Below are 57,671 nucleotides of genomic sequence, written 5' to 3'. Positions count from 1 at the left end.
CATTATTTTAATGTTTACTTTAAAGGTGTCATGCTGATATTCACGGCAATGTTATTGTTCTTCGTGGGTGTCGTATTTATTATGAGCCCAGCAGGATTATTAAGTAACCTTGACTATTTTGAAGGCACTATTTTAGCCAATAACGTCTTTTGGGTATTAGTGATTTTAGGTTACTACTTCTTAGCGACCTTACTGCCTATCGATAAAATCATTACTAAACTTTACCCGTTATTTGGTTTATTAATGATTGTAATGACGACATCTATTGCGGTGGCGTTATTAATTAGTGCTCCTCAGTTACCTGAAATGGGCGATATTTTCGCTTACTTTGACCATAGCCATTACAACAATGATTTATTAGAGCCAAACCCAGATGGACTACCTGTATGGCCATTGCTGTTTGTGACCATTACTTGTGGTGCAATTAGTGGTTTCCACTCGACTCAAGCCCCTATCATGGCGCGTTGTTTAACCAACGAAAAATACGTGCGCCCAGTTTACTACGGTGCAATGATGTCAGAAGGCATTGTTGCTTGTGTATGGGCAACTGCTGGTATTGCGGCTTTCCCTGGTGGATATGCAGAACTTAAGAGTATTCTTGATGCTGGTGGTCCTGGACTTGTTGTTAATCAAGTTGCAACCAGCTACTTAGGTGTTGCGGGTGGTATTATGGCAATTATTGCTGTTGCTATTTTCCCTATCACGTCTGGTGATACAGCATTCCGTTCATTACGATTAACCATTATTGATGCATTTAAAATTCCGCAAAGTATACGTAACCGTTTACTTGTGGCATTGCCAATTTTAGTGATTGCTTACTTCATGACTAAGATTGACTTCTCGCTGATTTGGCGTTACTTCGCCTTCTCAAATATGCTGCTTTCTACCAGTGTTTTATGGTTGGCGACTAAGTACTTATTTGACCGTGGAACTTTCCACTGGATTGTGAGCTTGCCTGCGATTGTCGGTACTTGTGTCACCGTATCTTATATTATGACTGCGGGTATTGGTTTTGGTTTACCACAATCATTAAGTCAACCTGTCGGGATTGCCACCGGTATCGTTTGTTTAATTGGGTTAATCATTGCCCATAATAAACGCAAACCTGTGACTGAATAACCTCGATAAGAAAAACAAAAAGGACTGCAATTGCAGTCCTTTTTTGTATTTGTTCGCACTAGAAGTCATTTTACGTTTTATTGCTGATGAACGCTTTGAGACGTTCGCTCATATCAGAAAATATGCTAAATATCCTGACAAATCCGTAATAAAGATATCTAAGCTGAAAGTCCCCCAAATAATACAAAAACACGTCATCAGCTTGTTTTCGAGTAATCGGAATCTCATGCCGGTACTGGCACAAAACGTCATGAACCATCGAAGCGTAATAGGTGATAGGTTTACCTGTATTAACCAGTTTTCGACCATCTGGTACACCCAGTAAGCATAAATCAAAACAATTCACTTTTGGTGTGCAACCATCCCAAGCATAACCCTTTTCACGGCTTCCTTTCACAGTGATATCGCCAGCGGTATTGATCTCTAAAAACGTGTCTTCTTGGCTGAATGCTTGCTTAATTGTAGTTGCGTGGAATACCACATCTTCATGGACCACAAATTTATAAATGCCTTTTCTTTTTTTAGCGGGGCTGGCTGTAAGACTCATGGTTCCTCTCCTCCTTGAAGATGGATTTATGGTGCATCGTTGTTGTGCTAGTGATTAATCTAGCAGACTTGGTCAGTAAAAAATCAGTAGAGAGGATGTTTTAAAGCGCTAGTGAAGTGTTAAAGCAAGTTACCACAGCCTCAAGTAAGGCTGTGGGGCGAGTAAAGTGAGTTTAGGTTGTTGTGCAGGCATTACTAAATAAAGTGGCTTAGGCCGCTTCTGTAGGTGATTTAGGAGTACAAACTCCAGTTCCTGTGAGCGCAATATGATTTAGATTATTGCGAATAACCTTGGAGCCGACATTGTAAGATGATTCTGGTCGGCTAATTAAAAATCCTTGCACGCAATGAATACCTAGATTTTTAACTAGTTCAAATTGCGATGCGACCTCGACACCTTCTGCAACTATTTTTAAATCTAATTGCTTGCCTAAGTCACTAATGGAATTAAGAATTTTTTCATATTTTGGGTTGATAGTCGCTTGATCGATAAATAGTTTATCAATCTTAATAATATCTACGGGGAGATTACCTAACGCAGATAATGAGCTAAAGCCGGTACCGAAGTCATCAATGGCTATCTGCACGCCTTGTTGGCGAAGGCGCTCTAAATCATCAATGATTTTTTCTGAAGCATGGATCAAGCAAGACTCAGTGATTTCCAATAGAAGAGCGGTTGGAGGTAAGCCTGTTTTCGCTAACGTGTCCATCACCCACTCATAAACGGGTAAATGTTTTAATTGAATCCCAGAAATGTTGACAGACATTTTGACTTTATTCATGCCTGCATTATGCCACGCGGACATTTGGCGGCAGGCTTCAAACAAGATCCAATTACCTAACTCAATAATGAGGTTAGAGTCTTCAGCGATAGGAATGAATTCGGCAGGTGAGATCGGGCCTTCAACAGGATGATTCCAACGAGCTAGTGACTCGAAGTAATCAATGCTGAAATCATCCACATTCACAATCGGTTGGAACGACAAAGTAAAACTTTGACTGGCAATAGCAAGGCGCAGCTCTTCAATCAAGTAATGGTAACGTCTAATTTTATTACCCATTTCTGGCGAGTAAACTCTAAAAATACCTCGGCCATCCGTTTTAGCACGGTACATGGCAACATCAGCCATTTGTAATAGGGTGTTAGGGCTAGAAGCACTATCAGGATATGTGGCAATACCAATACTGGCGCCAATTTTAATCACCTTATTACCGAGTACAAAGTCACGTTCAATCTCATGTAGTACATTTTGGGCAACATCAATGGCACGATTTTCATCTTCAAAGTCTTCGATAAAAATGGAAAACTCATCACCGCCAAGTCGTGATAAATTGAGCTCGAGTTTTACGGTTTCGCTAATTTGACTTAAGCCTTGATTGCGAACAACCGTGGCTAAACGCTGAGCGACCTGAATTAAGATTTCATCACCAAAGCTGTGACCAAAAGAGTCATTAACCTGTTTAAAACCATCAAGATCGATAAATAGTAGGGCTTGCTTCTTCTGCTTTTTTTCTGCCAGTGCTAATTGCTTCTCAAGGTGTTCTAGATAGGCGTGACGGTCTATTAGCCCTGTTAATTTATCTTGGTATATTCCTAATAAATTCTGAGTGGTTTGCTGCTTAACGTGTTTGTTTAATTCATTAAGAGCCACACTGATATACGAGAGGGTATTTTGTCCGTCATTTTCAGGCGGAGCGATATTATAACTTTTGAGTAATTTATTGGTTTCGTTGTTAATAAAACTCAATGATGCACTGTTTTTACGATCGGAACGTGATTTTATATAAAAGGGAATCAAATAAGCTAAAAAAGCCAATAGCAATAATGGAATATTGCTGAACATCATCATCTCACTCAGTACATCTTTAATTTTGACGACTTCTAGTACATCTGATTTTTTAGATAATACGGCGTAGTAATACTGGCCTGATTGAACCAAGTTGTTATCAATAAATAATAACTTTTGCCAATGAGTGGGTAGGTTACTGGCTTCACTCAATGGGATTTGAGTAATTTTATGATGGAAAATATTACTATGAATACCTTGCAATCCATGATTAAAACTTAGCACCAATAATACGTACAGCATGCAAATAAAGCTGACGATGGTAAAGGTAAACTTAGATAATTTAGTCATAAACAAATTTCATATTCTTGATGGATTGCATTGCCATGTAAGTGACATGTTGCACAAGGTTAATTGCGTTATTATATAGTTTAACCATTGTAAGTACAATTGTTTGTGACATGTTAAGTGATTAAAAGTCTAATAAAATTAGTTGTTTACCTTGTTTTTGCTTGTGAGTGGGCTTTAGCAGGGGAGCTAATTGTAAAAACGTGAAGAGCGGTGTTTAGCATGCAATATTTGCAAGCTTGTTTCGGGGTAAAGAAACGTTAAGTTTTTATCGACTGTGTAAAAATTACCTTGAGAAAGAATTGATAAAAATCGATTCTGATAATTGGTTTTTAACGCTTAGTATTGGTTTTTATTATAAAAATTGATTAAAAAATATTCTTTGATTTCGGTCAGTTTAATTATTTCTCTTGCCTGTGTATGTTATGTAAATTACATATTTGTTGTTTTTGTGGTGTTAGGTAACGATTTTTAAAATTGATGAGGCATAAAAGTCGACTGAGTAGCGTTTTTATTTTTGGGTTCGTGATTAAATCTTTGGTACTTATCTATGCTATTTAAAGGTATCGAAGTATTCATGTTTGAAAAAACAAGTGGCTTTGAAAGGAACAAAGAGCAACTCGCACTACTTAGACTCATTAATTGGTTATTGAAATTAGGGCTGATTTTTTTCGGCACAGAGTTATTCGATTTGACTTGGCCGCCCAAAGAGTTGAGCTATGTACTTTTAGTCGAGTTCATTTATGTCGTTGCCTGCTTTCGATATCGATTCCAATGTATTAATACACCTTCCATTTTATTTAGTACCTTACTGTTAGATACATTGTTCTGGGCTATCTGGCTGTTTTATACAGGTGGTGCCACGAATGCGTTTGTATCATTATTGCTATTACCCATTGCTATAGGTGCTGTCACCCTTTCTCGCTGGGCACCGTGGGTACTGACGTTTCTCTCTACTGGGTTATATACCTTGATGATGTTTACTATGCCTGAAAACCGTATCCGTCATCATGGTATGGACATGAGTTCGCATTACCTTGGAATGTGGTTTAATTTTGTTATTTCAGCCTTAGTGCTCACAATTACTGTCGGTTATATCGCTAAGCGAGTCAGACAAAAAAATGCCCAGCTCAGCTACTTACGAGAGGCGCAACTTAGACAAGAAAAGTTGCTTGCACTCGGAACTGCCTCTGCCCAAATAGCACACCAAATGGCTACGCCTCTGGCTACGTTACGCTTACTTGTTGATGAATTAGCTGAAGAAGGTGTCGCAACTGATATCGAACCTGATATGCAACAAGCCTTACTTCGATGTGAGGCGACATTGGCTGATTTGCGTCATGCAACAGAATCGATAAGAGAGCAAAAACGTGTTGCCACACCTATTCATCATTTTGTTGAAGATTTACGCGATAGAGTGCAATTACTGATGCCAGAAACGCAATTGGTGATTGAGCAAAGTGAATTGCTCCATTCAGCCACAATCAATACTGATGCCAGTGTACTGCCTGCTTTTTTAGCCTTAATCGACAACGCAGCCCGTGCGAGTGTTGAAAATATCAACCTTGCTAAAGTGATGCTGACTGTTGTGAGCTCTTCTCCACAAGAGGTGTGCGTTAATATTCGCGACTTTGGCAAAGGTATGGGGGCACAGCAGTTGGCTGAACTAGGACAGAATGTCGTAAGCGATCCAAAAGGAATGGGAATAGGGGTGTTATTGAGTCATGCCAGTTTTGAGCGTTTGGGCGGCCAGTTTAGTTTGTGTCAGCATCAAGAGGGCGGAATGATTGCATCAGTGACCTTGCCTGTGACCAATAATAATTTATAAGGTGGTGTGCAGTATGAACAAATTACTGATTATTGAAGATGACCAAGCATTATCATCAACTTTGGCAAGGCGATTAACTAAACAGGGATTTGAATGCGTTCAATGTCATGATGCCAGTAATGGGTTACTCATGGCGAGGCAGTTTATGCCGAGCCATATTTTACTTGATATGAAAATTGCTGATCACAATGGCTTAACCCTGATTAAACCGTTACGTCAGTACTTGCCAAAGGTCAAAATGGTACTTCTTACTGGATATGCCAGCATTGCCACAGCGGTTGAGGCAATAAGATTAGGGGCGGATAATTACTTAGCTAAACCCGTAGATACGCAAACCTTGCTAAATGCGCTTGCAGCAGAAGTTGAACCAGAGGTTCAAGCTGAATTTACAGAACAACCATTAAGTCCGAAGCGATTAGAGTGGGAGCATATTCAGCAAGTGCTGGCGAATAATAATGGTAATGTGTCAGAAACTGCCAGAGTATTGGGGATGCATCGCCGTACATTGCAGCGTAAGTTACTTAAAAAGCCGGTAGCGGATAATCGATGTGCCTAATACGATTCTCCTTGTATTGTTTATTTAGTTAGTGGTTAATTTGGAAGTTATTGTGTAAGTTTTGCTGGTTCATATAGTCCTTAATCAACACCATAGCACGTTCATAAACTGGGCCTAATGGATGGCGGCGACTAGACAAGCAATCGACAGTGTTTATCCAGCCGTTGGGTTCGTAATCAATATCGAGTTTGATAAGCCTTCCTTGTTCAATGGCGCTTTGCACCATCTCCTCAGGCAATATCGACCAACCAATGCCTTGCTGAGTTAATTCATTAATGATGTTGTGATTGCTGGCATACCAATGTTGCGAGCTAATACCATTGCTAAACCAAAGCTCTTGCCCTTGAGTAGCACGAAGGACTACCTGACGATGATGGCGAAGGTCTATATCTTTAATACCGTGCATGTTTGATAACGGATGCTCAGGCGCCGCCACCGTGATGAAACGTGTATAACCCACCGTAGTAAAGTCAGCTTGATGGTGGATTTTACCATCCGCGTAAACAATGCCGATATGAGCGCTACCTTCTTCAATGAGTTTGCCGATATCTAGTGTCGATTCAGCAATGATTTCAATATTGGTGATAGGAAACTCATCAGCAAGCAATGCCAGTTGTCCCAGCAGTGCAGGGCTAATTAGACTTTCTTCAATGGCGATAACTAGCTCATGTTCATGTTGCTGCTCAAGCGAGGCAATTTTTTGCTCTAAATGGAGTTGTTGCAGCATCAATGCCTTTACAACAGGTAAAAGCGCTTCACCTTCAGATGTCAGCGCTGGAATATTGCCACTTCGGTCAAATAAGGTTTGATTGATACTAATTTCTAAATTGGCGATCGCTTGGCTAATGCCTGATTGAGCTCGGTTGAGTTTTCTTGCAGCAGCAGAAAATGACCCTGTTTCACATACTGTAATAAATATTCTTAGTTGCTCGAAACTATACATTGCCCGCTCTCAATCTTTATCTCAATCCTGTTAAGGTATCACTATTCGTGATGGTTGTTAACTTTTGTTGATGGATTACGCTTGCCATAATCTCGCTTGTTTTCAGCTATAGAGTCGAATCTATAGCATCAGAAGAGGTTAATATGTCTACGTTAGAGCGTGTGTTTCATGCGGTGTTGTTTGAGTTTTTGGCCATTATTGGTTCCGTGATTGGATTGATGTTGTTTACTGAGCATGAATTGGCTTCCCTTTCAGGAACAATGATAGCTATTGCGACAATCGCCATGGGCTGGAATTTTGTATTTAATCTTGGGTTTGACCGTTTCTTTACTGGAGCTCGTGAAAAGAGAACCGTAAAACAGCGCGTATTACAAATTGCCTTGTTTGAAAGTGGCTTATTGATACTGACCGTTCCTGTGATGGCCTATATTTTAGAAATGAGCCTGATAGAGGCTTTTTGGCTAGATATCAGTGTGACCTTGTTCATCACAGTCTATGCCTATGTTTACAATTATGCTTATGATCATATTCGCGCCAGCATCATCAGTAAACGGCAAGCTCATGGGCCCTTATAGCTATCATGATATTGCCGCTTGCTAAGCGCATGTGCATATTGTCGTTAGTTGTATGCGCTAAAGGTGTTACTTTGGCGCATCGGCTTTTTTACTTGCGACCACTTCAGAAGCCAGCTTAACAATAGGAACTAATGCGGCGATTCCTCCTTCACTAAAGGCTTTAATATCTTTGCCAATGCGCTGCATTCGCTCGACCGTAATGGTGACATCTTCAGCTGTGTTCGTGAGTTCTGTTTTGAGGCTGTCAGCAAGTGCATCCCTAATTTCCATAGCAGCGGCATCATGTTGATGATTTGAATGGGCAAGCAGCAATAATCCAGGAATAACTGTAAATGTGCCGTTCAAGGCCACTAACCACCATGCTTTTTGTGCATATATGCCTAGGTCAGCAATGCTTAGATAAATAGCGACATTTAGCGCTAATACGGTTAAGGCAAAAAAAGACATGGCAATGGCCAGTAAAAAAGCGGCTTTGCGTTGATGTTTAAGCTCAGTTTTTAATAAGCTTTTTTCAAGGCTATACAGCATTTGAATTTTTTCAAAATCCATCTTCATGTTGAGTCCTTTTGGAAAATTCTGTTGCAAAAATTAAATGAAAATATTTAGTGAATTTAATTTGTTATGGCAATCAACTATAGCTGAGTATGGGGGAAATGTAACTTTGCTCGCTGATATGAGTCATTTAACGATAAAACATTCAACGCATTACCTGTGTTTGTCATCAAGTTGTATTACTGCCTCAATAACCTTATGCCAAGGTGACAAAAGTAAGTTAATTAGGCATAGAACATGGGAAAGTTTTCGTTTGAGCATTCTTTTGAAATAGACACTTTGCAGCGGCTGATTGCTAAACACCAAGGGCTATTTCGTCACCAATCATTATTTGATACCCATTATCGAGGAAAGCCGCTTTCAATTACCGCCATTGAGCTTGGGCATCAAGCGTCACCTTGCCCGACAGTGTTGTTTGTTGGTGGTATTCATGGAGTGGAGCGCATTGGCGCCCAAGTCGTATTGTCATTTTTAGACAGTTTATTGAATCGATTAGCGTGGGATAAGCACTTACAAATCTTGTTAAAGCAAGTGCGGTTAGCTTTTGTACCAGTGGCTAACCCTGTGGGCTTTTTACAAGGCTCACGCAGTAATGGTAATCATGTTGACTTGATGCGTAATGCTCCCATCGATGCTGAAGAAAAAGTCACCTTCCTAGTCGGCGGGCACCGCATCAGTAGCAAGTTGCCTTGGTACCGTGGTCAAAATGGCATGGAGGCAGAAACTCAAGTATTAGTCGATTATGTGCGCGAGTTACAGGGCAACAGTACCAGTGTCATTGCGCTAGATGCGCACTCTGGTTTTGGCTTAGCTGATCATATTTGGTTCCCTTACGCTCATACTCGTAAGCCCTTTGAAGGCATGGGCTATATCTACCACTTAAAGCAATTGTTCGACCGTGGTTATCCGCATCATGGGCATTATAAAGTTGCACCGCAAAGTCACTATTATCAGACACACGGTGACATTTGGGATTACCTTGCCAAAACTCATCCCACTAAAGTCCCTTTTGTGCCATTGACATTAGAAATGGGCTCTTGGGCTTGGGTAAAAAAGAATCCACGGCAAATATTTAATTTTTCAGGTTATTTTAATCCGCAGAAACCCCACCGTCACCACAGGATATTGCGTCGTCATGTTGTATTGATGCAATTTTTGATTGAAGCGGCTTTTTCCCAGACCCTCGAAGGAATCAGCGCCGAGCAATATTTAGGTTTACAAACTGATGCACAAAGGCATTGGTCTAAAAAACGTTAAGCGATATATTAGTGTCACTATAGTTTGTTGGTAGGTTAAATTTCACACTGAGGTAGTCGATGGCAACGTGGGTTTTACTGCGAGGGTTAATGCGAGATAGTCGTCACTGGTATGGCTTTGATACGCAATTACGTCAAGCGGGCATTAATTTGCTGACACCTGATGCCACTGGCAATGGGGAACTTGCTGATAGAAATAGTCCGTTAAATATCCGAGATTATTGCGATGATATCTGGCACCAAATAGATAAAGGCTTAGCTAAGAACCCAGATTATAGTCGAGAGTTAGTGGTTGTTGGCGTGTCGATGGGGGGCATGATCGCATTAGAAATGGCAAGACAACGCCACAAACAAGTACGTCATGCTGTATTGATTAATTCAAGTGCAGCTAACTTATCTCCTTGGTATCAGCGCTTTCAGTTAATGCCATTAGTGAATGCTATTTGGCATCGCCATAAAGCAAAAGAGTTAAGTTTTGTAGAATCCTGCGTGCTTAACTACACCACAGTCACTAAAGCCCATGATGAAAAAGTTATTAAAGATTGGGGAAACATGCGTAGTCAATTACATAGCCGTGTACTTAATGGCGCAAGGCAGATATATGCAGCTGCTCGTTACCAGTGTTCTTGGTTTGGTCACTGTAAAGTGAGTATTATTGTGGCGAATCAAGAAAAGTTAGCCAACCCTAAATGTAGTGAAGCATTAGCCAAATTTTATCACACTGAATTGTTGCGTGTAGATCACTGCGGCCATGACGCAAGCCTAGATCAGCCTGAACAAATACAACAGCTTATTGAAATGGCGTTATCAAGGTCTTGATTTATGCTTTAGCGTTAATTGAGTCGACCTTGCTTGAGGTCACTGCTTTTGCTTATTACTGATTGCTGTGTGCTAGATAACGTTAAATTAATCAAAACACAGTATAATCAAAGCTAGGTTATGTTGATTGGAAGATGATGTGCTGACAAAAATACTAGTCACGTTATTAGTTATAGCGGGGGCTTTTGCCTATATTCGCAGTGGTCGAGGCACTAAAGTGAGCAACAATGATAAGTTGCTGGCAGGTGAAAATTCACCTTTTTTCAGCCGTGTTGTTATTTACGCCATGATTGCGGTATCCATGTTGGCCTCTGCTGGATATTGGGGCTGGACCTGGTATGACGATAACACCATCGTTGAAGTCACGATTTCCTCTCCAGTTGAAGCCATGTCTGCTAGCTATCAAGTTCGCAAAAAAGACATTGAAGCCCAGCGCATCACCACAGTCGATGGTATTCAAATTCGATTATCAAACCAAGAACGGTTAACGGTAAAAGCAACAGAGAGTCAGTAATAGCCAGTAAACTATTGGTCTAAAAACTTATGCTGTAAAGCAGCTGTTGGTACCATACACGCCTGTTTTTTACCAAATAGGCGGTATCGATTTTTGGCAACTAAACGATAGGCGTAATCCCGAATTATCTTGGGTAACACGCTAAACCCCCTACATAAATACCAAAATCCAGATAGATCTTTTGTTATCTCTAACGCTGCATCACTGCGTAAAAAAAACTTATCACCTTTGATTAGAATAAATGAATCATTACTGACTGCCTCCAACTGATGCTTGGCGATTAGCGATTGTGCTGTTTGGCTTTGCATTGGGGTGAACAAAAACACATCTTTATGGTCACGTTGAATGATAAAGCTAACCGCACCATTGCAAAGATTGCACACGCCATCGAAGATAATAATATGCTTTGAGATGAGCTGAGCCTTAATGTCTTTTTATAGGGAAAATTATTGTACTCGAAATATTACCTTGGTTGTTTACTGAGGTATTATTAATTGGCTAAACTCAGGCGTTTTCATTTTAAATGAGTTTGTAGCGCGTATTAAAACATGGATGTAACTCATACAACGACAAATTAAGCATAGTAGTCAGTTAAAGGGAGTTTAGCGATGGCACTTTTTTCTATTTCAATTGGGGCAATAATATTCTTAGTATCATTAATTTGGATGGTGTTATATACCCAATTATCTTCGAGTAATAATGCATTATTTGTGGCTATGGTGGGAATGCTACCGATTATATTCGGTTTATTTATTGCGGTTCCAAGTACCTTATACCGCACCATTTTTGTATTAATAAATAAACCTAAGCAATCATTGATAGAAAAAGTCATTTTAACGATGGGCTTAGCAATGACACTGCTGTTTGGGGCTGCCTTAGTGGATATTATTTTTCAATAACTTACCGAAAAACAGCACTTCTATTCTTGACTCTCTACCGCTATCACCATTCGCTTAAAACCATATTTTTCAGCCTATTTCATAGAGGGTAAAGCCTTATATCAATAACTCTATTTTTGTTGTTACTTGCCCCAATTGACACAATATTCAATAAAGTGTTTGAGTAGCGGGCTCTGATATTTGTCTTTGTGAAGTAATACCCAAAACTCTCTTGGCATTTCAATCGGGACATTCACCTTGCTGACGCGTTGGCTTTTTAATGCATGCTGGGCTGCGATATTCGATAAGCAGCCAAACCCAAGTCCTGCAGCCACGGAATTGATCAGTGCCTCTGTGGTATTAACTTCAATACTTTGATGCCATTGTTTAATGTGTGGGGCTAAGTTTTGAATAAAACTGTCCCTGGAGCCTGAGCCTTGCTCTCTGAGTACCCACTCACTGTTTTCAAGTTCTGATAATGCAACATGTTCTTTTGCTGCTAATGGGTGCGATGGAGCACAAATAATACACATGGCATCGCCACTAAAAGGCACCGCAATGATGTCAGGGTGATGTGGCTTACCTTCAATAAGACCAATATCGAGTTCATAATCAATGAGTTTTTGGCAAATATGTGCAGAGTTTGAGACAAATAAACTTTGGGTTTGCTGGGGTGTTATTTGCTTAAATCCGCTTAATATACTCGGCGATAAATGATTACCTATGGTGTCACTGCTTCCGACCCGTAAAACGCCTGATAAGCCTTGGTCTTGGTCAAACACATGATTGATGTGTTGTAGGCGGTTAATTAACTCATCGGCCAAGGGGAGTAATTTTTTGCCTTCTTGATTCAAGATTAAGCGATTATTTACTCGGTCAAATAATGGGTGGCCGAGTTGTTTTTCTAGTTCGGCTAACGACAAACTGACAGCCGCTTTTGAGACAAATAATGTTTCAGCAGCAGCGGTGAGCGTTTTGTGCTGAGTAATCGCATTGAAAACATTGAGCTGTTTAAACGAGATATGTGCTGACATAACGTGAGCCTTAGTGGTTTATAAACCTTATTATAAACGGTTACCTTAATCGTTAAGTATATCTTAACCTCGGTTTTAAATTGTTAGATATAAATAAACGTTTAGCAAGCGTAAGATCAACTTAATTGAAAAAGACAGCTCGTTTGCTCCAATGGTTTTTGAGCAAGCAGGTCAACGACATTGAGGTGATTATGTTACAAACCGCCAAAGTTAAATTGCTTGCAGCACCAACTCCTATGGCAGGTCTTGCACTTGGCATTGCGAGTTTAGGTTGGTGCTGGGAAAATTTTGCAGACATTCAAGGATATGGCCAGTTACTTGGCGCCTTGCTAGCCAGTGTGTTGCTGCTGGTGTTGACCGTAAAATATTTAATTCATTCTGACACCCTTAAAGCTGATTTAGCTCATCCTGTGGTCGGCAGCGTTGTGCCAACTTTTGCGATGGCCTTGATGGTCGTATCAAATGCGTTGGGGCATTACTCACTGATTTTAGGTGATAGTTTATGGCTTGTGGGTCTTGGGTTACATGTCGTCTTTTTAGTCACCTTTATCTATCATCGCGCAAAGGATTTTGAGCTCCACCACATGGTACCAAGTTGGTTTGTGCCACCCGTTGGAATTATCGTTGCTGACGTATCGTTTTCAGGTACAGGGGCGCTTAGTTTATTGGCAAATTCGGCATTAATATTTGGTATGTTGGCTTATGCAGTAATGCTGCCGATGATGATTTATCGCTTAATGTTCACCCATGAAGTCCCAGATGCCGCGAAACCAACAATTGCCATTTTGGCCGCGCCTGCCAGTTTGTCGTTAGCGGGATATTTAACGGTAACAGCGTCACCATCACCACTTATTGTTGCTTTACTATTTGGTATTGGCGTATTGATGACAGCGATTATTTACTTAGCTTTTTTCAAATTACTGCAGCTCCCATTTAGCCCAGGTTATGCGGCTTTTACCTTCCCGATGGTGATTGGTGCGACAGCGTTATTTAAGATGATTGAATGGATGCAAAGCATTGGCATGGCCAGTCAATATATTCAGCAAGTACAGTTACTGGCAACGATTGAGCTGACCATTGCTACGCTAGCGGTGAGTTATGTGGCAATCAGATATGCGTACTTTTTTAACGGCCAGCGTCATTTAACGGTTTAATCTGCCGTTGACTTAACGGCTTCACTATCTTGGGTATCTGATTGAGCCTCAGTTATATCGGTTTCAGTTAATGAACCATGATTATCTTTCAATGGCTCAATCATCAAGGTGTGCTCAATCTCAGTAGGTAATAATGGTGTATTTTGATGTGTCACATATTGCTGATAACCACTTCGGTAGTAAGGCGATAAAGGATGACCCGATTGCCCCCCCGGTATGGTCATAATTGCATCTTGCTCAGCACCTGGTTGTACAATAAAGCGCTGTGAAGCGCCAAACGATTTACCTTGAACTGCAGGCATAAAACTATCACCAAAACCGTCAACACTTGGCATATCTAACCAACGACTGAGTTGAGGGATCTGTTTTGAAAAAGGGTGTTGGATCACCAGTTGGTTGACCTTTCCCCAGCGTAGATCTGATAGCTTTTGATGCTTACTATACTTGGCGAATAAAGCCTGTTTGGCATCGTTATATGCGCTTAGTGCAAAGGCCTGCCAATGAGGTTGAGCTTTAGGTAGCCAACTGGCTGGCTGCTGCTCGATGATTTGCCACATAGGGGTTTCAAGGTATCGTTTTATCACTGACAAGCTGCTTTCTCTTTCTTTGAGCTCTGTTTCGATAGGGGCAAATGTTTGGTCTATTAGTGCCGTTCTAAAGTGTCTGACTAATGTGTAGCCCACTGAATCAGCACAAGCGCAGTGGCCCCAATTGGCAATCAGTTTTATGTCTTCGGCATATTCGACAGGGTATTCACTCAATATTTGCAGTAAATATTGCTGCCAAGGTGCTAAAAAAAGTGCTTCATTATCGAGCTGTAACTGATAAAAATCGGCTTCGTTAAAGTTGGAATTTGCTAATAGGCGATCACGTATCTGTACGCCGCGAGCGCCAAGCGCATAACCACCATCTCCAAAGCGTAATTGCTCTTCGCTAGATAAAACGCGAGAGTTTGCTGTCCATATACGTTGGTTATCTGGATTTATCACCTCAGGCATAACGGCTTGCTGCAGTTGCCATTTTGAAGATTGAAAATTGCTTGGTGACTGGGCTGTATTCGAAGGGTTGTCACGAGCGGGAACTGCCCCTGCGATTGTCCAGCCTGCATTACCTTGATTATCTGCCAGCAACATATTTTGTGCTGGGATCCCCATTTCTGTTGCAAGTGTGCTGGCTTGTTCAACAGTCTCTGCGGTTTCTAATGACAATAACGCCATGTTAACCGCGTAATCAGCATGCCCCACCCAAGAGAGTGCATAATTAACGCCCGCTACTGTTTTTACTGGACCAAATTCACTCACTTGAATCGTATAGTTCACTTGATCGTTAGGCAGTTCGATAGGTTCATATTCAATATCGATTGCTGTATCTGGGCTAATTTCAATCCAGTCTGCCGTGTCGATGTAACTGTTGGTAAAGCCCCAAGCGAGTTTGCCATTAGAACCAACGACTATCGCAGGTGCGCCCGGAAGGCTTACTCCCGTGATTTGGTGTGATGATTTATCTGAAATAGGTGGATTAGGTTTTGCTGAATCTTGAGCTGCACTTGTTTGGTAATTGAGTTGTGCACGATACCAAATAATGGGTACCGCAAAGGATAAATGCATGTCATCGGACAGCATGGCACGGCCGGAATCGGTTAATTGCCCCGTTACTGCCCAATTGTTACTGCCTACTTCTACTGGCTCTTCAATCGTCTGAGTTATCGCACTCAGTAAAATATCGTCCTCGAGAGCGGGAATATCTCCTTGATACAGCGGTATTTGACTGTCATCTAAGGCGGCTTGGTGATGACTTGGCTGGATTAAAAAATCGACCATTTCGTTGCCAAAGGCTTGCTGCAATTGGGTTAACGCCATATCACGTTTAATTGTATTACCTTGTAAATCTAGGTACATACTATAAATCACTAACAAGCTGTCAGTTTCATGCCATTCTCGTGGGCTAGATTGTGTTAGCAAGTACTCAAATGAGCGCACAGTTTGTTCTGCTAATGCATGATTTACCCCTTGGGTATATGCACTAAGCATGGCTTTATCTTGTAGTGGTAGTTGCTCAAAAATGTTTTGTGCTCGCATTCTTAATTGATGAAAACGTTTGTTTTTATCCAATTTAAGTGCGGCTTTGCCAAATATTTCAGCCAATTCACCAGCTGCATTTCGGCGTAATAAGTCCATTTGAAAAAATCGATCTTGGCTATGTGCATACCCCAAAGCATAGGCCGCATCTTTGCGGTTACTGGCGGTAATGATTGCGGTGCCTAATGTGTCTCGTTCAATGGTTAGTGGAGCTGAAATGTCGTCACTCACTACCGTGGCTGATAACGAGGGCATGCTTAAACGCAGGGTGCTATAAATAGCCAGAATGATAATACCGACTAGCAATAACACTATGGCTAGTGAATATTTGGTGAACTTAGATTGTAAAACCCGGTTAAGGCTAAAAGACATGATTTCTTACCCAGTAAAGTGAACCTGTCTATCATAACCAAGGTTATCGAATTGTTAAAAGTGATTTTTGAATATAGTGTGTAAAAAAGCAAAGTAGAAAGAATCAGTTAGCCTCACTTTTGGGTAAAGCTAACGGTTTCGAAGAAGGCGGGTTGCGTTACTGACTTATTTTGGCTTTAAACTTCGCTTTGGTTTCTGCATTGGCTTTGTTGTACCAGTAATCCAGCATTTCACTGATTTCAGCTTGGTCTTCAGCAATTGTTTTTGGGGTAATCACCTGTGGTTGAGCAGGCGCAACTGTACTGGCTGACGCTACGTTTGTCGGTACAGTGTTCGTTGATGCTGTATTAGTTGATGCTGTATTAGTTGATACTGTGTTAGTCGGTACTGTGCTCGTTGGTGCAAATGCAGCAACCGAGGCAAGCTGTTGTGTTTGATTGTAGGTGAGTAATTCTTCTTGATAATCTCGACCTAGCTGTAATCCATCCTTACGTAAAATGTCGGCTTGATATGCCACTGAATTACTTTGATTACTGCTCAGAGTGACTGATGGGGTTTTATTGAATTTATTCGCTGCATTTTTATTGCGAATGCTAGGTAGCGATAATTCATATTCAGCGTTATTGGCATCAAAGGTTAAAATGACAGGGTCTGAGTTAAACTGGGTTTGCATGCCACTATCGCGGTAATTGATAACGTAGCGAAACACGATTTGGTTAGTGCCTTCTACTAAAGTGACTTCACGGCCGCCATCAAACGTCTGGCCATTCAATACTTTGACTTCGGCACTGCTAGGCAATTTCAATATGCTGGCAGCAAAAGACATAGGGCTGACGAGTGATAAAAATAGTGTGATAACGAGTGTAGTGAAAAGTGGCTTAGAGGTCATAGTATTCTCATTTAGGCAAGGGGAGCTAACGCAGCTTGTACCTTGTATTAATGTATAAAAGCTCTGGTTAAGTTATAGCAAATCTTGCGATAGTTACATAATGACAAAATTGTTATTTAGCGATTAATGACTCAAACCTAGCTTTTTATAATCAAAGAACTTTCTATGTTCTGGGCCTGCCAAATTAGTATTAACCTTATTAGGGTGCTTATGCTCGCCCCAACTAGCCACATGCGTGCCGACATTTAACACAGGAAAACTGTGGTTAAGGCTGGCATTAATACGATTTTCGCTTACTCCAATAAAACGCAGTAGTTGCGTTAGGCTGTCTGGTTCGCTTAGTGTAATTGTGAGTAAATCATCACGCTGTGAAAAATAATTGAATACACCTTGCTGATGGCTTAGATAGCATGCTTTAAGCCGTGCTTCATCGAGTAAGTTGTCAGCGTTAATATCCCCAAAAGTTTGTTTAAAGCTACGTTTTAATATTGGATGAAACGTGCCAGTCTTTTCTAGCAAGTTAGGTTTCATTTTAGTGAGTAACATTTGAATTGAGGATACCCACTTATCAAGCGGCCTATCGATATAAACAAATTTGGCATCAGGAAACAGCTTGTCTAATTGGGGATAATCACAAAAGCAAGGTACATCGGATACCACATCAGCAACTTCAAAGGCACGTTTAGTGAGCCCAATATGGGCGACTTTAAACCCGTAATCTAATAATGCAACACTGACGCTGGTGGTGCCAGTACGTGGCAAACCAATAATAAAAACTTTATTCATAAATGCACTCAGGTTGGCAAAGAGCGATATAGGGAGGGTGGGCAAGTACCATAATGACTGTCACTTTTTTTGCTTGTATTTGACGTCACTGCTTGCTGTATTAGGCATTGCAACTATCAATAAGTAGCCAGCCGAACCTTAACTTAGGTTCTGTACAGCACTTTTATGACATGCCAACCAAATTTGGTTTTAACAAGGTGAGGTGTGATGAGTTCACCTGTAAAGCACACTTTATCAAACTGAGGTACCATTTGACCTTTTTTGAACTCACCTAAGTTACCGCCATTTTTACCCGATGGACACGAAGAGTGTTTTTTGGCGAGCACATCAAACTTGGCGCCTTTCTCGAGTTGTTTGATTAAATCTTCTGCTTGTTGCTTATGTTTAACGAGAATGTGCAAAGCAGCCGCTGTTCTGGCCATGATAAATACTCATTTTGACGGGTTGGAGATGAATGACGGGATTATAGCGTGATTTGCCTATGAGCGGCTACAAATGGCGTTACACTTTAACCTTATCCGTTATGTTGTAGATAGAGCAAGGATATTTTAAGCTCGAGAACTAGCCCTCATAAACTAATAATTAAGCGTGTTTTATGACTTCTAATACCGCAAAACTTAAATATGTGTACGACCCTATGTGTAGTTGGTGCTGGGGGTATCGACCCGCTTGGATAGCACTCAAACAGTTAATCGCAGAGCATGGTAACGATATCGAGATTGAGTATTGTCTAGGGGGATTAGCAGCAGATTCTGACGTACCCATGCCTGATGAGATGCAGGGCTTTTTGAGCCAAACTTGGCATAAAATTGCAGCGCAATTAGGCACTGAGTTCAATCACGATTTTTGGCAAGTGTGTCGCCCTAGACGTTCAACCTATCCAGCATGTCGCGCCTGTATCGTTGCCAGAGACCATGGCCTTGAGCAGCAAATGATACTGGCAATTCAAACTGCCTATTATTTAGAAGCAAAAAATCCATCAGATATTGATACTTTAGTGGAGGCAGCAGACAGTATTGGCATTGAAAGCGCTGCTTTTAGCAAAGCAATCATGTCTGATGAAGTAAATCAAAGGTTGATGGCTGAGCTCACCGTAGTGCATCAACTGCCAATAAGAGGCTTTCCATCATTAGTGCTCGAATATAAAGGGCGAAATTACCCTATTGCGCTCGATTATCGGGAAGCGCAAGTGACCTTTAATGAAATTAAGGCATTGATGGTTTAGAAAGTGGGGAGCTTGATGTGCTGGTTAAGGCCAGCTTAAATTGGGGATATAAAAAAACCAGCTGAGCAATCAACTGGTTTTTATTCTCTTACAGAGATAACACTTGATTTAGTGAACGAGCAACGTCAAATCTGGTAAAAGACAGTTGCTGTAAATCAAGGTTTATACGAGATTAAAGCTCGTGACAATCAGCACATTCAGTGATTGTTAGGTCAGGAGTGTGCAAGTCTGCATCTAACTCGTGAGCGTCAGTAAAGCTGTGACAATCATTACAAGTTTCGATGTTTGCTTCCATCTCAGCATGCTCTTCAACGTTGATTTTTTCGTGACAATCTACACAATCAACAGCAAAAGCAGAACTAGCGAAAACTAGTGTAGCGATCATAGCTAAATATTTCATAGTAACTCCATCATCAGTTAAGGGGCTTTATCGCCCGTGCTAAGTGCCAAATTAGGCCTTAACAAATCGCGCATAATCAATGTACAACTATCTTAATGAAAATAAATCCGTTACTTCAAAACTAAGAACACTGAAAATTGGTTAGCACATTTTAATTTATTGTTTAAAGCAATCTAATAAAATGAAAAAAGGCTGATTTCTGTCCAGAATCTTAAGCGCTTTCTTAAATTCCAAGTACTTTACTCAGCGACCATCTTATTGATTTAACTTAATTGAAACTTAAAATGGCCTGCAAAGCCAGTATTTTGCATTTTCTAGCATACTTATTTCTCAAGGTTGTGATCTGCTTAATAAAATTCTACATTTTTTAAATGTGTTTTGAGTAATGGTTGGACTTCAAATTTGTGTTGAATCAGTGATTTTAATCCAATGTTCAGGCAATGGATTGATGAGTTCAGACAGATTGTCGGCTGGCTGAGTTAGCCAATGATTTATCTGAGTTGAGGCGATAAATAAGGGCATTCTGTGGTGATACTGAGCACACTTAGTATTGGGTTTAATCGTTAACGTCACAACTTGTTGCTGATCGGGATACATCACGCCAGCCATGAATAATGGCTTATTTCTCGCATGAGAAAAGCGGTATTTGTGCTTTTGTTGCTGACTTGAAATAGAGGGAGTATCAGCGCCGTTTGCCAGTTCTTGGTCATGGCTCAATAAATCTGTTGTCGGTTCTTGTCGCCATTCAAACCAACCACTGCAAGGAATAATGCAGCGATGCTGAGCAAATGCGCTAGAAAACGTGGGCTTTTGTGAAACGGTTTCAGCCTGAGCATTGATAATCAGTTTTTTAGACCAGTCAGGCTGTATTCCCCATCGCTGCTGGCTAGAAATGATTTTACCTTGTCGGTGACTAAGCGTCGTAATGGGATCGGTGGGACGTAAATCAAGGTTATCTTGAATCGTCAGCGGCTGCTCGAATAGATTGTCTAAGGTCGACTGCATTCCACTTAGTAACACCTCAATTCTACCGCACATTGGTTGTCTCCTTAGTTCCCATACTTTGGCACGTTATCACTGTAAGCTGCTGTTGGTTATTTTTCCAATCATTTTCGGCGATGTATGTAAGGTTTGCGTTAATCTCATCGACAGGGCTCATTGCGTATTGTTCAAATTTAATCGCGTCATTGAGTCAATAATCTCTTCCTATTTTTGACTCGCTATTTTGAAATGTCTCAGCCTAAATAGCATCGTTTTTGCTTAAAAAATGCAAAAATTCAAACGAGCGTATAAATTTTTTAATTTTTTTTCATTTCAGCGTACATGTGTAAGTCTATGAAAAGTTGGTAATTATTTTTGTTAGCTGCTTTGTTACTGTAAATAAAGGCTTTATTTTTGAATTAGAATATTTGATCTAATTTGTTTTTTGTGACGTAATGCACACTATTATTCTGGTCTGATGAGTATGAACTATGAGCATAAGAACAACATTTAAAAAAGTACTGCCGAGTATTTCAACGACTGAACAAGAAGCGTTAGATGCTGGTGACGTGTGGCTTGAAGACTCTATCTATCAAGGTATTCCTGATTTTGCTGCATTGCGTGACATTCCTAATGCGACCCTGTCGGCGGAAGAGCAAGCTTTCTTAGATGGCCCTGTGCAAACCTTAATTGAAATGGTCGATGATTTCGATATTCAAAACGGGAAGCATTTGCCTGAAGACGTACTCACTTTCCTAAAAGAAAATAAATTCTTCTCTCTGATTATTCCAAAATCATACGGTGGACTCGAGTTTAGTCCATATGCTAACTCAACCATTGTTGCGACAATAGCGGCGAAAAGCTCAGCTGTTGCAGTAACAGTAATGGTACCTAACTCCCTAGGCCCAGGTGAGTTGTTAATGCATTACGGTTTAGATAGCCAACGTGACTTTTGGTTACCTCGTTTAGCTAACGGGCAAGAAATCCCTTGTTTTGCATTAACAAGTCCAGAAGCAGGTTCTGACGCCGGTGGTATACCAGATATAGGTACTGTCACTATGGGCGAGTACGAAGGTCAAGAAGTACTTGGCTTATCGGTAACTTGGGACAAACGTTATATTACCCTAGCGCCTATTGCGACAGTATTAGGCTTAGCATTTAAGGTTGAAGATCCTCAAGGTCTATTAGGTGGTAAAGAGCAACTTGGTATTACTTGTGCGTTGATCCCAAAGGCACATCCAGGTGTGCAATTAGGTAATCGTCACGATCCAATGGGTTGTCGTTTTTATAACGGTACGACACGTGGTGAAAATGTATTCATTCCAATGGACTTCATTATTGGCGGCCAAGACAATATTGGTCGTGGCTGGCAGATGCTTGTGAGCTGTTTAGGTGCTGGCCGTGGTATTTCGTTGCCTGCATTAGGTGTATCAGTGAGCCAATGTTCATTTAAGTCGTCTGCTGAATATGCTGCGGTACGTGAACAATTCGGTTTATCAATCGGTAAGTTTGAAGGTATTCAAGAAAAGCTTGCTGATATTGCTGGTAAAACATACTTGCAAGAAGCGATGCGAGTGCTGACAACGGAAGGCTTAGGTCTTGGATTAAAGCCATCAGTCGTCACCGCGATTGCGAAATACCATATGACTGAGTTAGGCCGTGATATTTTAGATTCAGCGATGGACATTCAAGCGGGTAAAGCGATTCAACGTGGTCCTCAAAATACGCTAGCATCTGGTTATGTTGCACAACCAATTGCGATTACGGTCGAAGGCGCTAACATCCTAACCCGTAATTTGATGATTTTTGGTCAAGGTGTGATGCGTTGTCATCCTCATTTACAAAGCATGGTTGAGTCTATTCACAGTGATGCAAGCGATGCGGATAAAACCTTTAATCGTATCTTCAGACAAACCATTGGTTACAGTGTTGGAAACAGCCTACGTGCATTTAAATTAGGTTTATTACCATTTACTGCGCCAGCTCAATCAACGCTTCCTGAGGTTGTTGGTTACGAAAAGTCGGTGCATAAGCTGGCATCAAAACTCGCTGTATATGCCGATTTCTCGTTACTTGTATTAGGCGGTAAGCTGAAACAAGCTGAAATGCTGTCAGCACGCTTAGGCGATGTGATGAGTTATTTATACGCTGCAATGGCATCAATTCGTTTTTACGAGCAAAAAGTGATAACTGATGAGCGTAACGAAGCAAAGCCTTATTTTGAATACGCAACGCGTTGGGCATTATGCAAAGCGGAAGAAGCATTGTTGTCTTTCCTTGAGAATTTCCCATCGAAGCCAACACGCCAGTTTATGCGTTTAATTACCATGACTTACTCAGGCAAAATGGTCAAAGTGAACGATGATTTAGTACGTGAATTAGCTGAACAAGCGCAACTAGATACTGCTTTCAAAAAGCAGCTGACGCATCTTGTTAAACCAGTAGCTGGTGATGGTAATTATATTAATGAACAAGCTTACCTTGCTAAAATGACCTGTTTACCATTGCTTGCTAAAGTCAAAAAAGCACTTAAACAACGTGTATTTAAAGCGGGTGTTCGTTTTTCAATTACCCTTGATAATGCATTAGATGCCAAAGTCATTAGTGCAGACGAGCATAAGTTGCTGCAAGATTACAACTTAAAACGTGAACGTGCGATCCGTGTTGACGAGTTTGATTTTGATTTAAATCTTATCTCTGATAAAGCGGATTTAAAAATCGCTAATTAATTGTTCGTTTCATTACGTTGAAATAAAAAGCCGCTAATTAGCGGCTTTTTTGTTGGCTCAAACTGTGCGCTGAATGAGTTTATGGTCGATATTTCTTTGTTTGTTTTTTAACCGGATCACAGTTTGGATATCTAGTTTCTCTATTTTAAAAACAAGCTTACAAAGTTTGATCTAGCTTACGTTCCCATTACCAATAATAAGTGATGATTAATTAAGGTATCACTGAAATGGGAGGGCGTATGGCGGCAAAACAGCTCATTAAAAGCCTGGCTATATTGTCTTTATTCCCGCAGTTTTCTTATGGTGCTGATAAGATTATTGGTGGGGTTGTCGGTTATCATTATGCAGAGTTGTCAACATTTTCAGCCTTGCCGTCTAATGTAAATGAAATCCAATTAGGTGGGATTAACTACCAGTTACGAAACGGTGTCGCCTTTGACCAAGCGAGTCGGCTATACGGCACTTACTCATTTAGTTCTGATGATTTAAGTCATCATCAAGGGGTTTTAGTTTCCTATGATTGGTTATTTCCCTTTGATAATGCCGGACTGGTTAGTTTATTTGTTGGGGCTTCTGCAGGGTTAAGTAGTCAAGAGACCCAATACACAGATAGTGAACAAAGCTATTTTGATACTCGTAGTAGCTATGTTTTTGGCGGACAAACTGGTGTTGTCTTTGAGCTGAGTGATCAGTTTACATCAGAGGTGGGTTTTAGGTATTTGATGCATAACTTTACTTCGTCAGGGGACAATGTGTCATCTCTGTCGGTAAATGATGCTGAACAAGTTTATTTGGGCATTGATTATATGTTCTAACGCGTAAAAGCGAGTTTCAATATCGTTTTGTTCATAAAAAAGCCACGTTAATTAACGTGGCTTTTGAGTCTTTACGGATAAAACAAGATTAGCTTGCTTTAATCGCACGACCTTGTGAGTCTTTAAAGTTACCAACTGCAATAATAATGAAGTCGATTAACGTCCAAATACCTAAACCGCCAAGGGTTAACAGCATCAAGATCCCAGTACCAATTTTACCTGTGTAAAAACGGTGCACACCTAGAGAGCCTAGGAAAAAACACAAAAGAAGAGTAGGTACAAAACCTTTCTCACTTAGTTCTACTGGTGTTTCAGCTGTTTGTACTTCTGACATAATTAAAATCCCTTAGTTATAATTTTTGTCCCGGATAGGTGATTAACTTACCTTGTCCGTCTCTGTAGCTTCCAACTAGAAGCATAAATGTCACTACGACTGTATGAATGACATCAATAAAAATAAGACCTGCACCGATCAGGGTGAGCGTAACGTCTTCAAACTGCAATAACGTAATGCCAACAATGGCTAGTGTTAAATCAAAAAAACCATGCAAAACTCGGCCACAATAGAAATGGTGAACTCCAAAAATCCCGAAAATTCCCGATAAAATAACTGCAGTCGCATAATTTTTGTCAGATTTGACAGATTCAGTCACTTTCAACCTCCCTGATGAAAATCTTAAATCTTTTATATAGCAAAGGCTTAGGTTAATCAAATACAAATGTTAAATTTACCTATGTAATGTGCTCGAGATCTAGCGAATTGGGTTAACTTGGTTTGCAGTTGAGTAAGGTTTGAACGATACGTTAGTGCTGGGTTAGTTTGGGGTTATGGCTTGTTGCGGAGCTTAATGGTAAATAAAAGTTGTTAAGCAAGATTGTAAAGCGCCCTTAAGTTAGGCATGTTAATAGCTTAGGACAATGAAACACATTCAGGGATTAATATGCCTCAAACAACGCGTAACGCTTCTATTTTAACGAGCCTGAAATCAACGCTTAAGGGTTATAAAAAAGCGACTAGCAAGGCAACTATTTTGCTATTGACCATAGGGATGTCTTCAGCAGCTTTTGCTGCCGACTACAAAGTGATTCATGCTGGTGAACTATTAACTGTAGCTGGTAAATCCACACTGAAAGCGCATTCGGTTGTGGTTAAAGATGGCAAAATCTCTGCCGTCGAAAAAGGCTTTATACAAATAAACGACAATGAATTAACTGCAGCTGACACGATTGAGTATGTCGATTTAAAGCAGCAATTTGTAATGGCTGGCTTGATGGATATGCATGTGCATCTTCAAGGTGAACTGGGACCCAATAATGACAGTGAATCTTTAAGGATGTCTGATGCCGACGTGGCGATGAGAAGTGCTTATTTTGCTAATAAAACCTTGATGGCTGGATTTACCACCGTACGAGATTTAGGTGCAAAACCTGAACAGATTTATGCGCTTAGAGATGCCATTAATAAAGGATGGTTAGCAGGACCTCGTATTATTGCTTCTGGTGGAGTTTCGGTGACTGGCGGCCATGGTGATGTTGATGGTAAAAGTCCTGATCTGTTGGATATGCTGACATCTAAAACCATTTGTGATGGCCCATTTGATTGTCGTCGTGCAACTCGTCGGGCAATTAAATATGGTGCAGATGTCATTAAAATAACCTCTACTGGCGGCGTTCTTTCCGATACCAATACAGGTACAGGTCAGCAGATGGCAAATGATGAATTAAAAGAAGTCATCGATGCGGCTCATGCTCTGGGAAGAAAGGTTGCCAGCCACGCTCATGCTGCAGAAGGGATTAATGCTGCTCTACGCGCTGGTGTAGACAGTATTGAACACGGCAGTTACGCTAATAAAGAATCAATTAAGCTGTTTAAGAAGTCTGGTGCATATTTGGTTCCCACTTTATTAGCTGGTGATACGGTCGTACAAATGGCTAACTCCAGCGGCAACTTTATGTCGGAAGCAATTAAAGCCAAAGCTATTCGTGTGGGTAATGACATGCAAAACAACTTCGGAAATGCTTACAAAGCGGGTGTTAATATCGCTTTTGGTACTGATAGTGGCGTATCAAAGCATGGCCAGAATGCCAAAGAAGCCATACTGATGCACCAAGCTGGCATGTCTAATCAAGATATTCTTATTTCAGCCACGATTAATGCGGCTGACCTTTTGGGAATGTCAGATGATATAGGCACGCTAGAGCCTGGTAAACAAGCAGATATTATTGCACTTAACACCAGTCCAGTAGAGCAAATAGACGCCTTACTGGATGTACCTTTTGTGATGAAGTCTGGAGTCATTCATAAACGCTAACCACCGTTGATACAGATAAACGAATGGCTAACCTTGTAATGAGAGTTAGCCATTTTTATTCTGAGCTGTTGTTTATGTTTTGGCTTAGCTTAATGGCTTAGATTAAAGGCTTAGAGCAGGTAAAGATAAGGTCGCAATGCAGCCTCTTGGGTGGTTTGATTTTAGGGTAAATTGCCAGTTATATCGATGGCATAAAGTATCAATAATCACTAAACCTAAACCGTGGCCTGACATATCGCTTTGTTGCTGACCTTTCTCAATATTAGATAAACCCTGTCCGTTATCTTCTATCACTATTTGATTGTCGAAAATGGTAATCTTAATCCAGCTCGTTTCATCGTCAGGCAAATTATCACCGCGAGCATTAATTGCGTTATTCAGCAAATTGCTAAGTAACATTTTAATCACGGCTGAATTGGGCTGCACATATGGGGTACCTTGCCAGTTAACCGTCACTTCAATGTGCTGTTTTTTAGCTAAGTTCACTGCTGTTTCAATGGTTTGGTTGAGCTCTTGTTCAGTCAATTGACGTGGTGGATTACTATTGTCAGACTTTTCCTGCTTAACAATATTCAATAAGGCGTCTACCGTATTTTGCATGTCTTGGGCTGCACGAGTGATGCGCTCTTGCTGGCGCAACTGAAAATCAGCATCGGGCTTTTTAGAAAGCAATTTAGCCGCGCCAACAACGATACTCAATGGGGTGCGTAACTCATGACTGGCATACCTGGCAAAGGCCTGTTCTTGTTTGATTAAGGTTTCATTTTGCTGACGATAACTATTTAAGCTATCGGTTAGAATACCAAACTCTTTGGCTGCACTCGTATTGACGCTAAATGTGGTTGGCAAAGGTTTTTTCGCGAGCTGTTTGCTTAAGTCATTGATGGGTTCAATTAAGCGTTTTGATAATTTAATCAGCGCATAGCCAAGTAAAATTAATAGCCCTAATGTGAATAGCAATGAGAAGGTACTAATACTTTTCCATTGGGCATTAGAAAGTTCAACATTGTCAGCTGGCATAGTCAGGTATAACTGAACGACTTCTCCATCCAGTAAAAACTCATCTCGATGCAAAAACAGCTCATGATAGTCATCATTAATTTCGCCATTAAAGCCAAGTGGATAGTTTTGGAGCTGGCCATATTTTTTCGGAATAAAATTGGTGCTGTAAAAGGCGGTAATATTAGGCGGCAATACCAAAGGTTCAGGGGTACCTGATTGAAATTGCTTTACCACATACGGGGCGCTTTCTCTGAGGTTATTTAGACTTACTTCATCCTCAACCCATTGCAGTATGAAAATCATCATGACATAAATGATCCCAGCAGCTAAAACACCAATGAATGCAAAGTAGACGCTTAGCCTACCAACAAAAGATCGCGCAGTGGTATTACTTGTGCTGGTACGACTTACTTTGGGTTGATTTAGCATAGTTGCATTCACTCGGTTAAATTCGTATCAGTAGAACCTTGGTCGAGGCGTAGACCGACTTTGGGGACTGTCACTAGCATAGGTTGACCAAACGGCTTATCGAGTTGATTACGAAGCTGATATACATGACTGCGCAAAATATCTTTTCCTGGTGGGTGTTGGCCCCAAAGCTCGTCGATAAGTTGCTCCCTTGTGACAACATTTGGTGCATTCTTAATGAGCAAATGCAGTATTTGATAGGTGGTGGGAGTGAGTGGCAATATCATACCTTGGCGTGTGACTTGGTGACGTGCCGTGTCAACTTCAAGATCGCCAAAGCGCAGCTTAGCTTGAGCCACATTTCCACGGTGGCGTTTAATCAACGCCTTGATTCGTACATCCAGCTCATCTAAATCAAAGGGTTTACCTAAGTAGTCGTCAGCACCACTGTCAAATCCGGTCATTAAATCCGCTTTATTGTCTAAGGCTGTTAGCATCAGTACTGGTGTAGAGCACCCTTGTTCTCGCAGGGCTTTACACAGCGTGAGTCCATCCATTTTAGGCAGCATTAAATCTAAAATAATAGCGTCAAAATCGTCAGCGAGAGCCAGAGATAGCCCAAGCTCACCATTCGTTGCAAAGTCAATTTCAGCATCTTGAGCTTCAAAGAAATCGCCTAAGATCCCCGCCACATCGTGGTTGTCTTCAATGATAAGTAGTTTCATTTGTTGCTCGTTGCCTTCGAAATGGAGGCTTATTATCAGTCATTTTTTGTCGAAGAAATGTCAATGACATTTCTTACACTCGCTATCATTCAAGATGTTGGCATATTTTGATTCACAGGAATAGTCCATGCGTCATCAATCCTCAGCCAGCCAGCAATCCGAAGTCTGCTTATCGATCATTATCCCAATGTTTAATGAGGCGCAAAGCCTTGATGTGTTGATGCAGCGCCTTGACGGAGTGCTCTCAACCATGCCCGAGCATTGCGAGTTAGTGTTTATTGATGATGGAAGTACCGACAACACTTGGGCGCTATTACAGCAATTACGCATGAGTCATGGCGAGCATCAATGCATTAAACTCAGCAGAAACTTTGGTAAAGAGGCTGCGCTTTCTGCGGGCCTTGCTCAAGCAAGAGGCCTTGCGGTTATTTTGCTTGATGCAGATTTGCAAGACCCACCAGAGCTTATTCCACAGATGTTAGCCACTTGGCGTGAAGGCTATGAAGTGGTGAATATGCGCCGAAAAAAACGGTTGGGCGAAACCTGGTTTAAGCGCTTTTCAGCAGGTTGTTTTTATCGATTAATGAATGTGATGTCAGACTCTCCTGTGCCTGAAAATGTTGGCGATTTTAGGTTGCTAAGTCGTCAGGTGGTTGATCATATTAATGCAATGCCAGAACGTAATCGTTTTATGAAAGGCATTTTAAGCTGGCCAGGCTTTACTCAAACTACGATTGAGTTTGATCGAGATCCTCGCAGTGTAGGGGAAACCAAATGGAATTACGGCAAGCTGATTGGTTTAGCGATGGATGGAATTACCTCGTTTAGTTTTAAGCCCCTTCGTTTAGCCACCTGGTTTGGTGTCACCATTGGTTTAAGTTCGTTGATTTATGGTGTGTGGGTGGTATTGAAAACCCTGGTATTTGGTGAAGCTGTCGCGGGATATGCATCAATGATGGTGGTGCAATTATTTTTAGCGGGAATTCAATTACTGGCGATTGGTTTAATTGGCGAGTATCTGGGACGGGTGTTTATGGAGGTGAAGCAGCGCCCAGTATTTATTGTAGAAGAGGTATATCACCAACAAAGTATTCCTAATACGGTTGTGAGTTTTAAAAAGCCGCTCACGTCAATGACCAAAGCAACGACTCATAGCAAGCAAGCGCTAAAGCGTGCTAAGTCGACATCTATAAACCATGTAAATCAATTCAGTAACGGTGATTTGCAAGTGAGTTTTCTGCAAGGGAGCCATTTGCAACAAGCATTTTTTGTACAACCAACAAGTTACAAGCAAACCTACAACTATGGTGGAAAAGTCTAAATGAATGCTCTGCAATCACCTTCACATAAATCTAACCCATTGGGAACGAACCTATTATGGCTTTTAATGGGTGTGTTATTAGTGCGATTAGTGTCATTAGCCTTATACCCGTTAATGGATACGACAGAGGCTCGCTATGGTGAAATGGCAAGGCTTATGGCAGAAACTGGAAATTGGCTCACACCTCAATTTGATTATGGTGTTCCATTTTGGGGAAAACCGCCTTTGCAAAATTGGATGAGTGCCAGCTTTATCGAGCTGTTCGCCAATAATGAGTTCTTTTTACGTTTACCGCATTTCATTGTCGGTGTGCTGAGCCTTGCCTTGGTGGTTAAATTTGCGAAACGATTTTCAATCAATGGCTTAACCGTTGCCATCATCTATGCGACCACAACCGTTTTTTATGTGTGCTTAGGCACAGTTATGACAGATATGGGCTTATTACTCGGGTTAACGTTAGCATTTATTGGTTTTTATTTAGCTTGGCAAGGTGAGTATTTTTGGGGATACGCAGGCTTCGCGGGATTGGCCATAGGCCTAATGGCCAAGGGCCCTGTTGTGATTGCGATATTTGGCATCGGTGTTTCTTTGTGGATGCTTTGGGCTGTAGGCCCTATCAACATGTGGCGCGAGTTATGGCAAAAAGTTCCCTTGTTATCAGGCCTGACTTTGATGCTGAGCTTAGTGTTACCTTGGTACGTGATGGCCGAGCAGGCTACCCCAGGCTTTATTCAATACTTTATTGTTGGCGAGCATTGGTCAAGGTTTGTTGATAGCGGCTGGAAAGGCGATTTATACGGCACTGCCCATGATGAAGCACGTGGTACGATTTGGATGTATTTTGCCGTAGCGTGTTTACCTTGGTCATTTTTCTTGCCACGTGGCCTCTATCGTTTATATCAAAATAGCAGTGGGTCAAATACAGAGGTTAACCAGCAAAACAAAGGGTTTGATTCCTTCACTAAATTTCTGATCTGCTGGATGATATCGCCTATGGTGTTATTCACTTTAGCGGGAAACATTCTACCTGCTTATGTGTTACCCGCAGCGCCAGCATTAGCATTACTTATTGCTTATGCTTGGAAAGATGATGTGATTAAACGGTTCGTGACCATAGCAACTTCTATTCCCTTATTGCTTATGGTTGCCGTTGGGGTACTTAATACTGATGTCAGTAAAGAAAAAAGTGATAAGTGGTTGTTAAAGCAACGCTTATATGACTTGCCTGTGTATTACTGGCTACAGCAACCATTTTCGTCACGTTATTACAGTGAGGGTAAAGCGGTGGTGGTCAATGATGAAGATGAACTAATTCGTTTGCAAAATACTCCTTACTATATTGTTGTGACTCAAACTCAACTGACAAAATACGATAATTTTGCCACCTGTAAGTTAGAAGCCGAAACTAAGAAAAAAGTGCTAATGTTGTGTGGTGAAAGCTAATGCCGCACACACCGATGTTATCCCAACCAGCCCAAGCTATGCCTGTGTTTAATCGGCAAAAACTTAAAACCGTGAGCTGCTTTTTACTGGTAGGTGGTGGGAGTTTTTTAGTCGATTTAATGCTCTTTTTAAGCCTATTACACTTAGCTAAATGGCCTGTTCTATTGGCGAGGTTTGCCGGATTTAGTATCGGGTTAGGGCTAACTTGGTGGGGGCATAGGTGTGTGACATTTAGCCACCGCAAGCAGTTACAAACCCGTGCACAAATGAAATGGGTGGTTGCGGTAGCGATAGTCGCAGGAATGGCTAATTTAGTGAGTTTTAGTCTCATCAGAACTTGGTTACCCACTTCGATTAGTTTTGAGCTATTTAGTGTTGCATTTGGGGTGCTGATTGGACTGGTTGTTAATGGGTTAGGGGCTAATTATCTGACATATCGTTCACAACCCGATGGAGACTAATATGATTTATATTCAATATCGGCTTTATCTGGTTCAAGTGATCTTCAATACCGCGCTCTGGCAGTATTACGTCACTCATCGCTCGTGAGTACTGTTGCTCGTAAGTAAGGTAGCTCGTAAGTACCGATACTCGTAAGTACCGTTACTCGTGAGTATCTTGACTCTTGAATAAAATATAAAGCCTTAACTATTACAGTAAGGCTTTATGTTTAACTCGCTATTTTCCGCACTAGTCGACCCAATGTAATACATCCTTTATGACTGACCATCTTGGCTGCTTAGGCTGGGCGTTTTCTCCTAAAATCCAGTAACTATAAAGCGTGTCTACGTAACCGGATGATTGCTGAATTGCCAACCAGCTATTTAAAAAGGTGTGCAATGAGGTATTCCCTTTTGCAACAGCGTAGGATGCTGGGAAAGATTTAATTTCTTCACGGTTATATAGGGTCGTGTATTCAGGGTATAAAATGGTCCAAGTTTGGCCAGCTTCAAGGCTAATAAGCAGTCCGTCCCAGGTTTTGCCATCATCTTCAAAAAAGAGTTTGTCAGAGTCGATTGAAGTAAATTCAATGTTATCGAACTTCTCTTTTAGGTAAGGGATAATTGAATATTCTCCCACAGACGCAACTCTGATTTTATCGGCTTGATGTATAAGTTCATCAGTTTTAAATTCATCAGCACGGTAATCTTTAACAACAAAAGAATAGTGAAGATCGAGCACTGGGTTAGTGAAGTCGACTAAACCGATTCGAGTCGTGGTCATTTGTAAGCCTGAGACTGTGATATCAAACAAGCCACTGTTGATTGACTCTAAGGCATTTTCGCTTGAGTAAGGGATAAATGCGATTTGTAAATCAAGTTCAGCAGCCAGTTTTTTCATCAATTCGATATCAAACCCGACAAGTTCATGCTCGGCATTAAAAAATGAAAAGGGGACTTGAACAGGATTATATCCGACTCTTAACGTCCCGCTTTGCTTAATTTGTTCCACAGAGCGGGGGCCATTAACAACTAATTCTTCTGACCAATTAAAGGTTGTCACATCTTCAGGTACTTCTGCAGCAGAGCTCATTTGTGCTACCACTTCATCCATATTGTATTCAGTATCAACAATACTATTAAGCAGCCAGCTGGTTCCCAGTAAAGAGATGCCAAAAACAATCGGTGTCAGGGCGCTGCACATTATCAGTTTTTTCATGCTGACTTTTGCGATACCAGCCAGCATCGCTGTACCGCCAATCGCTAAAATAAAGATATTCATTGCAGCGAGTAATGAGGTAAAACGGCTAGTGAATAAACTCGACACCATATACAGCTGGAATAAATCCGAAGACAGCTCTAGCGAATCCAATAGCATAGGAATGGTTAAATACACGCTGCCAAATAAACTGATTAAGCCATTAACAGACATCGGAAAATAACTAATAAAATCGAGCTCTTTGCCTGAAAACCAAGCGGCAAATAACACAAAAACGATGGTTAACAGCTTGCCCAAATTAGGAAAGCTAAATACCACAGGAATAATAATATTGGCGTAATCATCGGTTTGCGCATTACCAATCTTGTATTTATGGAATAGCTCCTTGGTGCGTTGAATAAGCAATGGCAAGATTATAAAAATATTACCGGCTGCAAATGCTGTAATCATGGCATCTTTCGCGATACCAGTAATGTCACGATAGGAGAATGGTGTGATCACCATAATGATGGCGGGTAAAACCCAGTATGTGAGTAATATTGTCATCACCACATGAGCGATAAAATAAACCTGTAATTTTTGAAACTCATCAAAATCCATCGTGCCAGCTGTCGCCGCTGTCATGGCAAAAATACCAATTGGCATCAGCATGACAATACTTTGTGTGACCTTATTAAAGGAGGCGCCAAGTAACTGCAATGGGCGCATTAATGACTCTTTATCATCAATGGATATCAGCGCAATCCCCGTGGCAACACAAAAAAGTACAATTGCAGGAATATAACTATTAGACAGTGAGAAAAACGGGTTAGAAGGGATATATAAATCCAAAAGGTTGACCGAATTAGGATCTTGTAATGCCGTTAAACTAAAGAATTCACCCGCTTGCCATTCAGGGAAGGTGTACTTGATCAAGTACATACTTAACAGACCGAAAAGCCATATCACTAACATCAATTTACCGACTTTTACACCTAATGACTTGGCTTGTTCTAAGGTTAAACTGCCTAAACTAGAGATTAACGATACGATAATGTAAGGAATGATGGTCATCTGTAATAACTTGATAAACGCATCGCCGATGACCGACATCCACGCCAGCATTTCACCGAAAAACAATCCTGCAATAATACCGCCTGCAAATGACAGTAATACCCAACTCGACATACTGATTTTTTTATCTTTCTTAACTGGTGCGGATTGATTTTGCTGTTCGGTGTCCGTTTGCGTGCTGGCATTAGCCATATGATTCCCTTTTACTTATTGTTTTTGTCGACTTTCATGGACGTTGCTGACATGACTCAACATGCCAGCATTACTGCTATAGCAATAACAAGCGTTAAATCGCTTAACTTGCGACAGCTGAGCGGCTAAATCTAGCTAAGGTCTGGCGGTAACAGTCAACGTATTGTTTGATTTTATTGTCGCAATTAAAGTGCGTTATGGCTCGCTCACGCCCAGCTTGACCGAGTCGTTGCTGTATTGAACTATCCGAGAGAATATGGCTAATTGCAGCTGCCATACTAGTTGAATTTTCAGGAGGAAATGAGTAACCCGTTACGCCTTCATCAACGACTTCGGGAATACCATCAACATTACTGCTAACCGTCGGAACCGCACACGACATGGCTTCTAAAATCACCATGCAGAATGATTCCCTAAAGCTAGGTTGGATAAGGCAGTCAGCATTGGCAATATAACATTCAACCTTATTAACTGAACCGGTAAAAGTGACACGGTCGAGTATGTTTAATTGCTGGCATTGCTGTTTAATCTTTCCAATATCAGGGCCATCGCCCACTAATACTAACCTTACAGGCTCACTGCAGGTTAGTTGGCTAAAGGCATCGACGACTGTTGAGGTGTTTTTAAGGGGTCTAAAATTGGAGACATGCATTAAGATTTTTTCGTCATCTTGAGCTAACGTCGCTCTTAACGTTTCATCTTGAAGTGCTGGGGTGAAATCGTCTGCATCAATAAAGTTATGCACTACGTTAATCGGTTGCTGAATATCGAACTCTTGCAGCATGTATTGACGCTGAAATTCAGAAACTGTCGTTAATAAGGCACTTTGATTCATGCTAAATGTATTTAAGCGCTTAATCGCATCGTCTTGGCCAACTATCGTGACATCCGTGCCATGAATTGTAGTGACAATTGGGAAGGGATAACGAGCAATATTACTGGCTAAATGGGCGCAAAGTGAGTGTGGAATGGCATAGTGAGCATGCACAATATCTAACTGGTATTCTTCCGCAACTTCAACAATTTTTGCCGTTAACGAATAGGTGTGTAGCGGGCCTTCAAATAAGGGATAGTTCACTTCATCTACGCAATGAAAGACAACATTCTCTATGTCTTCAGATAATTTAAACGGACGCTTGTGTGCAATGATATGCACTTCATGGCCAAATTTTGCCAAGCCTAATCCCAATTGGGTGGCAACCAAGCCTGAACCGCCAATACTGGGGTGACAGACAATACCTATACGTAACTTATTCATCATTCTTCACTAGTATCCTTACTAATTGGAGCGCTAAATATCAACGAGGTGTTTAACAAAATGCTACAGTTATTTTTAGGTTAACTTTACAAGGTTTGCAATATTTTTAATCGTTTTCAATTTATTGATTGTCACCTGATAGAAGGCAATAAATTCACAATTTATTGCAATCACCATAGCGTTATACTGTAGTCGGTGAATATGACAGTTTTAGGTAGGCTTAATTGCCGTAAACCTAGTGACAAAATGAAGTGAATATAAACATAAAGCTTAACAAGCAGATTTGTTAGGCTTTATGTTTTTTGGGATTGAGGCATATTATTCAAACTAAATAATACTCAAACTAAATAGTGTTAAATCATCAGCTTTGAGGGACTAAACGGGTTAATCAACCCAATGCAGTACATCACGAATGATTGACCATCGAGGCTGCGGTGTCGTGGCGCCTTTACCTAGCATCCAGTAATCATAAAACTCCTGTTGGTGACCATCGACTTTGCGAAGCTTTTGCCAGTTATTGATGTAATTCAATAATGATTGATTTGTCTGAGCAACAGCATAAGCAACTGGGTATCGATTTTTACCTTCTAAAATAGCGATACCGTAGCCTGGGAAGAACAATGTCCAAGCCGACCCCGCTTCAGCACTAATGACCACCGCATCATACTTATCGCCTTTCTGTCTAAAGAAGTCTTTGTAGCCATCAATTTTTACAAAGGTTAAGTGCGGTAACACCCGCTTTGCTTCTTTAATTTTGTCATCATGTTCGACGTAAGCAATGGTGGTATTTTCCATTTCTAAAATCGATTGATTAGTTTTAAAGCTATTAACTCTATGGTCTTTGGTGGCAATCGCAACGTTTAGCTCAAGTACTGGATCGCTATAGCTCAAGCTGTCCATTTGCTTAATATCCATTGCGAGTCCCGACATAGCAACATCAAAAAAGCCTGCATCTAGCGAGGCAGATAAGGTCTTTTTACGAAAAGGAATAAACTCTACTTCGACATTTAAATCTTCAGCCAACTTTGTTGCCATAGCAGAGTCAAAGCCGACTAATTGGCCTGCGTTATTGTAATAACTGAATGGCACATTGCTTGGAATGTAACCAACTCGAAGTACGCCACGCTTAATAATGTCTTGTACGCCAGCGATAGGTTGCGAGGGGGTTTTGCCGACTTCAGGAAACTGTCGTTTAACTTTTGTAGGAACCTTATCAGCCACTTGCATATTGGCAATCACACCGCTGGTAATTTCAGGACTATGAATAAATAAGCCCATGCCGACTCGACATATCAATATCGTCACGACAGTGCTAATCAATAAACCCGCGGACATTTTAATTAATTGAGGGGGACGCAGTTTAAGACTACCCTGGAATAAGCAAACGGTGAGCAAGGTTAAGGCAAATAGATTCATTACCGCAGCGATTGAGTTAAATTTACCGGTTATAAACCCAGACATCACAAACAGTTGAAATAGATCTGAAGGTAAATGAACCAACTCAAGCATAAACGGAATCGCCACATAAACACTGCCAAATAAAGACAATAAGCCACTGATAGATAATGACGGCATTGCACTCACTTCAACAGGCGTTCCGTTAAACCAGCCTGCAAAATAAACAAATAAAATGACGGTCAGTTTGCCAATATTGGGGAAGGTGAAGGCGATGGGTACGAGGATTTCAATCAGAGTTAACCCATCTTCGCTTAGGTTATTATGCTCACGCATGATTTGCTTACATTCTTCAATGATCACAGGGATCACAATAAAGATGTTACCTGTGGCAAATGCTGTGACTAAGCTGGCTTTTGTTATACGCACTGTTTGGGCGTAAGTAATAGGCGTTAATGAGCACACAATCCAAGGTAAAATGACAAACGTGAGCAATAAACACAGTACAAAATAACTGATTAAGTACACCTGCATACTTGCAAATTCATCAACCCCCATCGTGCCTGCTGCTGCCGCTGACATAGCAAAAATACCAATAGGTAAAACTTTGACTAAGCCTTGAGTAATACGAGAAAAGGTTTCTGTAATGGTATGCATGAATGACAACACTTGGGTCTTGTTGTCGCCTTCCATACCGATAAGCGCCAGCCCCATTGCAATACTGAACACCACCATTGCAGGTACATAGCCTGCAGCCATTGATTCGAATGGGTTTGAAGGAATATAGAGTTTGAAGTAGTTAATTGGCTCGACAGGTTCAACAATACTGGTACTAAAAAAGGAGGCCGATTCAATAAAGGGAAATGACAGTGGCATTAAAGCGGTAAGCACGATGCCGACGAGCCAAAGCAGCAGCATAATTAAGCCTGCTCGACTAAAAATAAGAATGGCGGTGCTTTTTTGGAGCTTACCTATACCGCCGATAAGTGAGACAACAATGTAAGGTAAGACGGTCATTTGCATTAACAAAATAACGCCATTGCCAATGGTGCTTAACCAGCCAACAGATTCACCAAAGAAAATCCCTACAGCAAAACCCACAAACATAGCGACCAGCATTTGGGTAGAACTGGTCATCGCAAGTAATTTTTTAAACACAATTAATATCCATTTATTCGATTATGCCTGCGGCGATTGAGTGCTATGACTCTGTATGATCTTTCAGCCACTTTGATGAGGTTGCTAAAAGTTTGCTAACCATTAATTGTTAAGTGGTGAAACTGCTAATTTTTATCAATATTAACAGTGTTATTATCGAATAGTCAGGTTTTATGGAATAAATTTATCGTGAATTGAAAGTTAGCAATTGCTAATGAAAAGGTGGTTGATTAGGGGATATGTTAACAAGCAATAGCCAGAACAAAAGCGAACTGGCTATTGCAAAAAATGCACGTTTAAGTCTAATACGACCAACTAAAGCGGTTTTAATTTTCCTTTCGCATCTGCAATGCATTGGTAGTTTTTCGACTTCATAAACTCAGCAAGCTCTGTTTCAATTCGTTCAAAACAGGTCTCGCCTTCTTTTTCAAAACAAGTGGCTATTTGCACTGCATCAGCACCAGCTAATAAGTATTCAAACGCATCAATCCCCGTTTTTATGCCGCCTACGCCAATGATTTGCACATTGTCATCAAGCAGTTCACGAAAAGCTCTCACATTTGCAAGACCAACAGGTTTGATATAGTCACCGCATAAGCCGCCGAATCCGCCTTTAGGTTTGATTATTGGCTGCTCTGTATAAGGATCAATGATTAAAGTATTACCGATTGAGTTAATGCAGGTAATAAATTTAACGGGGTATTTTTTAATAACATTTGCGGCGGCGACAAAGTGGGACATATCAAAATAGGGAGCTAACTTAATCCCTATAGGCTTATTTCCTAATGCGGTAATCGCTGCTAATGCCTTATCTGTTTGTTCAAAGTCATAGGCAACTTGTGCTTTACCCGGGATATTAGGGCAAGAAAAGTTCACTTCAATTAAATCAACATCACTTTGCTGAAATGCCGTCACCATTTCGATGTTATCTTCAACACTAAAACCCGATACGCTTACAATCACAGGTTTTCCTAAGGCTTTCAGTGCTGGGATCATTTCTAGATAAGCTTTATAGCCTAAGTTTGGTAAACCCATTGACTGAATTGAGCCAAGTGGCAAGTCTTGGTAACGAGGCTCTGGGTTGCCCTCTCTAGGGGCGATGGTACAAGATTTGGTGACTACAGCCGATGAATGAGATTGCGCTATGGTGTGTAATTCTTCCCAAGTGGTGCATTTAGGACCAGAGGCATTCATCAAATAACTTTCTAGCTTAACGCCTGCAACGTGAGTGGATAAATCGATTTTCATTAATGCGTCCTCTTGACTAAATGAGTATGGATAAACATGACGACCGATTTGAGGAAATAACTGTAGGCTGCATTGTTGCGGTGTAGGGCGCATCTGGCTAGCTGTGAAATTAATCTCCGACAAATTGCGCCATAGTTTATGGAGCAAAACAATGGGGATATTGATTAGAAACAAGAAAACAGCAAAATAATGGTTAAATTGTCAATAGTGTTAAGCTGAGCAGACAAAAAGCGATCATGCTTAAGATGATCGCTGTTTAATATCACAGTGAACTGGCTAGTATTATTTTAAGCGATAAACCACTTCCACACGTTCTTCAACATTAACCTCCCCATATTGATAGCTTTCCATTGTGTCACTTTGCACAGCAGACATTCGCATCATTACAGGTTGTACAGGGTGTTGGGTTAAGTAACGGATCTCCCAAACACCATCTAGCTTACGGTCAAAACCCTGTGCCAAGGATTGGGCTTTTTGTTTAGCATCGTTAATTGCAGCTTGTCTTGCTTGTTCGATTGCTTTGGTTTCATCCGATGATTTAAGGGCAATATTTTGTACACGGTTTATGCCTTCTTCTAACGCAGAGTCGAGAATGTCGTTGAGCTGGTTAAGCTTCATTACTGTCACTGTTAACTGACGGCTTGCATGATATCCGGTTAACTCTCTAGGCTGCTTTGAAGGGTAATGATATTGCGGCTGGATCTGTAAATTAGCGCTTTGTATATCATCGGTGCTTACGCCAGCTTCTTTTAAGCGAGCAATAAATTTCACCACGGCTTCATCAACCGCCGATTTTGCCTCTTTCGCTGTTGATTTAGTAAGGCTCACTTGCACAGAGATTTCAGCCATGTCTGGCGCAACCTGAACTTGGCTTATGCCGACAGTTTCAAGGTGAGGGAAATCATAATTTGCTGCTATAGCTGATTGGCTGCCGATACCAAATAATAAGGCGGCACATAATGCTGAGCCAAGAACTTGAGAATTGAATAAAGATTTTTTAACGGAATAAGTCATGGTGTTCTCCAACAATAAAACAGAAAAATCAATCGGTGTTATTGCTATAAACGAGAACAAATTTGAAAAGGGTTATTTTATTTTTCTTATTTTCTGTTACTTAATCTTCCTTGTTTATTGCTCTTGTCAAAAGCACTTGTCTAAAGCACATATTTAATACGGCGCTAGTTAACATTCCTGATGGTTAACCAAACACTGACTACGAAGATTTTATGGGCTTACTAAAAAAGCCCTTCAATGCTTAAACCAGCTGAAGGGCTCTTCTTAGTATGTGTAAACTTAGTATGTGTAATCTTGATTGATTAATTAATGAACTCGCTTGCCATTGACCCAAGTTTCGTTGACTGTGACTTTCCACATATCTTCATATGGGGTGGTAAAAATATCATCCTCAATCAAAATAAAGTCAGCCTTCATTCCAGGGCGTAGCTCACCAATCATTGATTCTTGATGCGCCGCATAGGCTGCATTAGAAGTAAAACTGGCTAAGGCTTCTGTTAGGTTCATTTTTTCCTTTCGATACCATCCATTAAACGGCTGGTTTTGATGATCTTGTCTGGTGACCGATGCATGTAAACCATAAAATGGATTTGGTGACTCAATAGGAAAGTCAGAACCTGCTGCAATAATCGCACCCGAAGTCATCAACTTTCGCCAAGCATAAGCACCTTGAATACGGGTGTTACCAATTCTATCGACAGCCATGTTTTTGTCGCTGGTGGCGTGGGTTGCTTGCATCGATGCAATCACATTAAGTTCTGCAAATCGAGGAATATCACTTAGCTGCAGTACCTGAGCATGCTCAATGCGGTGACGTAAATGACGTGACTGAGTTGTTGCTATTAGACGCTGGTATTCATTTAATACAATGTGATTAGCAAGATCGCCAATGGCATGAGTATTGACCTGAAATCCAGATTTCATTGCCATTTCGATGGTGTCGATTAAGGCGTCATTAGAATACAGCAGTAACCCTTTATGACCTTTTAAGTCGCTGTAATCTTCAATTAACGCAGCACCTCGGCTACCTAATGCGCCATCGGCTGAAATTTTAACACTATTGATTTGCAGCTTATCTGAACCAGCAGCGATGGGGCCAGCCGTCATTAACTGAGCAAAATTCGGATCTTCGGCATCAATCATCGCATTCACGCGGATAGGTAACTTATTAAAGTTTTCTAGTGTTTGGTATGCCTTGATTGTGTCGGAGCCAACGCCTGCATCATGCACGCTAGTTAACCCCATTGCAGCTAACGAATTAAGTGCCGTAAGTAATACAGTTTGTTGCTCATCAACCGACAAGCTTGGAATATTGTTGGTGATTAAGCTCATGGCATTATCAACAAACACTCCTGTAGGGCGGCCGTCACTGTGGCGTAAAATCTCTCCTCCTTCAGGGCTTATTGTCTGGGCATCTACCCCTGCAATTTGCATGGCTGCCGAGTTGGCCCATCCAGCATGTCCATCGACTCGTACAAGCCATACTGGTGTGTCAGGAAAGGCTTTATCTAACGATGCTGCAGTAGGGAAGGTGTTACTTGACCATAAGACTTGATTCCAGCCTCTGCCTTGAATCCACTGCAAATTGCTGTGTTGTTGACGAAATGCTTTGACCATATTCACCGCATCAGTTTCTGATTGGCTAGTACGAAGTTGGGCACGCATTAAACTTAATCCATAGCTCAATACATGCCCATGCGCATCAATTAAACCAGGTAGTAGTGTTTGGCCTTTACCGTCTATTCGAACAATATTAGCTTGGGTGCTGTAAGGTAAAATGTCATGTTCGGTATACACTTCTTCAATGGTGTCGCCGTTAAATTGTAGCGCTTTAAATTGAACAAGTTGTCCATCTTTAATGGTATAGCCGTGGATATTACTTATTAACTGACTTTGTGCAAACAGCGAAAAGCTGCAAAAGCACAAACAAGTAATAACAATCTTTTTGTTGATCTTAATCATGTTATTAATCGATCCGTGTTCTTATTATTTATTGTTTGATACTCAAAATGGGTATTAGGTAAATCAACATCTTCCTGATTGATGTTGACATAATGTTAACTGCTTTTTAGGAGAAACACGAATTGGCTAATTTAAAGGCGAAAAAGTCGCTGACAGCCGCAAGTTAATGGATAACTGCTACACTAAATATGGAGGATTAATGGCACCTTTTTTCGATTTTTCCACTTTACTGTCTGGCACTTAGCTTTGTATTCTGTCAAAACGGCTAAGCATAAAACAAACAGCACTGATACCCACAGGAGTCCACATGGATTTTTTTGCACTTACAATGGTATTACTTGGGCTTGTTGGTCTAGCACTGTCTTTACGACCCGCTTACGACATCTGTGCTTACTCGCAATTTAGTAGTAAAGGTTGGTTGGCTTTACTGATGATGATTGTGCTGTTTGTGATTGGTTATTTCAGTTATTTATCTTTATTGCTGCAACATCAAGACCGCGTTAATTTTATTGAAGTGATTGTGGCAGGTATTTTTTTAGCTGGTGGATGGTTTGTGTTTTTAGTGACCAACTTAAGCAAGCAGACTATTGAGAATTTGGATGACATTTTGCAGCAAAAAGCCCATCAAGCGAGCCATGATATATTAACCGGGCTCCCTAATCGGCAGCAGTTTTATCAGCAACTCGATAGTGCCATTGCACGAAAGCCTGACTCGTTTTATTGCATGATGTTAGATATTGATAACTTCAAAATGATCAATAACACCTTTGGCCATGTCGAAGGTGATAAAGTGCTACAAGTGTTGGCAGACAGGATAAACCAAACCGTCCCTAGTGATGGCGTTATAGCCCGCATTGGTGGCGACCAATTTGCCCTTATCGTACCTGATGTTGAAGCACGAAATATCACTGTCGTTGCTAAAGAAATAGAGCAAGCACTATTGGTCGATATTCCTTGTTCAGGTCATATGATAGTGGTTGGCGTCAGTATCGGTATTTCAAAATACCCTGACAATGCTCAAGATAGAAAAACGCTCATGAAAACCGCAGATAATGCGATGTATCATGCTAAAGAACATGACATTGCCCATCATTATTATCAGGCCGATTTACAATCCTCTCAATATGTGAGTTTTGCTGCAGATCCCCATGGCCGTCGCTTTTAGTTTTTGTTATGTATGTGACAAAAATAGCTAATCGTATATCATGCCGTAACCTACTTAAATTACCGCTTTTATTGCCCTCACATTGTATTTTTTTGAGTGACTGCGTACATTTGCTATACAAGTGTTAACTCAGCTGTTATACAATGTGGCCAAAATTAATGATATGGGGGTATCATGACAACAGAACAACGTTTATTAAATGCAGCAAAAGACCTCATTCAAGAACATGGATTAATCAATTTTTCTATGTCTGATGTGCCTAGAGCATGTGGGTTATCTCGCGCATGTTGTTATCAAAATTTTAGAGATAAAAATGAAATCCTTGCAGCGCTTTGTATCGAAGAAGTTCAAGCCAATATTAAAGCGATTCAAGAGCAACGATTTTCTGATTTAATTGGCACATTTAGTATGGTGCTTCGCCCGCTTATTTTTAATCATTTAAAAGACAAAGATCGCTTAGCATTAGATCACGTTTTTGCAGAGCTGCTCGCGCTTATCCATGGGCTCCCAGAAAAAAATGAATTCCTCTTTTTAAAGCGTGGTTTCGAGTTCATTGAATTAGAAAGAACTCAAATTAAAGCCAATATCGCTTAAACTTTCATTTTATCAATTGATTCATGACGTTAATGTTGTAAAGGACTTTTAGGTTTTTACAACATTAACTGTTTGCCTATTTTCTACTCCCACGTTAGCCAAGCTTTAATACATTAGCCCTATATAGCCTTAGACTTGCTTTGCTCATCGGTTAAGGTGTCATTATGTTCATATTTGATGACAACTCTTAATGAGTTAAGTGTATTAAAAATAACCTAATAACCATCTAATGAGTGACAAAGGTCATCATGTTAATTTAAAGTAACGGCTAAAGGAGTCAGAAAGGCTCTTTATTAGATAATCTCTGTAAATTACCGAAAATCAGTAAAATACAAGCGATAGCATATTGAATAGTATCAATAGCAAGGAAGCAACACCTGCATGAGCAAGCAAGAACACAGCGATACTGAGACTTTAGATGAAGCAACAGTTGCACTAGAACAAGCAATAAACCAACAAGCAGCGCAACAAGCCTCTAATGATGATCACCATCAACACCTACTAGGCCATTGCCATCATCATAATCAAATGCAGCAACATTTAGATGATCAAGCTAATCCTGAAAATGTCGATGATTATTGCTCTGAAAAAACATCTACAGCCAAGTTCACTGCCCAATCAATACAGCCTAGAACCGTAAAGTTACCCCTAGTCAATGTGTATGCCAAAGGTGGTTACTGCGTACAAATGCGCCTTGGCAGTGAAGGTAGCTTGGCTAATTTAATTGTTGATACCGGTAGCAGCACTTTAGTCGTTAAAAAGCAGGTGTATCAGCCCCATGAAGACCAATATCTACAATCTAGTCCTTTTGCCCAACAGGTCATATATGGCGCGGGTGGCTGGGATGGCCCATTAGTGCATACCAAGGTGAGTGTGAGTGAAGATGGTCTCAAGCACGACCCATTAGCTCAAGATTCTTTGGATGAAAATACCTCAACCCACGTCCCACATTTAAACTTAGCGCATCAGCCTTTATCACTTAACGATTGTCCTGTCGCGATTGTACCTTCATTAAAGCAACAAAAAACGTTCGCCGATGCAGACGGTATTTTAGGGCTGGCATATTATGGGCTTAATAAAAGCTATGATTTAACAGCCTACATCGAAAAACATAAAATTAAACCCGCCTCAACCTTTCCATGGCCTTTTTCAGAGCCAAATTCTGTGTGCCCAGCCCATTGCGAGCATGATGAAAAGAGCTGTGATGAAGCAGACGAGTCAGAGCGTTTTAGTGGCGAGGATTTAAAGCGTTTCAGAAAATTCTTGAAAAAACAGCCACAGCAGACCGTCGTACCCTATTTTACTCGCCTTAACAAAAATGGCTTAACGCACAATAAATTTGGCTTTTATTCAAAACGCTCGAGCATCCATATTGCTAAAGATGATTATACCCAAGAGCAAATTGCAGCTGACCCACTTAACAAAGGCTGGTTGATTCTAGGCGGTGGCAAAGAGCATACCGAGTTGTATCAGGGAAAGTTCAAAACCATCGATGTCATTCATAATCGTTATTACAACGTCAAACTGTATTCAATGCGAGTGGGTGAACAAGCAGAAGTAGAGGCTCCAGCATTACAAAGTCAGTATGTCGCATCCCATAAAAGTAATGCCATTATCGATACAGGCGTATCAGGTATTTTACTGACAGACTTGTTATACAAAGCCATGATGACTGGATTTAACAATGTTTCTAGTGACTTTGTAACGTTAGTCGAGCCATTCAAAGATATCAGTTTTCAAGAGAAAGGGATTGATATGGCCGAGCTATTTAAAGGCCGAGATATGACAGGCCATCATCCTGATGATTTAAGCCACTGGCCGACACTGCATTTTACATTTGACGGTGAAATCACCAACGAATGTCCTGATTCAGAAAATGAAGTTATCGATAAAGCGATTACTATCAGTTGTAAACCCGAGCATTATTGGCAACTCAACTCACCAAGCCCAGGTAAAGCGTGTTTTAAAATATTAAGCCAGTTACCACGTTGGCCAAACCAATGTTTATTAGGTTTACCGTTACTTAATGATTATTACGTGATATTTGACCGTTCAGCCCATGAAACTGGCGTAATTCGATTTGCTGAGCAAAAAGATTACTAATTCAATATTGGAGGTGATTTTCAAATGCATGAATTTGAGACTGAAAGATTGTCTATGAGGTTGCTAAAAGCTGAAGATAAAGAGTTTTTTACAGGACTATATTGTGATCCTAAAATAATGAAACTTATAGCTAAACCTTTAACAGAAGAACAATCGAATGTGATGTTTGAGAGGTCACTTACACATATTGAAGGCGCGAACCCAAAAGAGTTAATTTGGGTAATAAGGGTGAAAGCAACGCAAGAGGTCATTGGAATTCAAAATCTGTTTATTTTTGGTAATACCTCAGAAGATGCTGATGCAGGCTTAATTTTAACAAGAACCGCTCATGGAAAAGGTTATCCAAATGAGGCTACTGCAGCGGTTATGGATTATGGCTTAAAAAAATTAGGAATAAGAATTTTTCATACTAATTGTTCTGCTAGAAACTATGCGATCCAAAGAGTGATACGAGCTATGGGATTTGTTGAGAGCACTAAGTCATCAGATGAACAAGTACATTATTTCAAAAACGTACTATAGAATTTTTTGTAATTGATTCACTTTATGATACTTAGTCAAAGAATTAGCTGGTTTACAATTCTAAAACGAAACTATAACTGTTATCTTACAGTTGGTTTGGGATATTAAATTAAATAGGGGACTTATGGCTGGAAGTTTGGCCTGTGTTGGTATTGGAATGACGCTAGGTGCGCATATTTGTCCGTTAAGTAAAAGCTACATAGAACAAGCTGATGTCGTCTTTTCTGCCGTCTCCCATGGTATTACTGAGCTGTGGTTGCAAGAAATGCACTCAGATGTTCGTTCTTTACAAGAGTATTACCAAGAGGGTAAGTCGCGCCTAATCACCTATAACGAAATGGTTGATGCGATGATGACTGAAGTGAGGGCGGGTAAAAAAGTGGTCGGTGCTTTTTATGGTCATCCAGGGGTATTCGCCCAAGCGCCCCATAAGTCAATTGCAATGGCAAAAGCAGAAGGATTTGCCGCAAAGATGATTCCGGGTATTTCAGCAGAAGATTGCTTAATCGCAGATTTAGGTATTGATCCTGGACGCTTTGGTTGCCAACAATTTGAAGCAAGTCAGTTTATGTTTTATAAACGCCAATATGATCCATCTTGTTATCTTATTTTGTGGCAAATAGGACTTGCTGGAGATCGCTCGTTGGCTAAGTTTTCAACGGGTGCAGCGCATCGACAAGTGTTAATTGAGTTGCTTAGTGAAGTTTATCCACTGGATCACCAAGTGATTTTATACGAGGCTGCCGTACTTCCAATTGATAACATTCGTATTGAAACTTTGTCACTTTCTGAGTTGGTCACTGCTGAGATTCATATGCACACGACTTTAGTGATCCCACCTAGTGAAAAAATGCAGCCAAATGAAAAGCTTGTAGCACGTTTGGCTGAAATTGAGCAAGAATTAGCGCAGTAGGATATCGCGCAATTAAATAGTGTATTAGCATAAGTTGAATTGCTGCATTATAACTAAAAACGTCGTTAAATCGGCACTTTAGCAATCTTAAGGAGATAAGATGTCAAGTATTATTAAGTTATTAGAACGTATGGGCCAAGAGTCAGGTTTAACCGAATCTGCAATCGAGTTTGAAACAGCTATTACTGAATCAAACTTAAATGAAGAACTAAAAAAATCGATGTTAAGCCGTGATATTGTTGCTTTAGAAAAATCATTAGATATTTGCCCTGATGTTGTTTGTGTATTATTTCCTGCTGAAGAAGAAGAGACAAAAGAAGAAGATAAAAAACCTAGTGAAGATAAAACTGAAATTGCTGCGATTATTTAAAGATAAATGCCTAAATTTATAGTCGCTTTAATTATTTTCATTTCTTTCATCACTCCATCTTGGGGTGATGAAATTCGCAGTATAGATTTTTTGTTAGAAAAAGCTTCAGAAAACAGAAGTAGCGATGCCGACGAATTCAATAAATTGATGGAAGAATTGAAAACATTTGAAAGTAATTTATCTCGTATTCAAAACGATGAATATAGTTATCTTCTTGCTTATCAAATGGCCTTTAGAGGTGACTTTGTTGGAGCTCAAACTATCTGGGAGCAGTTAAGTGTTTCGGGACAAACAATAAATATACAATTTAAAGCAAATATATCCTTGATAAATACCATGGCATTATCCAAGGAGTGGAACAAAGGGTTAGGTTATTTAGAAAAGAATATTGAGTTAATGCACTTAATTACAGACTCCGAACTAAGCCAATTAGGAGTATCTGTCACTTCTTATTTCTATAATAAAATTGGTCAATATGAACTAGGGTTGGATTATGCAACTAAGTTAGACAATCTTTTTTTAAATGGGAGAAACCTTTGTGTTGCTAAACACCAAATAGTTGAATCAAAATTTTACCTTAAAAAATTACAATTAAACTCGGCTGACTTCAAAACTGCAATTGATGCATGTTCAATTGGTGACGAACCTGTTTGGCTTAGCGCAATTCAAATATACAAAGCTAGATTGATGCTTGAAAATAATGATTTTAAATCAGCACTAAATGTCCTGAATAGTAATGTTGAAGAGATTGAAAGAATTCACTATATTCCTATTCAATCACTTTTTTATGCATTATTGGCTAAAACATATCAAGCTGAAAATGATGATGAGAAAGCAAGAGAATTTGCTCTTCAAGCTATTGAATTAACAAAAGGTATGTCAAATACTGATTCTGAGGTCATTGCTTACAATGTATTATTCCAGTCATCGGTGAATGACAGTGATTATGAGTCTGCATTACGTTATTACATCAAATTTGCAGAAGCTGAAAAGTCCTACTTTGACGATTTAAAAACCAAATATCTCGCTTTCCAACTTGCCCAGCACAAAGCGGTTGAGCAAAAAGTCCAAATTGAATTGCTTAACAAACAGAACAAGCTATTACAAGCTAGCCAGCGCCTTGCTGAAAGTGAAACTGAAAATAATCGCTTGTTTATGGCCTTATTGATCATGGTTATAAGCTTATTAAGTTTAGCCTCGATTCGTGCAAAACAAACCCAGAAACGTTTAAAGCGTTTAGCGCAATATGATTCGCTGACTCAGATATTCAACCGTGGTCATTTTACCTCTGCTGCGCAAGAGGCGATTACGGCCTGTCAAAAGAATCAAGATACAATCAGCTGTATTCTATTTGATTTAGATAACTTTAAAGGTATTAACGATAAACATGGTCATGGTTGCGGTGACTGGGTGCTTAAACATGTTGCTAGTACTTGTGATGACTTAAAGCGTAAGCAAGATATATTTGCGCGCATAGGCGGCGAAGAGTTTTGTGTTGTTTTATCAAACTGTAATGCTGAAATGGCAATGAATATTGCCGAAGATTACCGTAAAGCGATAGCAGCATTAGACAGCTCGCCAAGCGGGTATGAGTTCCCAATTAGTGCAAGTTTTGGCGTTACAGATAGCCAGCAGTCTGATTACAGCCTAGAGGCGTTAACCAGCAATGCTGATAGTGCCATGTACCTTGCCAAGCATACTGGCCGTAACCGAGTTTGTAATTATGCTGATGTTGAGTCCGCAAAAGATGCTGACGGTGTGATGATATAAGGGGTTATCATTATAAGTTGGCAGAAATTTAAAACTAATCATTGTTTATAGATAAAGCGATTGTGCTGAAAAGCATTAATCGCTTTATTTTTGGTTAACAAATTGATTAATGAACTGCTATTCTAGTCACTTATCAAGTTGTTTCGTTACCTCAACCTTTATGTCGCCTTTCGCTTAGGGAGTACTCTTTTGGAAAAATCAGCTTATTTAGATGCAATGGGGGTAACTCGTTGGCGCAGTGCTGATGCGAAAGGAAAACCATATTTAATCATTTATGACAGCGACGCTGATAATAATGGGGCTGATATTAGCCAGCACCCGTTAGTTACAGAGGTGCTATCTTTATTGAATATCGCACTTGCTGATTGTGATTTTGATACCGAAATGGTCAAGGGAATGCAGGTTGTCTGGGATATGCGTAAGTTAAAAGTGCGTCCCCGAGTGGCTTGGTTAGTGTCGTCCCCTTTAGATGAACTGCAGCAAGGGCATCAAGCCAAACGTGAACTGTGGCAGCAGATTTACCAACATTTATCAAAAGCAGCTTAGGTTTTAGCGGTTTTTAATACCTAAAGTAAGTCATTCTATTCTCACCATTACCATATGAATCCAACATCTTATGCCTGATAACTCATCGCGACCTGAACATCAAAAAATACCTTCTTCTTTAACGGTAACAATCCGTCTACTGGAGGTTGAGAACGCTCCTGAGATGTTTAATATTGAACAACAGGCTCACAGTCACCCTTGGAGCCTTGCAAACTTAGCAGACTGTTTTGGGCGTTTATATCGCGTTTATGGCGCTTATGATGGGCAGATATTAGTTGGTTTTGCCATAGTGCAGCAAATAGTTGATGAATTAACTTTGCTGGATATTTGTATTGCGCCAACCTATCAAGGATTAGGGTTAGGTAAGCAATTACTTAACCATCTTACGGTTGATGCCAGGCAGTATGACGCGGTAGTTGTGATGCTAGAAGTTCGGCAATCAAATCAAGCTGCGATCGGCTTGTACCATAAATTAGGGTTCAGTGAATCTGGTAGGCGTAAGGGCTATTATCCGTGTGAAACTGGCCGAGAGGATGCCATATTAATGGATTACTCGATTGAAGCTGTCTGATATGACCTATCATGTTAGGTTGATTTAACTAAACATTATTGACGTCATTATATAAGAGTAAGAAGTCGCTAGGCTTTTTGAAACACGCAACGGCGATGGCTGTAAGCATTAACTGAGTATGAGAATTAAGTGGATATGAGAGCATCACTAAGAGCCAAAATCATTGAAGTGTGTGATAAAAAAACTGCAGTGAAAGGGGATAATGTTGGCGTGTCATTTTATGCGTTTTTTGCTAATAAAAATGATGATCCTGAGTTGTTGATGGAAGCCGCAACTTGGTGGATTCAAACACATAAGCTCGACCATTTTGTTAAAGCCAAGGTAATCAAAACCATGGTTCAACAAGGGCGATAAAATCAGTTAATACGATATTTTCGAGGACGATTATCGATTGTGAGTAAAATTGATTATGGCTCATAAAAAAACGGCGCTTTAGCGCCGTTTTTGTTAAATGAAGTTCTTTACACCTGCTTACTTAACTTCTTTACCTTGAGCTTGTAAGTCTGCATGGTAGCTTGAGCGTACTAACGGACCACAGGCTGCATGAGTAAAACCAAGTTCGTCTGCTAACTCTTTTAATGCATCAAATTCAGCTGGTGGTACATAACGTTCAACAGGCAAATGGAACTTAGAAGGCTGTAAATATTGACCTAATGTTAGCATTTCAACGTCATGGGCACGTAAGTCGCGTAGCACTTGAGCGATTTCTTCGTTAGTTTCACCGAGTCCCATCATTAAACCCGATTTAGTCGGTACATTAGGGTGGCGCTCTTTAAAACGTTTCAATAAATCGAGTGACCATTGATAGTTCGCACCAGGACGCGCTTTACGGTAATGCTTAGGCGCTGTTTCTAAGTTGTGGTTAAACACATCAGGTGGCTCAGTGGCAATGATGTCTAATGCTGCATCAATACGACCACGGAAATCAGGCACTAAAATCTCAATTTTGATATGCGGATTTAAAATACGGATTTCACGGATACAATCAGCAAAGTGCTGTGCGCCGCCATCACGCAAATCATCACGGTCAACAGAGGTAATAACCACATACTTAAGCTTCATATCCTTGATGGTTTGCGCTAACTTTTTAGGCTCTTCAGCATCAGGTTTTAGCGGACGCCCATGGGCAACGTCACAGAAAGGGCAGCGACGAGTACAAATTGCCCCTAATATCATGAAGGTTGCAGTACCGTGGTTAAAACATTCAGCAAGGTTTGGGCATGATGCCTCTTCACAGACTGAATGTAAGCCATTTTTACGCAGTGCTGATTTAATTTCAGTAATACGCTGATTTGATGCAGGTAGCTTCACGCGTAACCAATTAGGTTTGCGCAACATGGTTTCTTTTTCAGAAGGAACCACTTTTACTGGAATACGTGCGACTTTTTCGGCATCACGCAGTTTTACACCAGGTTGTAATCTTTCAGGCCTATTCATATTATTCTGCTAATCCTTGATGATGTACAAGTTCTTGGTAGCCCAATACTTTGCTTAATGTTTGAATCAGTTTTTCGCCAGCTTCAGTTACGGTTTGAGGGCCGCCTAATGCTTTGCATTGCACCATTTCAAGCCCTGCATAACCACACGGGTTGATGCGTTGAAACGGCGCTAAATCCATATCGACATTGAGGGCAAGGCCATGAAAAGAGCAGCCTTTACGAATTCTAAGCCCTAAAGAAGCCACTTTGCGTTCGTCAACGTAAACACCTGGAGCATCAGCTTTAGCGTATGCATTAACATCATACATAGCCAACATATCGACAATGCTTTGTTCGATGTTATTGACCAGTTGTCGTACGCCTAGTTTACTGCGCTTGATGTCGATAAGAGGGTATACAACCAGTTGGCCTGGACCGTGATAAGTCACTTGGCCGCCGCGGTCGACTTGTATGACGGGAATGTCACCAGGGTTGAGAATGTGCTCGCTTTTGCCTGCTTGGCCTTGGGTGAATACGGGCGAGTGTTCAACAATCCATAATTCGTCATTGCTGTCGCTATCACGATTATCGGTATAGGCTTGCATTGCATGCCACACTGATTCGTAATCTTGGCGTCCAAGATGTCTGATATGTAACGCTTGAGTTTGCAAGGGCAACCTCTCCCCTCAAAAAAGATGGCTTATTATACGCACCTAACACTAAAAAGACATTAAAGTGTTAGGTTGATCACGTTTTAAACGCAATTAAAGTACGCGGTTAACGCCTTCAATTGCTGCAAGATCTGTATAAACTTTTTCGATGTGCTCTTTGCTTGTTACAGTAATACGAATAGAAATAGCGTAGTACGTACCTTTGCTTGACGATTTTACTGTTGGGGCGTAATCGCCTGGAGCAAGCTGTTGTGCAACGGCAACAACACGATCGGCTAGCGTATCATCTGCTGCGCCAATGACTTTGAATGGGCAAGAATTCGGGAATTCCATTAATTCGCCAAAGTTTGTATCTATCATGTGTGTGCTCTCTGCGGTTGTGATTTGTGCTTTGTGTTCTATATGGGGTAATTATACTGTAATACAAGGCTAATGCGGTTAAATAAAGCAGTAAAAAATAAAGTCACCCTAAGGTGACTTTATTTATATGAAGCGAGGTTATGGTTTTTAGCTAGGTTTAGCCAAACCAACCTTCAAACATTTGCTTGAAGTAATCCATAAGTTTACTAAACCAGCTGCCTTCGTTCACTTCATTAAGAGTAACAAGTGGGAACTCAGCAATATCTTTTCCGTTAAGTTGGAAGAAGATACGGCCAACCGTCTCACCTTTAGCTAAAGGCGCAGATAAAGGCTTAGTTAGCTCGAAGTTAGCTTGTAAGTTTTTAGCTTGGCCACGATTAATGGTAATTGGGGTGTCAGTGACCACACCTAAATCTACCGTTTCACGATCGCCATACCAGATTTTTTGAGTTACAAAGGTGTCACCCGCTTTATAAGGGGTAATCGTTTCAAAGAAACGGAAACCATAATTAAGTAACTTTTTGCTTTCCGCTTTACGAGCTGACTCACTGCCTGTACCCATCACAACAGTGATTAAACGCATGCCGTCATTGGTTGCAGAAGAGACTAGGTTATATCCAGCGCCAGAAGTGTGGCCTGTTTTAATACCATCAACATTTAAGCTGTTGTCCCATAGCAAGCCATTACGGTTGTACTGTTTAATACCGTTAAAGGTAAATGACTTTTCAGAGTAAACACGGTATTCATCTGGTACATCACGAATTAATGCAGCACCTAATAATGCCATGTCGTATGCAGTTGTTTTGTGGTTGTCAGAATCAAGACCGTGTGAGTTTTCAAAGTAACTTTGGGTCATACCTAGCTGTTTTGACCAAGAGTTCATTAAGTCGACAAAGCCGTCTTCTGTTCCGGCAATATGCTCAGCCATGGCGACACAAGCATCGTTACCCGATTGAATAATAATGCCTCGGTTTAGGTCTTCAACAGTGACTTTTTTACCTACTTCGATAAACATTTTCGACGAATCTGGGAAGTTTTTAGACCATGCTTTTTTACTGATGGTCACTTCGTCATCCAGCGAAATGTTGCCAACTTTAACTTCATGACCAATAACGTAGCTGGTCATCATTTTGGTTAAGCTAGCAGGGTTAAGTGACTCATAGGCATTATTTTCAGCAATAATGCGACCAGAGTTGTAATCCATTAATACGTAAGCTTTAGCGGCTACCGTTGGCGCATTTGGCATAACCATAGGTGCGTTGGCTGCTTGAGAAGAAAAAGATACAGCGGAAAGCAGCAGCAAAGATTTAAGCGGTGTGTTTACAATTTTCATCATTGAGTTTGCACATCTCTGGTTAGTCATGAAAGAAGTCGAGTCGTTAATCAATATTTAATGATATTACAGCGAGTTAAACATAAAGTAGCTAACTACTTCAGTTGATTTACACACTAAAACGACACAATTAAAACAATTATATCATTAGTCGACCATAAATTGGCATTTAGGTTCATTAACAAGGGTTAATTTACAGTCGGTAATGACAGGTTATTATCGATTTATTTTTTTGTCGGTGTTCTCAGGTAACTTTGTGGGTAACCGTCTTGTTTTATCTGGGTTAATAACTTATTGGCTAGGTAGGTTTGCGCTATCGGTCCTAGCAGTAAGCGGTAAAAGCCATTTGCACTTTCTACTATTGCAGGCACCTTGTATTTGCGCTCAAACTCTTTCGCTAATACGTTAATTCTTACTTGGTCTTTAGAGGCCACAACTTGAATGATATGTACGCTGTCATCTTTTAGCTCATCTAGGGCCATAGATTCAGGTGACTCAATATGAATGGTTTCAATACTTACTTTGGCAGTACCGCTACCTAGCATGTCGAGTTTATAGGCCGCAGCATATGACAAATCAATAATACGCCCTTCGTGAAATGGGCCGCGATCATTGACTCGAACGATAACCTGTTTGTTATTGGCTTCATTGGTCACTTTAACATAGCTAGGTAAAGGCAAAGTCTTGTGCGCCGCAGACATTGAGTACATGTCATAGGTTTCGCCATTTGAGGTTAAATGACCATGAAACTTAGAGCCGTACCAAGAGGCATAGCCACTTTGTCTAAAGTCTTTTGCTGTCGGTAATACAGTATATGACTTACCACGCACGGTATACGTTCGCTTATTGCCTTGTCGGCTGTAGGGCTCATATTTTGGATGGGCATCTTCAACTTTACTGACATCTGGGGCACTTTTCGGAGCCCGGTCATTTTTCATTTGATAACGATCATCTTGGCTTGAACCTGAGCTTGAACACGCACTGAGCAAAGCACATAAACTGACGGTGACAAGGCTTAAACGAGTGTTATTTTGCATGATAAGCTGCTTCTAACTGTTGGCTAAACTGGTAAACGGCCATAGCATAAAGCGGGCTACGATTATAACGAGTGATGACGTAAAAATTATTTAAACCTAACCAATATTCGTTCATCTCAGGTTGTTCAAGCTTAACTAATAATGCGGCTTGTGATGCATCGATGTCTTTAGATTCTGCCAGGCTTAAACTTGGCGCTAAAATGTCAGCAACGGTTTGTGTTGGCTTACCCTTAACCCAAACACTTGCAGCAGGCGCAGTGTCACTGGTGTGGTTTAATTTGAGTGTAACAGGAGCACCTTTTTTCCATCCGTGTTGATGAAAGTAGTTAGCAACACTGCCAATGGCGTCTTCTTTACTATTGAGCAAATCTCGACGTCCATCGCCACTGAAGTCAACCGAGTAATGGCGATAACTTGAAGGAATAAATTGACCATAACCCATGGCGCCAGCGTAAGAGCCTTTTAGATTATCGTTATCTAATTGTTCTTCTTTGATCAGTGACATCAAGTTGCCAAACTCACTGCGGAAAAAGGTCGCTCTTGGCGGGTAATAAAATCCTAAGGTATATAAAGCATCTTGAACCTTATAGTTACCCATGTAACCGCCGTAGAAAGTTTCAATACCAATAATGGCCACGATAATTTGCGGGTCGACTTGAAATTTTTCAGCTGCCTTTTGAATGGTCTCAGCATTTTCTTGCCAAAATGCGAGGCCTTTTTCTAATCGCTTATCAGTTAAGAAAATGGGGTAATATTGATGCCAAGGTTTGGCTTCCCAAGGTTTTGAAATGGCATCTAATACAGCTTGATTGTGGTTAGCACTGGAAAGAAATTGCTGCACTTCTGGTTCAGTAAACCCTTTACTGACTTGGGTGGCGATAAATTCTTGTTTTAGGGCGAGGACTTCTGCGCTATCGGTCATTTTAGCGCTATCAGTCACTTGCGTATTCACCGTATCTTCAGCTTGAAGGCTGGTGCAGCTCAGTAGCAATGCTAATCCAGCTGCGAGTCTTGTTTTAAAGTGCATTAACAATCCTATTGTTTAATGTTTATTAGCGACTTATTGTAATGCGAGCCGTTGTGTTACGACTCGAGGCATAATATACAGCGCAATACTTAACGGTCTATGAATCGTCGATGAGTATGAATACTCATTAAGATGCCAAATCCTATCATCAATGTCATCATCGATGTACCGCCATAGCTGACTAACGGCAGTGGTACGCCCACTACAGGTAAAATGCCGGAAACCATGCCAATATTCACGAAAATATAAACGAAGAAGGTCAGGGTAATACTGCCTGCGAGTAAGCGGGCAAAACTGGTTTGTGCTCGTGAGGCGATAACAAGGCCTCGGCCAATGATATACAAATACAAGCCTAATAAAATTAAACTACCTATTAAACCAAACTCTTCGCCTATCACGGCAAAAATGAAATCAGTGTGGCGCTCAGGTAAGAATTCTAATTGTGATTGTGAGCCCTGTAGCCAGCCTTTACCCCATAGACCACCAGAACCAATGGCAATTTTGGATTGGATAATATGATAGCCAGCACCTAGAGGATCACGTTCAGGATCAAATAGGGTCATCACACGTGTGCGTTGATAATCGTGCATTAAAAAGAACCACAGTATTGGCAGAAGCGCCAAAATTGCTGCGACACAACTGCCGACAATAACCCAGCTCATGCCTGATAAAAACAGGACAAATACACCTGATGCGGCAACAAGAATCGAGGTTCCTAAATCTGGTTGTTTGGCAATTAATAACGTTGGGATTAACAGTATGACTAAACCGCCCGCTAAGTGACGTTTTTTAGGCGGCAATGGAAACTTACTGATATACCAAGCCATCGTAATTGGGAAGGCTAATTTGATGAGTTCAGAGGGCTGGAACTCCATAAAACCGAGGTTTAACCAACGTTGTGCGCCTTTATTAATAGTGCCAAAAAAGTGCACTCCCA

Annotated in this window: 55 protein-coding genes (2 of these 55 cut by a window edge); 26 read left to right on the top strand and 29 right to left on the bottom strand. The window is 40.7% G+C overall.

Translation table 11 applies throughout. The features are described from left to right. On the top strand, positions 1-1,119 hold the 3' portion of the coding sequence (locus tag J8L86_RS16925) for a carbon starvation CstA family protein (RefSeq protein ID WP_065109980.1). It extends 348 nt beyond the left edge of the window; only the last 1,119 of its 1,467 coding nucleotides appear in the window; its start codon lies off the left edge, out of view; its stop codon occupies positions 1,117-1,119. A gap of 70 nt (positions 1,120-1,189) precedes the next feature. Here J8L86_RS16925 and J8L86_RS16920 read toward each other — a convergent pair whose 3' ends face one another. Both J8L86_RS16920 and J8L86_RS16915 read right to left on the bottom strand, forming a co-directional pair. Then, positions 1,190-1,666, bottom strand: coding sequence for a hypothetical protein (locus J8L86_RS16920; RefSeq protein ID WP_211031087.1), 477 nt, complete (start codon positions 1,664-1,666; stop codon positions 1,190-1,192). A gap of 208 nt (positions 1,667-1,874) precedes the next feature. Beyond that, positions 1,875-3,803, bottom strand: coding sequence for an EAL domain-containing protein (locus J8L86_RS16915; protein ID WP_247663491.1), 1,929 nt, complete (start codon positions 3,801-3,803; stop codon positions 1,875-1,877). A gap of 574 nt (positions 3,804-4,377) precedes the next feature. On the opposite strand from J8L86_RS16915, the gene J8L86_RS16910 reads away from it, so the two are divergent. Together J8L86_RS16910 and J8L86_RS16905 are read left to right on the top strand one after the other, a co-directional pair. Then, positions 4,378-5,628 carry an ATP-binding protein gene (locus J8L86_RS16910; protein ID WP_211031086.1) on the top strand — a complete coding sequence of 417 codons (1,251 nt, stop codon included), beginning with the start codon at positions 4,378-4,380 and terminating at the stop codon, positions 5,626-5,628. 13 nt (positions 5,629-5,641) lie between these two features. Next, positions 5,642-6,184 (top strand): response regulator transcription factor, encoded by a 543-nt coding sequence (locus tag J8L86_RS16905; RefSeq protein WP_119969093.1) that lies wholly within the window; start codon positions 5,642-5,644, stop codon positions 6,182-6,184. A 28-nt stretch (positions 6,185-6,212) separates the two neighbouring features. On the opposite strand, the gene J8L86_RS16900 is transcribed toward J8L86_RS16905, so the two are convergent. Beyond that, positions 6,213-7,127: a LysR family transcriptional regulator gene (locus tag J8L86_RS16900; RefSeq protein ID WP_211031085.1), complete on the bottom strand. Its 915-nt coding sequence runs from the start codon at positions 7,125-7,127 to the stop codon at positions 6,213-6,215. A 143-nt stretch (positions 7,128-7,270) separates the two neighbouring features. On the opposite strand from J8L86_RS16900, the gene J8L86_RS16895 reads away from it, so the two are divergent. Continuing rightward, positions 7,271-7,702 (top strand): PACE efflux transporter, encoded by a 432-nt coding sequence (locus J8L86_RS16895; RefSeq protein WP_211031084.1) that lies wholly within the window; start codon positions 7,271-7,273, stop codon positions 7,700-7,702. A gap of 66 nt (positions 7,703-7,768) precedes the next feature. On the opposite strand, the gene J8L86_RS16890 is transcribed toward J8L86_RS16895, so the two are convergent. Next, entirely contained in the window at positions 7,769-8,257 is a 489-nt protein-coding gene (locus tag J8L86_RS16890) for a hypothetical protein (protein WP_211031083.1), read from the bottom strand. Between the two features lie 234 nt (positions 8,258-8,491). Between J8L86_RS16890 and J8L86_RS16885 the strand changes: the two genes are divergently transcribed. The 3 genes from J8L86_RS16885 to J8L86_RS16875 all read left to right on the top strand — a co-directional run bounded on the left by J8L86_RS16885 (position 8,492) and on the right by J8L86_RS16875 (position 10,843). After that, a complete protein-coding gene (locus J8L86_RS16885; RefSeq protein ID WP_211031082.1) occupies positions 8,492-9,511 on the top strand; it encodes a M14 family zinc carboxypeptidase in 1,020 nt (339 codons plus the stop codon). 59 nt (positions 9,512-9,570) lie between these two features. Continuing rightward, complete coding sequence (locus tag J8L86_RS16880; RefSeq protein ID WP_211031081.1) at positions 9,571-10,329, top strand: alpha/beta hydrolase; 759 nt, start codon at positions 9,571-9,573, stop codon at positions 10,327-10,329. Between the two features lie 139 nt (positions 10,330-10,468). Next, positions 10,469-10,843 carry a hypothetical protein gene (locus J8L86_RS16875; RefSeq protein WP_055024855.1) on the top strand — a complete coding sequence of 125 codons (375 nt, stop codon included), beginning with the start codon at positions 10,469-10,471 and terminating at the stop codon, positions 10,841-10,843. Positions 10,844-10,854: 11 nt separating this feature from the next. Here the strand turns inward: J8L86_RS16875 and J8L86_RS16870 are convergent, their stop codons facing one another. Continuing rightward, positions 10,855-11,238: a DCC1-like thiol-disulfide oxidoreductase family protein gene (locus tag J8L86_RS16870; protein ID WP_269454735.1), complete on the bottom strand. Its 384-nt coding sequence runs from the start codon at positions 11,236-11,238 to the stop codon at positions 10,855-10,857. Positions 11,239-11,451: 213 nt separating this feature from the next. On the opposite strand from J8L86_RS16870, the gene J8L86_RS16865 reads away from it, so the two are divergent. Further along, positions 11,452-11,742: a hypothetical protein gene (locus tag J8L86_RS16865; protein ID WP_065109989.1), complete on the top strand. Its 291-nt coding sequence runs from the start codon at positions 11,452-11,454 to the stop codon at positions 11,740-11,742. Positions 11,743-11,864: 122 nt separating this feature from the next. Here the strand turns inward: J8L86_RS16865 and J8L86_RS16860 are convergent, their stop codons facing one another. Then, positions 11,865-12,755 carry a LysR substrate-binding domain-containing protein gene (locus J8L86_RS16860; RefSeq protein ID WP_211031080.1) on the bottom strand — a complete coding sequence of 297 codons (891 nt, stop codon included), beginning with the start codon at positions 12,753-12,755 and terminating at the stop codon, positions 11,865-11,867. Between the two features lie 191 nt (positions 12,756-12,946). Here J8L86_RS16860 and J8L86_RS16855 point away from each other — a divergent pair, with 191 nt between their 5' ends. Beyond that, positions 12,947-13,909, top strand: coding sequence for a TDT family transporter (locus J8L86_RS16855; protein WP_065109991.1), 963 nt, complete (start codon positions 12,947-12,949; stop codon positions 13,907-13,909). On the opposite strand, the gene J8L86_RS16850 is transcribed toward J8L86_RS16855, so the two are convergent. From J8L86_RS16850 to ppiC, 4 genes are all read right to left on the bottom strand, one after another. After that, positions 13,906-16,359 carry a penicillin acylase family protein gene (locus tag J8L86_RS16850; protein ID WP_065109992.1) on the bottom strand — a complete coding sequence of 818 codons (2,454 nt, stop codon included), beginning with the start codon at positions 16,357-16,359 and terminating at the stop codon, positions 13,906-13,908. The genes J8L86_RS16855 and J8L86_RS16850 overlap by 4 nt on opposite strands. 157 nt (positions 16,360-16,516) lie before the next feature. Next, on the bottom strand, positions 16,517-17,248 hold the full coding sequence (locus J8L86_RS16845; RefSeq protein WP_065109993.1) for a DUF2057 domain-containing protein: 732 nt from the start codon (positions 17,246-17,248) through the stop codon (positions 16,517-16,519). 123 nt (positions 17,249-17,371) lie between these two features. Continuing rightward, on the bottom strand, positions 17,372-18,034 hold the full coding sequence (locus J8L86_RS16840; RefSeq protein ID WP_065109994.1) for a sulfotransferase family protein: 663 nt from the start codon (positions 18,032-18,034) through the stop codon (positions 17,372-17,374). A 143-nt stretch (positions 18,035-18,177) separates the two neighbouring features. After that, positions 18,178-18,456: a peptidylprolyl isomerase PpiC gene (ppiC, locus tag J8L86_RS16835; RefSeq protein WP_065109995.1), complete on the bottom strand. Its 279-nt coding sequence runs from the start codon at positions 18,454-18,456 to the stop codon at positions 18,178-18,180. 173 nt (positions 18,457-18,629) lie between these two features. Here ppiC and J8L86_RS16830 point away from each other — a divergent pair, with 173 nt between their 5' ends. Next, entirely contained in the window at positions 18,630-19,259 is a 630-nt protein-coding gene (locus J8L86_RS16830; protein ID WP_065109996.1) for a DsbA family protein, read from the top strand. Positions 19,260-19,431: 172 nt separating this feature from the next. Here the strand turns inward: J8L86_RS16830 and J8L86_RS16825 are convergent, their stop codons facing one another. Together J8L86_RS16825 and J8L86_RS16820 are read right to left on the bottom strand one after the other, a co-directional pair. Then, positions 19,432-19,659, bottom strand: a complete 228-nt coding sequence (locus tag J8L86_RS16825; protein ID WP_065109997.1) for a cytochrome c3 family protein — start codon at positions 19,657-19,659, stop codon at positions 19,432-19,434. 396 nt (positions 19,660-20,055) lie between these two features. Next, entirely contained in the window at positions 20,056-20,697 is a 642-nt protein-coding gene (locus J8L86_RS16820; protein ID WP_211031079.1) for an SOS response-associated peptidase family protein, read from the bottom strand. A 434-nt stretch (positions 20,698-21,131) separates the two neighbouring features. Between J8L86_RS16820 and J8L86_RS16815 the strand changes: the two genes are divergently transcribed. Together J8L86_RS16815 and J8L86_RS16810 are read left to right on the top strand one after the other, a co-directional pair. Continuing rightward, a complete protein-coding gene (locus J8L86_RS16815; protein ID WP_211031078.1) occupies positions 21,132-23,369 on the top strand; it encodes an acyl-CoA dehydrogenase in 2,238 nt (745 codons plus the stop codon). Positions 23,370-23,608: 239 nt separating this feature from the next. Beyond that, positions 23,609-24,184: a hypothetical protein gene (locus J8L86_RS16810; RefSeq protein WP_065110000.1), complete on the top strand. Its 576-nt coding sequence runs from the start codon at positions 23,609-23,611 to the stop codon at positions 24,182-24,184. Between the two features lie 88 nt (positions 24,185-24,272). Here the strand turns inward: J8L86_RS16810 and J8L86_RS16805 are convergent, their stop codons facing one another. After that, positions 24,273-24,518: a TM2 domain-containing protein gene (locus J8L86_RS16805; RefSeq protein ID WP_055025792.1), complete on the bottom strand. Its 246-nt coding sequence runs from the start codon at positions 24,516-24,518 to the stop codon at positions 24,273-24,275. Positions 24,519-24,534: 16 nt separating this feature from the next. Continuing rightward, positions 24,535-24,837, bottom strand: coding sequence for an NINE protein (locus J8L86_RS16800; RefSeq protein WP_055025791.1), 303 nt, complete (start codon positions 24,835-24,837; stop codon positions 24,535-24,537). Positions 24,838-25,233: 396 nt separating this feature from the next. On the opposite strand from J8L86_RS16800, the gene J8L86_RS16795 reads away from it, so the two are divergent. Then, positions 25,234-26,496 (top strand): amidohydrolase family protein, encoded by a 1,263-nt coding sequence (locus tag J8L86_RS16795; RefSeq protein WP_065110071.1) that lies wholly within the window; start codon positions 25,234-25,236, stop codon positions 26,494-26,496. Positions 26,497-26,598: 102 nt separating this feature from the next. Here the strand turns inward: J8L86_RS16795 and J8L86_RS16790 are convergent, their stop codons facing one another. Both J8L86_RS16790 and J8L86_RS16785 read right to left on the bottom strand, forming a co-directional pair. Beyond that, positions 26,599-27,927, bottom strand: a complete 1,329-nt coding sequence (locus J8L86_RS16790; RefSeq protein ID WP_065110072.1) for a HAMP domain-containing sensor histidine kinase — start codon at positions 27,925-27,927, stop codon at positions 26,599-26,601. Between the two features lie 8 nt (positions 27,928-27,935). Continuing rightward, positions 27,936-28,631 carry a response regulator transcription factor gene (locus J8L86_RS16785; protein ID WP_065110001.1) on the bottom strand — a complete coding sequence of 232 codons (696 nt, stop codon included), beginning with the start codon at positions 28,629-28,631 and terminating at the stop codon, positions 27,936-27,938. 127 nt (positions 28,632-28,758) lie between these two features. Between J8L86_RS16785 and J8L86_RS16780 the strand changes: the two genes are divergently transcribed. From J8L86_RS16780 to J8L86_RS16770, 3 genes are read left to right on the top strand one after another with little or no spacing between them, the layout of a single operon-like run. Further along, positions 28,759-29,952, top strand: a complete 1,194-nt coding sequence (locus tag J8L86_RS16780; protein WP_211031077.1) for a glycosyltransferase family 2 protein — start codon at positions 28,759-28,761, stop codon at positions 29,950-29,952. Continuing rightward, entirely contained in the window at positions 29,953-31,395 is a 1,443-nt protein-coding gene (locus J8L86_RS16775) for a glycosyltransferase family 39 protein (RefSeq protein WP_065110002.1), read from the top strand. Further along, on the top strand, positions 31,395-31,856 hold the full coding sequence (locus tag J8L86_RS16770; protein ID WP_211031076.1) for a GtrA family protein: 462 nt from the start codon (positions 31,395-31,397) through the stop codon (positions 31,854-31,856). The genes J8L86_RS16775 and J8L86_RS16770 overlap by 1 nt, the downstream gene beginning before the upstream one ends. Positions 31,857-32,085: 229 nt before the next feature. Here J8L86_RS16770 and J8L86_RS16765 read toward each other — a convergent pair whose 3' ends face one another. From J8L86_RS16765 to J8L86_RS16740, 6 genes are all read right to left on the bottom strand, one after another. Further along, on the bottom strand, positions 32,086-34,299 hold the full coding sequence (locus J8L86_RS16765; RefSeq protein ID WP_065110003.1) for a cation:dicarboxylase symporter family transporter: 2,214 nt from the start codon (positions 34,297-34,299) through the stop codon (positions 32,086-32,088). Positions 34,300-34,402: 103 nt separating this feature from the next. Beyond that, positions 34,403-35,560, bottom strand: coding sequence for an N-acetyl-alpha-D-glucosaminyl L-malate synthase BshA (gene bshA, locus J8L86_RS16760; RefSeq protein ID WP_231919189.1), 1,158 nt, complete (start codon positions 35,558-35,560; stop codon positions 34,403-34,405). 381 nt (positions 35,561-35,941) lie between these two features. Next, the gene (locus tag J8L86_RS16755; protein ID WP_055025785.1) at positions 35,942-38,110 is read right to left on the bottom strand and encodes a cation:dicarboxylase symporter family transporter; all 2,169 of its coding nucleotides are present in this window, start codon (positions 38,108-38,110) and stop codon (positions 35,942-35,944) included. 315 nt (positions 38,111-38,425) lie between these two features. Further along, positions 38,426-39,481, bottom strand: coding sequence for a dihydroorotate oxidase (locus J8L86_RS16750; RefSeq protein ID WP_240433825.1), 1,056 nt, complete (start codon positions 39,479-39,481; stop codon positions 38,426-38,428). A 159-nt stretch (positions 39,482-39,640) separates the two neighbouring features. After that, entirely contained in the window at positions 39,641-40,372 is a 732-nt protein-coding gene (locus tag J8L86_RS16745; protein WP_211031075.1) for an oxidative stress defense protein, read from the bottom strand. A 306-nt stretch (positions 40,373-40,678) separates the two neighbouring features. Beyond that, entirely contained in the window at positions 40,679-42,334 is a 1,656-nt protein-coding gene (locus J8L86_RS16740; protein WP_211031074.1) for an amidohydrolase, read from the bottom strand. A 307-nt stretch (positions 42,335-42,641) separates the two neighbouring features. Here J8L86_RS16740 and J8L86_RS16735 point away from each other — a divergent pair, with 307 nt between their 5' ends. From J8L86_RS16735 to J8L86_RS16690, 10 genes are all read left to right on the top strand, one after another. Continuing rightward, positions 42,642-43,499, top strand: coding sequence for a GGDEF domain-containing protein (locus J8L86_RS16735; RefSeq protein WP_065110005.1), 858 nt, complete (start codon positions 42,642-42,644; stop codon positions 43,497-43,499). A gap of 174 nt (positions 43,500-43,673) precedes the next feature. Then, positions 43,674-44,093 carry a TetR family transcriptional regulator gene (locus tag J8L86_RS16730; RefSeq protein WP_055025782.1) on the top strand — a complete coding sequence of 140 codons (420 nt, stop codon included), beginning with the start codon at positions 43,674-43,676 and terminating at the stop codon, positions 44,091-44,093. Between the two features lie 381 nt (positions 44,094-44,474). Then, positions 44,475-46,196 (top strand): pepsin-like aspartyl protease, encoded by a 1,722-nt coding sequence (locus tag J8L86_RS16725; protein ID WP_211031073.1) that lies wholly within the window; start codon positions 44,475-44,477, stop codon positions 46,194-46,196. Between the two features lie 24 nt (positions 46,197-46,220). Further along, positions 46,221-46,718, top strand: a complete 498-nt coding sequence (locus J8L86_RS16720) for a GNAT family N-acetyltransferase (protein WP_080915083.1) — start codon at positions 46,221-46,223, stop codon at positions 46,716-46,718. 124 nt (positions 46,719-46,842) lie between these two features. Then, on the top strand, positions 46,843-47,631 hold the full coding sequence (locus J8L86_RS16715; protein WP_080915084.1) for an SAM-dependent methyltransferase: 789 nt from the start codon (positions 46,843-46,845) through the stop codon (positions 47,629-47,631). A 100-nt stretch (positions 47,632-47,731) separates the two neighbouring features. Next, a complete protein-coding gene (locus tag J8L86_RS16710; protein ID WP_080915085.1) occupies positions 47,732-48,001 on the top strand; it encodes a hypothetical protein in 270 nt (89 codons plus the stop codon). A gap of 6 nt (positions 48,002-48,007) precedes the next feature. After that, positions 48,008-49,771, top strand: coding sequence for a GGDEF domain-containing protein (locus J8L86_RS16705; RefSeq protein WP_080915086.1), 1,764 nt, complete (start codon positions 48,008-48,010; stop codon positions 49,769-49,771). 189 nt (positions 49,772-49,960) lie between these two features. Further along, positions 49,961-50,317, top strand: a complete 357-nt coding sequence (locus J8L86_RS16700) for a DNA polymerase III subunit psi (RefSeq protein WP_065110010.1) — start codon at positions 49,961-49,963, stop codon at positions 50,315-50,317. A 163-nt stretch (positions 50,318-50,480) separates the two neighbouring features. After that, positions 50,481-50,888, top strand: a complete 408-nt coding sequence (rimI, locus tag J8L86_RS16695) for a ribosomal protein S18-alanine N-acetyltransferase (RefSeq protein WP_231919195.1) — start codon at positions 50,481-50,483, stop codon at positions 50,886-50,888. Between the two features lie 135 nt (positions 50,889-51,023). Then, positions 51,024-51,242 carry a DUF6500 family protein gene (locus tag J8L86_RS16690; RefSeq protein ID WP_211031127.1) on the top strand — a complete coding sequence of 73 codons (219 nt, stop codon included), beginning with the start codon at positions 51,024-51,026 and terminating at the stop codon, positions 51,240-51,242. A 117-nt stretch (positions 51,243-51,359) separates the two neighbouring features. On the opposite strand, the gene lipA is transcribed toward J8L86_RS16690, so the two are convergent. The 7 genes from lipA to rodA all read right to left on the bottom strand — a co-directional run. Continuing rightward, positions 51,360-52,325 (bottom strand): lipoyl synthase, encoded by a 966-nt coding sequence (gene lipA, locus J8L86_RS16685; protein ID WP_080915089.1) that lies wholly within the window; start codon positions 52,323-52,325, stop codon positions 51,360-51,362. Between the two features lies 1 nt (position 52,326). Further along, positions 52,327-52,977 (bottom strand): lipoyl(octanoyl) transferase LipB, encoded by a 651-nt coding sequence (gene lipB, locus J8L86_RS16680; protein WP_065110013.1) that lies wholly within the window; start codon positions 52,975-52,977, stop codon positions 52,327-52,329. A 93-nt stretch (positions 52,978-53,070) separates the two neighbouring features. Next, entirely contained in the window at positions 53,071-53,337 is a 267-nt protein-coding gene (ybeD, locus tag J8L86_RS16675) for a DUF493 family protein YbeD (protein ID WP_055025773.1), read from the bottom strand. Positions 53,338-53,494: 157 nt separating this feature from the next. Next, positions 53,495-54,673 carry a serine hydrolase gene (locus tag J8L86_RS16670; RefSeq protein ID WP_065110014.1) on the bottom strand — a complete coding sequence of 393 codons (1,179 nt, stop codon included), beginning with the start codon at positions 54,671-54,673 and terminating at the stop codon, positions 53,495-53,497. Positions 54,674-54,894: 221 nt separating this feature from the next. Continuing rightward, positions 54,895-55,707: a septal ring lytic transglycosylase RlpA family protein gene (locus tag J8L86_RS16665; RefSeq protein ID WP_211031072.1), complete on the bottom strand. Its 813-nt coding sequence runs from the start codon at positions 55,705-55,707 to the stop codon at positions 54,895-54,897. Continuing rightward, entirely contained in the window at positions 55,697-56,629 is a 933-nt protein-coding gene (gene mltB / locus J8L86_RS16660) for a lytic murein transglycosylase B (RefSeq protein ID WP_247663498.1), read from the bottom strand. The genes J8L86_RS16665 and mltB overlap by 11 nt, the downstream gene beginning before the upstream one ends. A 194-nt stretch (positions 56,630-56,823) precedes the next feature. Continuing rightward, positions 56,824-57,671, bottom strand: partial view of a rod shape-determining protein RodA gene (gene rodA / locus J8L86_RS16655; RefSeq protein ID WP_055025769.1) — the 3' portion only. Its footprint extends 265 nt past the window's final position; 848 of the gene's 1,113 nt are visible here — the last part of the coding sequence; the start codon falls outside the window, past its right edge; the stop codon is at positions 56,824-56,826.

Origin of the sequence: Shewanella sp. MMG014, assembly GCF_018100775.1 — a bacterium.
GTDB lineage: Bacteria > Pseudomonadota > Gammaproteobacteria > Enterobacterales > Shewanellaceae > Shewanella > Shewanella japonica.
This window is presented reverse-complemented; position numbering and strand designations above follow the sequence as displayed.

Excerpts from the sequence above, each read along its gene's own strand:
- J8L86_RS16715 (WP_080915084.1), top strand. The coding sequence starts at position 46,843 with ATGGCTGGAAGTTTGGCCTGTGTTGGTATTGGAATGACGCTAGGTGCG.
- J8L86_RS16710 (WP_080915085.1), top strand. The coding sequence starts at position 47,732 with ATGTCAAGTATTATTAAGTTATTAGAACGTATGGGCCAAGAGTCAGGT.
- J8L86_RS16855 (WP_065109991.1), top strand. The coding sequence starts at position 12,947 with ATGTTACAAACCGCCAAAGTTAAATTGCTTGCAGCACCAACTCCTATG.
- J8L86_RS16795 (WP_065110071.1), top strand. The coding sequence starts at position 25,234 with ATGTCTTCAGCAGCTTTTGCTGCCGACTACAAAGTGATTCATGCTGGT.
- ppiC (WP_065109995.1), bottom strand. The coding sequence starts at position 18,456 with ATGGCCAGAACAGCGGCTGCTTTGCACATTCTCGTTAAACATAAGCAA.
- J8L86_RS16810 (WP_065110000.1), top strand. The coding sequence starts at position 23,609 with ATGGCGGCAAAACAGCTCATTAAAAGCCTGGCTATATTGTCTTTATTC.
- lipA (WP_080915089.1), bottom strand. The coding sequence starts at position 52,325 with ATGAATAGGCCTGAAAGATTACAACCTGGTGTAAAACTGCGTGATGCC.
- J8L86_RS16910 (WP_211031086.1), top strand. The coding sequence starts at position 4,378 with ATGTTTGAAAAAACAAGTGGCTTTGAAAGGAACAAAGAGCAACTCGCA.
- J8L86_RS16705 (WP_080915086.1), top strand. The coding sequence starts at position 48,008 with ATGCCTAAATTTATAGTCGCTTTAATTATTTTCATTTCTTTCATCACT.
- J8L86_RS16690 (WP_211031127.1), top strand. The coding sequence starts at position 51,024 with ATGAGAGCATCACTAAGAGCCAAAATCATTGAAGTGTGTGATAAAAAA.
- mltB (WP_247663498.1), bottom strand. The coding sequence starts at position 56,629 with ATGACCGATAGCGCAGAAGTCCTCGCCCTAAAACAAGAATTTATCGCC.
- J8L86_RS16885 (WP_211031082.1), top strand. The coding sequence starts at position 8,492 with ATGGGAAAGTTTTCGTTTGAGCATTCTTTTGAAATAGACACTTTGCAG.
- J8L86_RS16730 (WP_055025782.1), top strand. The coding sequence starts at position 43,674 with ATGACAACAGAACAACGTTTATTAAATGCAGCAAAAGACCTCATTCAA.
- rimI (WP_231919195.1), top strand. The coding sequence starts at position 50,481 with ATGTTTAATATTGAACAACAGGCTCACAGTCACCCTTGGAGCCTTGCA.
- J8L86_RS16850 (WP_065109992.1), bottom strand. The coding sequence starts at position 16,359 with ATGTCTTTTAGCCTTAACCGGGTTTTACAATCTAAGTTCACCAAATAT.
- J8L86_RS16805 (WP_055025792.1), bottom strand. The coding sequence starts at position 24,518 with ATGTCAGAAGTACAAACAGCTGAAACACCAGTAGAACTAAGTGAGAAA.
- J8L86_RS16880 (WP_211031081.1), top strand. The coding sequence starts at position 9,571 with ATGGCAACGTGGGTTTTACTGCGAGGGTTAATGCGAGATAGTCGTCAC.
- J8L86_RS16895 (WP_211031084.1), top strand. The coding sequence starts at position 7,271 with ATGTCTACGTTAGAGCGTGTGTTTCATGCGGTGTTGTTTGAGTTTTTG.
- J8L86_RS16785 (WP_065110001.1), bottom strand. The coding sequence starts at position 28,631 with ATGAAACTACTTATCATTGAAGACAACCACGATGTGGCGGGGATCTTA.
- J8L86_RS16830 (WP_065109996.1), top strand. The coding sequence starts at position 18,630 with ATGACTTCTAATACCGCAAAACTTAAATATGTGTACGACCCTATGTGT.
- J8L86_RS16790 (WP_065110072.1), bottom strand. The coding sequence starts at position 27,927 with ATGCTAAATCAACCCAAAGTAAGTCGTACCAGCACAAGTAATACCACT.
- J8L86_RS16905 (WP_119969093.1), top strand. The coding sequence starts at position 5,642 with ATGAACAAATTACTGATTATTGAAGATGACCAAGCATTATCATCAACT.
- J8L86_RS16670 (WP_065110014.1), bottom strand. The coding sequence starts at position 54,673 with ATGATGAAAATTGTAAACACACCGCTTAAATCTTTGCTGCTGCTTTCC.
- J8L86_RS16860 (WP_211031080.1), bottom strand. The coding sequence starts at position 12,755 with ATGTCAGCACATATCTCGTTTAAACAGCTCAATGTTTTCAATGCGATT.
- J8L86_RS16890 (WP_211031083.1), bottom strand. The coding sequence starts at position 8,257 with ATGAAGATGGATTTTGAAAAAATTCAAATGCTGTATAGCCTTGAAAAA.
- J8L86_RS16735 (WP_065110005.1), top strand. The coding sequence starts at position 42,642 with ATGGATTTTTTTGCACTTACAATGGTATTACTTGGGCTTGTTGGTCTA.
- J8L86_RS16765 (WP_065110003.1), bottom strand. The coding sequence starts at position 34,299 with ATGGCTAATGCCAGCACGCAAACGGACACCGAACAGCAAAATCAATCC.
- J8L86_RS16725 (WP_211031073.1), top strand. The coding sequence starts at position 44,475 with ATGAGCAAGCAAGAACACAGCGATACTGAGACTTTAGATGAAGCAACA.
- J8L86_RS16780 (WP_211031077.1), top strand. The coding sequence starts at position 28,759 with ATGCGTCATCAATCCTCAGCCAGCCAGCAATCCGAAGTCTGCTTATCG.
- J8L86_RS16665 (WP_211031072.1), bottom strand. The coding sequence starts at position 55,707 with ATGCAAAATAACACTCGTTTAAGCCTTGTCACCGTCAGTTTATGTGCT.
- ybeD (WP_055025773.1), bottom strand. The coding sequence starts at position 53,337 with ATGATAGATACAAACTTTGGCGAATTAATGGAATTCCCGAATTCTTGC.
- J8L86_RS16720 (WP_080915083.1), top strand. The coding sequence starts at position 46,221 with ATGCATGAATTTGAGACTGAAAGATTGTCTATGAGGTTGCTAAAAGCT.
- J8L86_RS16900 (WP_211031085.1), bottom strand. The coding sequence starts at position 7,127 with ATGTATAGTTTCGAGCAACTAAGAATATTTATTACAGTATGTGAAACA.
- J8L86_RS16820 (WP_211031079.1), bottom strand. The coding sequence starts at position 20,697 with ATGTGCGGTAGAATTGAGGTGTTACTAAGTGGAATGCAGTCGACCTTA.
- J8L86_RS16745 (WP_211031075.1), bottom strand. The coding sequence starts at position 40,372 with ATGACTTATTCCGTTAAAAAATCTTTATTCAATTCTCAAGTTCTTGGC.
- J8L86_RS16740 (WP_211031074.1), bottom strand. The coding sequence starts at position 42,334 with ATGATTAAGATCAACAAAAAGATTGTTATTACTTGTTTGTGCTTTTGC.
- J8L86_RS16825 (WP_065109997.1), bottom strand. The coding sequence starts at position 19,659 with ATGAAATATTTAGCTATGATCGCTACACTAGTTTTCGCTAGTTCTGCT.
- J8L86_RS16775 (WP_065110002.1), top strand. The coding sequence starts at position 29,953 with ATGAATGCTCTGCAATCACCTTCACATAAATCTAACCCATTGGGAACG.
- J8L86_RS16770 (WP_211031076.1), top strand. The coding sequence starts at position 31,395 with ATGCCGCACACACCGATGTTATCCCAACCAGCCCAAGCTATGCCTGTG.
- bshA (WP_231919189.1), bottom strand. The coding sequence starts at position 35,560 with ATGATGAATAAGTTACGTATAGGTATTGTCTGTCACCCCAGTATTGGC.
- J8L86_RS16865 (WP_065109989.1), top strand. The coding sequence starts at position 11,452 with ATGGCACTTTTTTCTATTTCAATTGGGGCAATAATATTCTTAGTATCA.
- J8L86_RS16915 (WP_247663491.1), bottom strand. The coding sequence starts at position 3,803 with ATGACTAAATTATCTAAGTTTACCTTTACCATCGTCAGCTTTATTTGC.
- J8L86_RS16920 (WP_211031087.1), bottom strand. The coding sequence starts at position 1,666 with ATGAGTCTTACAGCCAGCCCCGCTAAAAAAAGAAAAGGCATTTATAAA.
- J8L86_RS16845 (WP_065109993.1), bottom strand. The coding sequence starts at position 17,248 with ATGACCTCTAAGCCACTTTTCACTACACTCGTTATCACACTATTTTTA.
- J8L86_RS16815 (WP_211031078.1), top strand. The coding sequence starts at position 21,132 with ATGAGCATAAGAACAACATTTAAAAAAGTACTGCCGAGTATTTCAACG.
- J8L86_RS16840 (WP_065109994.1), bottom strand. The coding sequence starts at position 18,034 with ATGAATAAAGTTTTTATTATTGGTTTGCCACGTACTGGCACCACCAGC.